Annotated in this window: 34 protein-coding genes (2 of these 34 only partly in view); 9 read left to right on the forward strand and 25 right to left on the reverse strand. The window is 65.9% G+C overall.

Annotation, left to right across the window (positions count from 1 at the left end):
- The 7 genes from ACQPYR_RS12705 to ACQPYR_RS12735 form a co-directional block, all read right to left on the reverse strand.
- Positions 1–23,065 carry the start of an MFS transporter gene (locus ACQPYR_RS12705; RefSeq protein ID WP_433631484.1) on the reverse strand. It extends 33,134 nt beyond the left edge of the window, so only the first 23,065 of its 56,199 coding nucleotides appear in the window; the start codon lies at positions 23,063–23,065; its stop codon lies off the left edge, out of view.
- Complete coding sequence (locus ACQPYR_RS12710; RefSeq protein ID WP_433631487.1) at positions 23,062–24,729, reverse strand: hypothetical protein; 1,668 nt, start codon at positions 24,727–24,729, stop codon at positions 23,062–23,064. The genes ACQPYR_RS12705 and ACQPYR_RS12710 overlap by 4 nt, the downstream gene beginning before the upstream one ends.
- Before the next feature lie 61 nt (positions 24,730–24,790).
- Entirely contained in the window at positions 24,791–25,255 is a 465-nt protein-coding gene (locus tag ACQPYR_RS12715) for a YbaB/EbfC family nucleoid-associated protein (RefSeq protein WP_433631490.1), read from the reverse strand.
- Between the two features lie 16 nt (positions 25,256–25,271).
- Entirely contained in the window at positions 25,272–26,657 is a 1,386-nt protein-coding gene (locus ACQPYR_RS12720; protein ID WP_433631493.1) for a hypothetical protein, read from the reverse strand.
- Positions 26,658–26,733: 76 nt separating this feature from the next.
- A complete protein-coding gene (gndA, locus tag ACQPYR_RS12725) occupies positions 26,734–28,179 on the reverse strand; it encodes an NADP-dependent phosphogluconate dehydrogenase (protein ID WP_433631496.1) in 1,446 nt (481 codons plus the stop codon).
- A 569-nt stretch (positions 28,180–28,748) separates the two neighbouring features.
- Positions 28,749–29,597, reverse strand: a complete 849-nt coding sequence (locus ACQPYR_RS12730) for a tryptophan 2,3-dioxygenase (protein WP_433631498.1) — start codon at positions 29,595–29,597, stop codon at positions 28,749–28,751.
- A gap of 57 nt (positions 29,598–29,654) precedes the next feature.
- Positions 29,655–30,503 (reverse strand): helix-turn-helix transcriptional regulator, encoded by an 849-nt coding sequence (locus ACQPYR_RS12735; protein ID WP_433631501.1) that lies wholly within the window; start codon positions 30,501–30,503, stop codon positions 29,655–29,657.
- 140 nt (positions 30,504–30,643) lie between these two features.
- Here ACQPYR_RS12735 and ACQPYR_RS12740 point away from each other — a divergent pair, with 140 nt between their 5' ends.
- Positions 30,644–31,420, forward strand: coding sequence for an NAD(P)H-dependent oxidoreductase (locus tag ACQPYR_RS12740; RefSeq protein WP_433631503.1), 777 nt, complete (start codon positions 30,644–30,646; stop codon positions 31,418–31,420).
- Positions 31,421–31,536: 116 nt separating this feature from the next.
- Here ACQPYR_RS12740 and ACQPYR_RS12745 read toward each other — a convergent pair whose 3' ends face one another.
- The 10 genes from ACQPYR_RS12745 to iolC form a co-directional block, all read right to left on the reverse strand.
- The gene (locus tag ACQPYR_RS12745) at positions 31,537–32,424 is read right to left on the reverse strand and encodes an alpha/beta hydrolase family esterase (RefSeq protein WP_433631506.1); all 888 of its coding nucleotides are present in this window, start codon (positions 32,422–32,424) and stop codon (positions 31,537–31,539) included.
- Between the two features lie 98 nt (positions 32,425–32,522).
- Positions 32,523–33,710, reverse strand: a complete 1,188-nt coding sequence (locus ACQPYR_RS12750; RefSeq protein ID WP_433631509.1) for an MFS transporter — start codon at positions 33,708–33,710, stop codon at positions 32,523–32,525.
- The gene (locus ACQPYR_RS12755) at positions 33,707–34,285 is read right to left on the reverse strand and encodes a histidine phosphatase family protein (RefSeq protein ID WP_433631512.1); all 579 of its coding nucleotides are present in this window, start codon (positions 34,283–34,285) and stop codon (positions 33,707–33,709) included. Before ACQPYR_RS12755 ends, ACQPYR_RS12750 begins: the two co-directional genes overlap by 4 nt.
- Complete coding sequence (locus tag ACQPYR_RS12760; protein ID WP_433631515.1) at positions 34,272–35,060, reverse strand: SDR family oxidoreductase; 789 nt, start codon at positions 35,058–35,060, stop codon at positions 34,272–34,274. Before ACQPYR_RS12760 ends, ACQPYR_RS12755 begins: the two co-directional genes overlap by 14 nt.
- A gap of 6 nt (positions 35,061–35,066) precedes the next feature.
- Entirely contained in the window at positions 35,067–36,332 is a 1,266-nt protein-coding gene (locus tag ACQPYR_RS12765; protein ID WP_433631518.1) for an ATP-grasp domain-containing protein, read from the reverse strand.
- The gene (locus ACQPYR_RS12770) at positions 36,320–37,573 is read right to left on the reverse strand and encodes an ATP-grasp domain-containing protein (RefSeq protein ID WP_433631520.1); all 1,254 of its coding nucleotides are present in this window, start codon (positions 37,571–37,573) and stop codon (positions 36,320–36,322) included. Before ACQPYR_RS12770 ends, ACQPYR_RS12765 begins: the two co-directional genes overlap by 13 nt.
- Positions 37,563–38,663: a radical SAM protein gene (locus ACQPYR_RS12775; RefSeq protein ID WP_433631523.1), complete on the reverse strand. Its 1,101-nt coding sequence runs from the start codon at positions 38,661–38,663 to the stop codon at positions 37,563–37,565. The genes ACQPYR_RS12770 and ACQPYR_RS12775 overlap by 11 nt, the downstream gene beginning before the upstream one ends.
- Before the next feature lie 214 nt (positions 38,664–38,877).
- On the reverse strand, positions 38,878–39,759 hold the full coding sequence (iolB, locus tag ACQPYR_RS12780) for a 5-deoxy-glucuronate isomerase (protein ID WP_433631526.1): 882 nt from the start codon (positions 39,757–39,759) through the stop codon (positions 38,878–38,880).
- 5 nt (positions 39,760–39,764) lie between these two features.
- Positions 39,765–40,688: a Cgl0159 family (beta/alpha)8-fold protein gene (locus tag ACQPYR_RS12785; protein ID WP_433631529.1), complete on the reverse strand. Its 924-nt coding sequence runs from the start codon at positions 40,686–40,688 to the stop codon at positions 39,765–39,767.
- Positions 40,685–41,650: a 5-dehydro-2-deoxygluconokinase gene (gene iolC, locus ACQPYR_RS12790; RefSeq protein ID WP_433631532.1), complete on the reverse strand. Its 966-nt coding sequence runs from the start codon at positions 41,648–41,650 to the stop codon at positions 40,685–40,687. Before iolC ends, ACQPYR_RS12785 begins: the two co-directional genes overlap by 4 nt.
- Before the next feature lie 195 nt (positions 41,651–41,845).
- Here iolC and ACQPYR_RS12795 point away from each other — a divergent pair, with 195 nt between their 5' ends.
- Positions 41,846–42,583 (forward strand): GntR family transcriptional regulator, encoded by a 738-nt coding sequence (locus tag ACQPYR_RS12795; protein ID WP_433631535.1) that lies wholly within the window; start codon positions 41,846–41,848, stop codon positions 42,581–42,583.
- A 6-nt stretch (positions 42,584–42,589) separates the two neighbouring features.
- Here the strand turns inward: ACQPYR_RS12795 and ACQPYR_RS12800 are convergent, their stop codons facing one another.
- From ACQPYR_RS12800 to ACQPYR_RS12815, 4 genes are all read right to left on the reverse strand, one after another.
- Positions 42,590–42,739, reverse strand: a complete 150-nt coding sequence (locus ACQPYR_RS12800) for a hypothetical protein (RefSeq protein WP_433631538.1) — start codon at positions 42,737–42,739, stop codon at positions 42,590–42,592.
- A gap of 75 nt (positions 42,740–42,814) precedes the next feature.
- Positions 42,815–43,393 (reverse strand): DUF2165 domain-containing protein, encoded by a 579-nt coding sequence (locus ACQPYR_RS12805; protein ID WP_433631541.1) that lies wholly within the window; start codon positions 43,391–43,393, stop codon positions 42,815–42,817.
- Between the two features lie 353 nt (positions 43,394–43,746).
- Positions 43,747–44,034 (reverse strand): hypothetical protein, encoded by a 288-nt coding sequence (locus ACQPYR_RS12810; RefSeq protein WP_327100760.1) that lies wholly within the window; start codon positions 44,032–44,034, stop codon positions 43,747–43,749.
- A gap of 190 nt (positions 44,035–44,224) precedes the next feature.
- On the reverse strand, positions 44,225–44,881 hold the full coding sequence (locus ACQPYR_RS12815; RefSeq protein WP_433631544.1) for a hypothetical protein: 657 nt from the start codon (positions 44,879–44,881) through the stop codon (positions 44,225–44,227).
- 173 nt (positions 44,882–45,054) lie between these two features.
- On the opposite strand from ACQPYR_RS12815, the gene ACQPYR_RS12820 reads away from it, so the two are divergent.
- From ACQPYR_RS12820 to ACQPYR_RS12840, 5 genes are all read left to right on the forward strand, one after another.
- On the forward strand, positions 45,055–45,795 hold the full coding sequence (locus tag ACQPYR_RS12820) for a response regulator transcription factor (protein WP_433631547.1): 741 nt from the start codon (positions 45,055–45,057) through the stop codon (positions 45,793–45,795).
- Complete coding sequence (locus tag ACQPYR_RS12825; RefSeq protein ID WP_433631550.1) at positions 45,773–47,317, forward strand: sensor histidine kinase; 1,545 nt, start codon at positions 45,773–45,775, stop codon at positions 47,315–47,317. The genes ACQPYR_RS12820 and ACQPYR_RS12825 overlap by 23 nt, the downstream gene beginning before the upstream one ends.
- A gap of 71 nt (positions 47,318–47,388) precedes the next feature.
- Positions 47,389–49,317, forward strand: a complete 1,929-nt coding sequence (locus tag ACQPYR_RS12830; protein WP_433631552.1) for an ArnT family glycosyltransferase — start codon at positions 47,389–47,391, stop codon at positions 49,315–49,317.
- A gap of 29 nt (positions 49,318–49,346) precedes the next feature.
- Entirely contained in the window at positions 49,347–51,422 is a 2,076-nt protein-coding gene (locus tag ACQPYR_RS12835; protein ID WP_433631555.1) for an ArnT family glycosyltransferase, read from the forward strand.
- A gap of 161 nt (positions 51,423–51,583) precedes the next feature.
- Entirely contained in the window at positions 51,584–52,042 is a 459-nt protein-coding gene (locus ACQPYR_RS12840; RefSeq protein ID WP_433631558.1) for a MarR family winged helix-turn-helix transcriptional regulator, read from the forward strand.
- On the opposite strand, the gene ACQPYR_RS12845 is transcribed toward ACQPYR_RS12840, so the two are convergent.
- Positions 52,043–53,575 (reverse strand): AMP-binding protein, encoded by a 1,533-nt coding sequence (locus ACQPYR_RS12845; protein ID WP_433631561.1) that lies wholly within the window; start codon positions 53,573–53,575, stop codon positions 52,043–52,045.
- A gap of 147 nt (positions 53,576–53,722) precedes the next feature.
- On the opposite strand from ACQPYR_RS12845, the gene ACQPYR_RS12850 reads away from it, so the two are divergent.
- The gene (locus ACQPYR_RS12850) at positions 53,723–54,439 is read left to right on the forward strand and encodes an enoyl-CoA hydratase/isomerase family protein (protein WP_433635113.1); all 717 of its coding nucleotides are present in this window, start codon (positions 53,723–53,725) and stop codon (positions 54,437–54,439) included.
- Positions 54,440–54,452: 13 nt separating this feature from the next.
- Here the strand turns inward: ACQPYR_RS12850 and ACQPYR_RS12855 are convergent, their stop codons facing one another.
- Complete coding sequence (locus ACQPYR_RS12855) at positions 54,453–55,367, reverse strand: LLM class F420-dependent oxidoreductase (RefSeq protein WP_433631563.1); 915 nt, start codon at positions 55,365–55,367, stop codon at positions 54,453–54,455.
- Positions 55,368–55,443: 76 nt separating this feature from the next.
- On the opposite strand from ACQPYR_RS12855, the gene ACQPYR_RS12860 reads away from it, so the two are divergent.
- Complete coding sequence (locus ACQPYR_RS12860) at positions 55,444–57,387, forward strand: nitrate- and nitrite sensing domain-containing protein (RefSeq protein ID WP_433631566.1); 1,944 nt, start codon at positions 55,444–55,446, stop codon at positions 57,385–57,387.
- Positions 57,388–57,394: 7 nt separating this feature from the next.
- On the opposite strand, the gene ACQPYR_RS12865 is transcribed toward ACQPYR_RS12860, so the two are convergent.
- Positions 57,395–57,604 carry a hypothetical protein gene (locus ACQPYR_RS12865; protein WP_433631569.1) on the reverse strand — a complete coding sequence of 70 codons (210 nt, stop codon included), beginning with the start codon at positions 57,602–57,604 and terminating at the stop codon, positions 57,395–57,397.
- A 10-nt stretch (positions 57,605–57,614) separates the two neighbouring features.
- Positions 57,615–57,671: the end of an NAD(P)-dependent oxidoreductase gene (locus ACQPYR_RS12870; protein WP_433631572.1), read on the reverse strand. It continues 834 nt past the right edge of the window; only the last 57 of its 891 coding nucleotides appear in the window; its start codon lies beyond the right edge, outside the window; its stop codon occupies positions 57,615–57,617.

Consider the following 57,671-nt stretch of genomic DNA (forward strand, 5'->3'; position numbering starts at 1 on the left):
GCTGCCTCGGGATCGGCGCGCCGGCAACGTCCCGCGCGCGCTGTGCGGGCAGATCGAGTGCCTCCGCCACATCGGGCGGCTGGCTTATCCGGGTGGGATCGGGGTGTGCCGTGGTTTCGCGGCGATCCGACGCGGCATCGCTGCGTGCCGAATTCGGTTCGTCCGCATCGGTTGTCGCGGAGATCGTGTCGGTTGCAGTACCGGGCTGGGGTGCCGGCTGCGAATCGGAATTCCGTGTTACCGACGGAGCGGAGAACGCGACGCCCGATGCGGCCAGCCACGGAGCGATGAGATGGGTGTGCAGGGTATCGAAGGCGGCCGCGAGTGCTGTCGCGTCTGGTCCGTGTGTCAGATCAGAATCCGAAACCTGGGCGGTGGTTTCGGTGACGTCCAGCGTGAACGTTCCGCTTCCACCGTCCAAGAGGTTGATTGTCAATGGGATCGATAGCTGGGCCGAAGTCGACTGCACGGTGCCGACGGTCACCCAGAATCCATTGCCGCTACTGCCGAACACAGTCGCGGCATGTAACCCGTCTCGGTCGAGCAATTCACGGACAGACGGCACGGGCCCGACACCCAAGGGGCGCCACAGCTCGCCTTCCAGGGTGCCGCCCTCGATCTTGATCGACGACGGATCGATCTGGTGCGTAGTCAGCCATTTCCGATATTGCGTAGAGAATTTGAGCTGAACGCCTTCATCCTGCTCGCCTCTCAGGAACGTTCCGCTGAAAGCTGGACTCGACTCCGTCAGCACGCCGTTAGTGATCCGCCAGTAGCCGAAGACGATCGGCCCATCAGCAGGATTCGAATACGTGCTGTACAGCACCGCGTGCGCTGCGAACAGCTGCGACATGATGTCGCGGATCTCGGCGTAGTTGACCGTACGGATATCCTCCGGGTCGGCGCCGATCAGGAAGTATTCCATTCCGTTGGTGGTGTACTTCTTGCCGTCCTGGCCGTAGAACAGCCCACCCCTGACGGTCGGCCGTCGTATCTTGCGCCTCGCCTCGCCCGCGATCGCCTCCGGCTGGTAGAACGATGGGTTATTCGGTGGCCGAACTTCGTATTCGACATGGGGAGGTGGCGTCCAATCCGGCATATCCGTGCTCGCCGGGGGCGGGGTGAGGCCACGCCGTTCGGCCTCGGCGGTGGCGAGTGCGGTGAGATGGTCGTGTACTACCAGCTCACCCTCGGTCGGCGTCAGGGTGGCGACCTCGGCGGCCACCATCGACTCCGCCTCGGCCTCCGCCGAATCGAGAGCCCCGTCCGCTCGGCGGATGCCGTACGAGCTGAATTGCCGCGCCATCCATGCCCTGAGCCTGCCGATGTCCTTCGAGCCGTAGGTCGTTTCGAAGTAGCGCTGCACCACGGAGTACGTATCCGACCCGTTGCTCGACACCAGCCTGCGCAGCCGATGCGTCAATTCGTGGATGGCAAGGCACAAGTACGCGCGATCGGGGTCATAGCGCAGCCGTCCGGCAGCCGCTTGCCTTATTGCGTCGGCGCGCATTCGCGTCGGCGCGGTAAGCCACAATTCGTTGAATTCGATACCGTCGAGGGACTCGAAGGCGTATGAGTCGATATTCCCGGGAGCGCTCTTGAACTCCCACAATTCGGTGAGCACCAGGAACTCGGTGCGCATGTGGTGTACGGCTTCGGCGATTTGACCGACGGTATCCAAGGTGATGCCCGGATTGTCGAAATCGATCATGCGGAAACCATGGTCGGCACGCATTTCCGTGATCTTGGCCAGTTTGGCCCGCTGCTCCGCCGGTGTCACCGGACGGTATTCCGCGGCCAGTTCCCGCTGTCGGCGGTAGTGCGCGGCTTTCTTCATGGCGCTGCTGGTCAACAGGTCGTGCAGGATCTGTTCTCCGGTCGAGGCGCTGGTTGGGTCGTGCTCCACAGCCGCGAACGCTCCGCCCAATGCCGGAGCCGGGGCGAATCGCCCATCGCGATCCTTTCCATAGGTGCGGAACTCGCCTTTCCGCCAGGCGTACATCGCATCCGGAGACCAGCGCGTCGGCCCCTCGTGACTGCGCTCATGATGCTCAGCGAGCTTCGTCGCGGCGTAATAGGCCGCATTCCCCCCACCTGTGTTATTCAGTGAGTAACCGAACACACCCAGGACCAAGCCATAGATCGCCTGATCGAGAGGACCCACGGCTCGCCCGGCCTGCACCATCCCGGTCCATGTCGGAGCCCAGAACTCCGGGTCGGTGGCGAAGGCATCGGCCAATGTAATCGACCGCGTGAACGGGTACCTGGTATCGGACCCTTCGACCTGGTCGGCCGCGATGAACGGTCGGTCACCCGAGACAGGTCCGATCCCTATCTGGTGTAGTTGGACGTACGGATACTTCGTCAACAGCACGTGAATCGCCCTGGCGAACTCACGAACGACTTCCACCGATACGCCGGGCAAGTCGAACCCGAACATGCGGACCGCATGTCTGCGCCACATCTCCGCGGCGACCTCCGCGCCAGTCGCACAGGACGCGAACGGATCCGGTACGGAACGATCGATGGCACTTGCCGACACCACGAAATCGCGGACCGCGCGCGCGAGATTGCGATGCTGTTCGCGCAGCACCTCGGAGTAGCCGGGATCGTCATACGGCAACCGCTGCTCCGGAGTGGCGGTACGCCAATGTCGTTGCAGCCGCCCGTTGTGGATCCTGCTGCTGAGGTGCTCGACGAATTCGTCACTCGAGATATCGCTGCCCGAACTCAACGCGTCGAGGACGACCGGCAGTGCGAGCTCGGCCAAGCGTAGGTACTCCGACATTACGTCTTCCGGCAGCGCGTGGAAGTCCTTGGTGCTCAAGGGGACTCGATCGCCAGTGGCATGGGCGGCCTGCGATGCCCGATCGGGGGTGGTATCGAGGACGGTGTCGTATCCAGCGGTTTCACTCGGCTGCTCGGCAGCTCGAGCGCTGTACAGCTGAGCCGCCAGCCCGACGACGAGCGAACGTGGGGAATGCGCGGACACGTCGGTCTCCGCCTCGGCGGGATCGATCGCACGCGCATCGGACTCGCTTGCCGTCGAACCGCCGGCCGATACATCACGGTGCGAACTTGCCGCTACATCGGAGTAGGTGACGGCGGGGCGGCTGTCGGGGGAAGTGGTCGGTGCCGGCACCGTGGTGTTCTCATGGACCGCCCGCATCAACCGTGCGTATGCCATTTTCTGGGCGTCGGTTGCCAACTTCCCGCGCAACGTGACCGCCGAGTATATCTCGGCATAGAGTTCGCGCAGTGCTTCCTTCTTGTCCTCGCCGATAAGATTGCCGGGTTTCTGGTCTTCGCCGAAGCTGTTGCGGCTGAGCTCTCGCTCGAGCCAATTCGGGAATTCGTCCAGAGTGGTCGACCGACTCATCTGCACGAACAGTTTTACCAGCTCGGCCATGAGTTTCCGGAATTCGGTATCCACATCCAGGCCACTGCGGAAATGCTGCCCGTGACCACCCTCATGGGTTATTACGGTGCGAATCGGATGATCGAGGTCACCGGCGAGATCTCCACTTTCTATGTCGGCCGCCACCGATTTGCGCAGCAGCGGTAGGTTGATGGCGAACCGCTCGGAGAGAAATAGCCCAGTCGCACGCAGTGCGCCGTCGAACGGTTCGCTGGAACTAAAGGCCATACTGGATTCGGCTGTGCGCGCCATAATACCGATTCTGGGGCGATCCCGACCGAATGGTGTGACAAGGAGTCCGGGGTTTTCGGTGAGCAGACTTCGAAATATCTCGAACAACTCGGCGTAAGTTGCATCCTCGACATCCAGCATGTCGACTCCGACGAATTCTACACCGAAGTCGTTCTCCAGGTCGGCCGCGAGCTTCTGTCTGGCCTTGAATGACGATGACTCGGTATCGACCTCTTTCAGCCCATAGCCGTGCAACTTTCGGGCGAAGCCGACAAGGAGTTCGTGCAGAATGCGCATGCCCTCGGTGAGGTCCGGCTGGCTGTTCTCGAAGTCGAGGAACGATCGCCGCAATGCCGCACGAATATTCAGACCTATCTTTGTCTCGTTATCGTCCGTGTAGTAGCAAGCATGCGGAAATTGCTGGTTCAGCCAATCTGTGAATTCTTCGTCGCTCACGTCTCCCAGATGCTCCGACAACGCCCGCATAGCGTACGCCTCCGCGCGCCACCTACCGGCATAGAGCACCGCGTGGGCAAATACCTGTACCAGGGTGTCCCGCACCTCTTCGGTTGTCGCATTCAGGACGTAATCGAAATCCAATGCGATCGACTGCGTGACCAGACGCCCCTGTTCGAGAACCGGAGTGGCGCGTGCGACCGCGCCCTGACCGAGTCGGTCGACGGATAGTCTGCCAAGCGCTACCCCGGAATGCATGCTCAGTAGGTAGTCGAGGTCTTCGGTAATCGCCTCCATTTTTTCGAGGCCGATTGCCTGCGGCAGATCCACATTTACGCCATGTCGACGCCGAAGTTCTCCGAAGAGCTCAGCCGGGAACGGATTTTGGGCGGGCGCGGGCTCTTCTTTCACGGTGTCGCGCCAGCCGATGCCTTGCGCGATCTGCCTCAGCTCTTCGGCGGACAAGTCCGCTGGGAATAATTCCAGCAGCAAGTCCGCGCGGTCCGTCGACCGCTCTTCGAGGGGCTCGGTGGACTGGGGTGGCGGACCGAGCCGGGTGTACTCGAGCAGAAACAGGGTGTTGGCATCGGCAATCGCGAGTACTTGACCGATATCCATTGTGGTACCGGTTTCGCCAGCGATGAGCAGCGTTTGCTCGGTGATGTCATGAGCCAGTTGCTGCTGCTGATCCGGATCGAGCTCGACATCGCCGCGGCCGACTGCTTGCGCTACCGCAGCCGATGCGTGCTCGAATATCTGGTCCGCGAACTGATCACGCAGCGGATCTGACTGAAGCTGCGTTTCGTTCGAATCCTCGCCCGTTTGGTCTTCGATGCCTGCGGTATCCGGCGCTGTGAAAGCGTCTGGAGTGGTGGCCTCGGGTGCGGGCGTGGCATTGGACGCGGTGTCTCGAGGTGTGGTCGGATGCGGTTCGGAGTTTCCGGTGGCCGAATCGGTGGCTGCACGTGGCTCCGAATCCGGTTGGTTCGCAGGGGTTCTCGGTTCGGCATCGGCGGTGTTCGCGATTGCCTGGTCGCTCGGCGCGTTATCGGATGTCGACTGTGCGGACTCATGGGGATCGGCTGGGTCCTGCGGAGCGTCGGGGCGACCCTGGAGCTTGGGTGGATGTTTGATGTGCAGGGGTTCGGGCAACTGTCGGCGGGCGGGTGCGGTGGTGCCCGCACGGTGGGTGAAGGCGGCATAGAAGCTGTTTTCGAAGGTGCTGTACGAGGGTTGCCATTTGTTGTCGCCCTTGACGTTGCGTACGTGGAGGGTGTCGTTGTCGGGGTCGTCGATGAGGGTGTCGAAAACGAGGATTTCGCCCTCGACGTCGACGACGTAGTGGACATGTTCGTCGACGGTGACGGCGACCCTGTCGATGTCGTTGCTCTTGTCGCGGATCATTTCGACGGCCTTGGCAACGGGGTCGGCGCCTTTGGTTTTCATCGGGCGAAGTTGGGCGCCGAGGGTTTTTTCGATCATCCGCCAGTTGTCTTCGGCGTCCCATCGGGGATCTTTGTCGTTGGGGTCCGGTCCGGCGTCGTCGCCGAGTGCTCGGTGTACGCGGCTGATTTGGATGGCACAGTTCCGGATGACGGTGGGGTCTGGGGTGTTTGGTGTCGCTTGCTCGGTCGGGCCAGTGCCAGCTGGTTTCTGGGTATGCGCTTGGGCCGGTGTGGCTGGGGGCAGGGGCTTGTGCGACAGCCCTCCGAACAAGCCACGGCCTCGTGTGACAATTCGGACGAAGACGCGGCCCTTCCGGACAAGAAGAAGAGCGGTGTAACCGGCGGCGGTGATTGCGGTGATGGTCGCTGCCAGCGCGGCGAGAGCATCGCCACTGTGTGTGGTCGCCGCGGCGCCGCCCACAAGCGCGCTGCTCACCCACAGGCCGACCGAGGGGCCCGAACCCAGGAACGTGCCTTTTACACCCCCCACTCGGCCTCGGATTTCCGAGGGGATGGCCACTGTCTCGTACGCGCCGACCCGGCTGTTCATGGCCGTCATCACCATCGTGTCCAGCAATGATGCGGTCGCTATCACAGCGGGGTTGGTGGTCGCTGCCTGGAGCGCGAAGAACCCGGCCATATTGGCGAGTGCGACTGGGTAAAAGGTACTGGCCTCGACCTTGCGGGTCATCTTCCGCAGAATGCCGCCCATCATCCCACCAACCGCGGGTGCGGCGATCACCGCGCCGACGGCCCAGCCCGGCAGGTCGGAGGCTTCCAGCACTGTGGTGGTGCGGAATCCCATCATTGCCCAAGCGGCGTTGTTGATCGTGGCGATCCCGGTGAATTCACGGAGAAATTTGTCCCGCCACAGTACCCGTGCGGCTTCACCAAGATCACGGAGGAAGTTGCGCGGTTTGTTGAAGGTCTGGGTGGGAAAGGGCAATTTCCAGAGGTTTGGCAGATTCGTCAAGTAGGAGAGGGTATTGAGGCCGAATGGCGCTGCGGGCGCGATGCCGAACAAGCCGGGACCTAGTGCTTGACCTGTGATATCTGCTACGGACCCGGCGGTACCTTTGAAGTCGTTTCCTAATGGCGCCTGGCCCTTGGTGAGCATGTCTCCGACAACTGCTAGATATGTGCGGAAGTAGTAGGTCGCCGCAGTACCTTCGAGCACACTTGCCGCAGTCAATCCCAGTCCGAGATGGGGCGCGTCGAAGAGGATCAAGCCGGTGGCTGTCGCTGCGGCTGCGGCACCGATCGATTGCGCGTAGACCATCACTTTTTTCCGGTCGTGGCGATCGGTGACGAGGCCTGCGTGCAGGTCGAGAAGCCTCGTGCCCCATGCCAGGGCACCCGCTGTGGCGGCTAACTTCGGCGATTGTCCTGCATGCATCAGCGCGTATGGCAGGGCACTCGTTGCGGCGATGCTGCCGATCCTGTTACCGACCTGTCCGCCTGGAAGATAAATGCTGCCCAGTATCAAATGCGCGAATGGCTTGTTGACGACGAGCAGTTCTCGTGTAGACGCCGGCTCGTCGGAGGCCGGATCGGTAGGTTGTTGTGTGGCGGGCTGGTTCTCGGCGGCGGCAGGGGCGGAACCGCCCGTGGTCTTGGGGCGGTTCTTGCCGCGGATCCATTGCAGGAAGCTGGAATTCGACGAAGCGGCAGTCCCGCCGGGGGTGCGGTTGCCTTCCGCTGGTTCGTCCGGTCCTTCGGCGTTGTTGCCGGGTCGGCCATGAATTAGATGCTGTTGTTGTTCCTCGGTGGGGCCGTTGATATGTAGTGGGGTGATGGGGTGGAGAAGGCCGGCGGCGTCTTCTGCGAGGTTGAGGACGAACGCGTCTTTGATATCGGTGAAGTGCGGCTTCCACTGGTCGCGAGTGCGCACGCGGGGGATCTGTAGGACGCGGTGTTCTTCGTCGGAGGTGGTGTCGAGGCGAGTGGTGGTGGACGGTTGGGGGACGTCGGTGTCGAAGATGAGGGTTTCGCCATTGCCTACGCAGACAGCGAATAGGACGTGGGCCGCACTGCCGTCGTCGACGACGAGGACCATGGCTTTGATTTTGTTCTTCGGATTTTCCAGGGCGTCGAAAAGGTAAGTGAGGGGATAGGTGTTGGAGGTGGTTTTGGGTGGTAATAAAACCGTGGTGAAGCCGCCGGGCAGACTGGCTCGCAGTTCTGGCCAGGTTTCCGCGTCTGCGTCAGGGAGATTCGCGCCGTCGTAGCCGACGGCCCAAGCGGCGTGCGCGGCTTGGGGGAGGCATTTGAGGACGTAATCGGATACCTCATTGTTGGCGGAGCCGGTTGCGGTTGACTCTGGCAGCTCGATGGTGTCGGTACCTGCCTGCTGGCTCGGCGCACCTGCGGCGGTGTCGTCGGGCTGTCCCGAATCCGGTTCGTCCGCAGCGGTTCTCGGTTCGCTGTCGGTGGTTTCGGCCTGCTTTCCCGGCAGCCTGTCCTGGACTTCTTCGGTCGCGCGGTCCGAACCAAGGGCCCCGGCAACCGTGTCCACCACGATCGGTCCAGCCGTGCCCGTTCCGGTCCCGCTCGAGCCGGACCCACTCCCATTGCCCCCGCCTCCACCGGCGGCTCCACCCGCCGCCAACGGCACTGCGGGCCAAGTGACAGTCCGCGGATTCGACTGGGCACCTCGAGGATTCGCTTGTATGCCAGGGTCGACACCGGGGGCATTTGCGAAGCCGAGCCAGGGTGCTGGGGGGACCGTGGTCGGACGGTCGTCAGAGGCGGATGTGGGATCGACACTTGTGGCGTCGGGATTCCCCAGACCTTCGGTCTCGGATGGATCGTTCGAAACCTCGCTGCGCCGGTCCGGAACCGAGTCCTCCTGTCGGGCAGTCGGTTCCATGCCACCGGTATCGGTGGTCGCGGGTGATGTGGGCGCACCGCTGTCGCGCGGCCCGGTGTGGTTGGGCTTGGAAAACGTCACAACGACGATGTGGTGTTCCCCGACGGGGCCGATCAAGTGATTGACGGTCACCTCGGTGAACCCCATGTCACCTGCCATCTTGCCGGTGAACGTCCGGCGTGCGGCATCCTCGGGGGAAAGCCCCAGATCCTGTCTGTAGGCGTTGAAGGTGTCGATATTGTCGGAGAAACTGTCGCCCACCGACCATGGAGCACGGATCGCGCGCACGTGGGATCCGATCTCGGCCATCAAGTCTCGGAACATCTGTTGGCCCGAGGGTGTGCCCTGCGCAGTGCTGATCTGGAAGAGGAGGACACCGTCCTCATCCACCCATCCATGAATACCGTCGTTCTCACCAGCGCGGTAAGTGTTCGAGTACATGGCGATTGCGTCATCGGCGTGGCGAGCCAGGTGTTCGGCGGGTGTTTCGGACGCGGGAACAGGTTCGCGGGCGAAGTATCGGTCGCTCCACACCTGACGTGCCTCGGCGCGGGCCGATTGCGGCGCTCCCCGCGCGCTCGACACCTCGGTGGGATACAGCTTCGCCAGGGTCGACCATTCGATTTTCTGCAACGGTCCATCGATGGTCCGGGGCGGTTCGAAGTCCAGTGCCGCCGCCGCGCGGGTGGGCCGGTCGGGCATGCCGTCGGTAAAGTGTTCGGGGAATCTGTCGGAGTCGTGTCGGCCGAGCAGTCTGCCCAAGGCCTCTTCCGCCTCGACCCGATCCGCCGCCTCCACCGGCGAATACACCAGCGCACGCGTCTGCTCCGAAGTGCTCGCCCCCGGTACGAATTCGTGAATCATGCCGTCGTCGGTATCCGGATCGCGCACCTCGACGACTCTGCGGCCGTCATAGACCAGTGTTCTGGCGCGGTCCACACCATCGATGCGCTCCAGCACCAGCGCGGTCTGTCCGGGGAGTCCATCCCGCATCAGCCGTTCGGCGATCTGGTCGACCGAACCGAGGTCGCGCAGCTCGGCGCCCGCTTTGCCGAGTGCCTCGTATGCTTCCTTGGACAGCGCGCTCAAATCCCGCGACGGTTCGGCTCGACCGTCGTCGTCGTCACCCGTGCCGCTCCCAGAACCATGCGCCCCGCCGCTGCCCCGCGCGTTGTCCGTATCGCCGACGGCGCCTTCGGTTTCGGACTTGCCCTCGCCATGCGCCGCGGTAGCTGTGTCGGCGTGTTCCCAGGGCGACGGATCGGGGGAATTGCTGTGATCCGGATCTTCCGTCGTCGCCACGGCACCGGTCGCGGATTCGTCGATCCCTTCGATTCGGTGGTCGTCGAGGACACGGCCGGATGCAGGATCGTTGTCGGTCTCGCCGCTGCTGGTGAGTTCGAGTTCGATGCCTTGGTTCCGCGCCGCAGCTATGAGGTCAGCGCGTCCGGCTACACCGAATTTGCCACGGATGCGGCGCATATGGGTGCGGACTGTCGGCTCCGCCATGTGCAGTTGCTGCGATGCTTGTCGATAGGTCAGACCAGCCGCGATCAGGCGTAGGACGTCGAGCTCGCGGTCGGATAGCGCAGTGTGACCTGGTCGGCGCGCAGCCGACGCGGGCGAACCGTCTCGAGCGGCTACAGAATCGGTCGGGAACCGCTCGTTCAACCAGTGCAGGACCGCCGCGAGCAGTCCCTGTGCCGCGACGTCCGTCACACCGGCCGCAGGCGCCTGCGCTGCCTGCGCACTCATGCGCTGCCCCCGCTGGAAGGCCTGTTCATACGGCGTTGCGTCGGGAACACCGAGCCGTGCCGCCAGTGGTTTCGCGAGCTTCGTTCGGGCCGCCACACCCACATTCCTGACGCTTTGTTCGGTATTGCCGGTCGCGGCGGCGGCTTCGGGCACGGTCGTCCCGGATTCGAACATCAACCGGGCGATCCGAAGTTCCTCATCATCGAGAATGCCCTCGCGATGGGCTCGCTCGATGGACCAGTGCAGTACTTCGGGTTCGTCGCGGCGGGAGGTTTCGATGAGCGTGTCCATTTGCTCGGCGGTGAGCGCCGGCTCGTCGGCCGTACCTGCAGGTTCGGTCACCGTTGTGACGGCGGTTGCGTGATATTCGCCGCGTCGAATGGCGATACGTTTCGCGATCCGGCGAACAGCACCCTGTGCCAATTGCGTGACGATGGACTCGTCGTCGTATCCCAACGCCGACGCCATGGCGGCAGGTGACGATCCGCGCTCGAATAGGCCCACGACGACCCGTTGCTGGAGCAGCGTGAGCCGGCCGAGCGCCTCCCGCAACTGTTCGAGGTTCGCTTCCGCCAAAGCCCTTTCCAACACCGCCTCCCGCTGTTCACGCGCGGTGGCGATGGTCGTGACCAGCCGGGTGGCAGCCTGAATTGCCGTGCTGCGGACCACCGAAGTGGTCGGCGTTCCTTGCCGCAGCAAGCGCAACGCCTTCCGCTGTGGGGAGCTGAGCGCAACGACCGCATCTTCGACCTGCTCCGGGGATGCCTCGGCGAGGATCTGTTCCGCATCCGGCTGTTGCGCGCTTGCCGTCAGCGCTGCGCGCAGCGCAGTTCGGAATCTGTCGAACCCTGCCGGATACTCGGGATCGGCATTGGTCACGGGTTCCGATACCGGGAGAAGTCCGGCCTCCAGGGCCACCGCCGCCATTACCTCGCGCCGGCCGGTGCCGAGCTTGCGGCTGATATTGGTCAGGTGCGCTTTCACTGTCGCAGGGGACCGTTCAAGGGCACGCGCGATTCCGTCGTTCGTTTCACCGTTCGCGACCAGCGTCAGGATCTCGAGCTGGCGAGGAGTCAGTGTTCGGGCGCGCGTGACCAGCTGGTTGAAGGTGTCCGCCGGATCTGACGCTGACTGTTGGTCGGCCGGCTCGGCTTCGGTAGCCGGAGGGGCCGATGAGTCCGCGGATCCGAGGCGCGGCACACCGCCCTGCGTGCTGAAGAGCGGGGGGCGTTCAGTGGATCCGCGAATAGTCGCGCGCGCACGCGCCGCGGTCGGCGAGTCCGTCGTCGGCCTCGCCTGCGCAACCAGCGGGGCCACGCCGAGAAAACGCGCGGCGGCATCGACGAGGTCGACTATCTCCTGCGGCGCGTCTGCGCGCATGGCGAGTCGGCGCAGTTCGTGTAGCGGGTCGTCGCTGGTCGCGTCGCGCCAGCCGGGGGCCAGTTGCTCCTGCCCGAGAAACCCGGGCAGGTCTGCTTCCAATTGGGTTGTGTCCGTGGCCAACCGGGCGAGTTCTTCAGCGGTGGCACCGTCGCTCATCGCACGTTGAGCGCGGTACTCACGGTCCAGCGCACGTCCCAGCCAGCCGGGAAGTCGCTCGGCCTGGATCCCAGGCCAGTCCTCGTCGTCCAGGAGACGCAACTCCATTTGCAGCTGGTCGATGACCTGCAGCAGCGTCCCTCGCAGTCCCAATACCTCCGGATCCACCCCGAGCGCTCTCGCGAGATCCACACGCGCACGGTCGGTTTCGCTCGGAGCTCGAGCACCTGTAGCCGACTCCGCGGAAGTGCCGGACTCCTGCCCGGTCTCGGGGTCCCGATGGAATCCCATGGCCCACAACGGCACATCGCCGGGCACATGGGATGCGGCATTGCCGCGTCGACGCTCAGGGGAAAGACCAAGTCCCGCAATGGGGTAGGAATCGTAGAAGGCCTGCACCGCGCCGTGCGGCGGCCCGCCGGTCGTGCGGCCTCCTCCGCCGCCGCCGATCGCGCCGAGCTCCACGATGGGTACGGTCCCCGTGCGCAGGGCCATCGCGACCAGTCCCGGTCGATGATGAGTGCCCATCTTCTTGTTGATCTCGAACACATACGTCTTCACGGTCTGCGCGGTCAGCTCGAGCGCCGCGGAGATCTCGTCGTTCGTCTTGCCCGCGACGATCAAGGTGAGCACTTCGTGTTCGCGTTCGGTCAGCTCGGGCACGCCGATGCCGGGAGTCGGGTCGGCTACCGGTTTGGTGTCGGGGAGCAGGCCCGTTTGTATACCCGTTGCCACCGCTCCCGCGCGGGTGGTCGCGCCGAGCTTGCGCCGGGCGCGAGAAGCATACGAGTCGACGGTCTTCTCGGTCAGCCCGGTATCGGTCGCTATCTGCGCGCTGGTCTTGCCGAGCGCGATGTGGGTGAGTACCTCGACTTCGCGTGCGTTCAGCTTCGGGAGCACGTCCGGTTCGCCGCTGGTCTCGCGGCCAAGGAGACCGGACCAGAATCCCGCTGCCACCATCCCGGCGCGGGTGTCCGCCCCGAGCTTGTCGCCGATGTGGTCGACATATGAATTGATGGTGTCTACCGCTAGGCCGCCGAGTGCTGCCGCTATTTCACCGCTCGTCAGCCCGTCCGCGAGCAGAGCGAGTACCTCGCGTTCCCGGCTGGTCAGCTCCGGGAGGTCGGGGGCGGAATCACGTTTCGTTGCGATGCCGGGGTCGGTGCGCGGCAGGATGCCGCGGATGATGGCGACCGCCACCGCCGCCGAACGGTCTTGGACGCCAAGCGCTTTCTGGATGCGAACCAAGTGTGCCCGCACCGTTGTTTCCTTCGAGCCGAGCGCTGCGCCGATCTCCCTGAGCGACATATCCGCCGCGACGAGTTCGAGTTCCACGTATTCGAGATCGGTCAGGGTCCGGGTGTTGTCGAAGGGGACTGTCCGCAGCGAACGGGCCAGCCTCTTGATGGCACCGTTTTGTAGGGTTGTGATCTCTTGGTTATTGCGTGCCCGCTCCGTCGCTTCGACGAGGAGTCCGCGCTCGACGGAATTCAGCCGCTTGATGGCCTCCCCGAAATCCTGCCGGGTCATCTGCGCCAGTCTTCGGCTCACTGGATGCAGTTCCGAGACTTTCTCGGATTTCATGTATGCGGCGGTTATTCCCTGCCTAATGCGCAGGAAGACGGGATCGGCCTCGGCGGGGCGGCGGTCGCTTCCATTGTTGTCCGCGCTCGGCCCCACGATATGCGTAGTTTTACGCGGATCGGCAGTCGGTACCCCGCTGGGATGTGCTGTAGTGCCGTCGGACACGGGATTCCTTGCGCCCGATTGGCGCCCGCGGCGTCCATTGGGACCAGTTGCCCCATCCGCCGGACCATTGCGGTACCGAACGGAGTCGAATTCGGCAGGTCCGATCCCGATGGTGGATCGTTGACCTCGCGTGCCCGCGTGGCGGTGTCGAGCGCCTGGACCGGCGGGTGGGTGCGGGGGGCGCCCGCCGCCCCCTGACCGCTTCGGTGCCGGTGTCTCGTCGGAGGTGGTACCGCCCGGTTGGGGCTCGTCCTGGTCCGGCGAATCGAGGCCCTGTGGGCGTGCCTGTCCGGCGGCGCCGGTATCTGGCTGTGCCGCTGGTGTTTCCGGACCGGTGACGGGATGTTGGTTCGCGTCGGCGTGGTCGGCCCGCGGAGCGTGTGGGTCGGCGCCATGTTCCGCGGGGCGGGCGGGCGGCCGAATACCGATGGGAGGCGGGTGTTGTGGTTGCTGAGTGTTGTTGCTGGTGGCTGTGGTGGGTGGTCCGCGGGTGGTCGGGCTGCTGGTGTGGTCGGTGGCGAAGTAGGCGTTGTGGTGTTGGTGGGCGGCGAGTTGTTGGAGCGGTTCGGTGAGGCGGCGCACGAGGAGCTCGGCCTGGGTGAGTTCGGTGAGGGTTTCCTCGGATGGTTCGGTCTTATGGTTGGTTTCGGCGTTGGTGTAGCGGACGACGACAGCCTGAACCAGGGGATGGTCGGTCAGGGTGTAGAGCTTGTCCTCGGGGGAGGTGTAGAACTGGACGCTGCCGGGGTCGCCGTTACGGGCGGCGCGGTTCTCGGCTTGGATGTCGATATCGTGGGACAGTGCAGAGCGGCCGGTGACCATGATATGCAGACCACCGAGGCCGCGGACTGCGTCACTGATTGGGATATCGACACCGCGAGCGCCCTGCATATTGATGATCAGGACCTTGCCCTCTTCACCCGCCTCATCGAAAATTCTTTGCATTTCGGCTTCGGCGTTCACCCCCTGATCGAGGATCCATTTCGCATCGATCGCGACATGTTCCACGTCATGAGCCGTGACAAAGCGGGACAGTTTTCTGATGATGCGATCGTCGTGCGCCAATACCGCTATCGCCCGTCCGGTCTCGTGCACCTCGGCGACATCTTGGGCGACCATTCGTAGTTTCTCGGTTTCGTTGGCCGCGATCTTATCCTCGCCGCGCTCGAGTTCGGATTTCAGGCGACGGGGGATCGTGACAGTTGGCGCCAGCCCGTTACGCTGCTGCATCTGTTCGGACACGCCGTTGGCGGTCCCGGAAGCGCCAGTCAGGAGGTGATCGTAGTTTTCCTGGCTGAACAACTCGCCGGCAGTGATACTGGTCGTATTGGCCGGATCGTCACGGATGTCCAAACCGTGTTTGGCCTCCAGCGCTTGGGCCAGGCCGCCGTTCCACCTACTCTCGGTTGAGGTTTCGGCATCGAACATCACTTTGTGGGTGACCTGATCCACGATGCGCACCCCACCGCCGCGCACCACCCTGCTGCCGTCCTCGATCGTCACCGTGTGACCGTGCACTTTGTAATGTATGTTTCGCACGAATTCCCACCGGGCCGTGGCGGCCATCGCAAATCGTTCCATTTGCGGATCGGTCAATGGCACACCGAGCATTCTCTCGAGTTTCGCCCGGCCTTCCTCGGTCAGCACCGCAGGTCCGCCCACCTGCTTGCGTTTACGACCGAAATCTTCGACGGTCAACGTGCCGTTGCGCAGGCTCGAGGCGAGCAAGTCGTGAGCCGCGATGACCTCTTCACGGATGTGCTGTTCGGCAGGCTGCGCAGTGCCCTCGGACAGAATGTAACTCGTCTTCGCCCAGACCAGGAGTTCGTCGATTTCGTCCAGTCCGGCAGCGCGACCCGGTACCCGATGTTTGCGCAACCAGCTGAAAGCCACATCTTCGTGAGTAGCGACATAGATCGTCGGCCGTCCCGCCACCGGGTCCGGCAGTGACAGATCCGGATTCACCCGGACTACATCGATTCCGAATCTCGATAGCACCTGCACGTACTGAGCCCACTCACGATGTGCGAGATTGTCGCGTGTGGTGACGATTTGTACAGCACCCTTTTTGACGGCTTCGATTGCGGCGAGAGCCAGGAACACCAGTGATTTGCCTTCTCCGGCATCCATATTGACCGGGCCTTCGCGCATGGCCTTCAGCGCGGCGATTTGGTTCCAATACAGGGTTTTGCCGGTGCCGCGTCGGATTATTTCGATCACTGCGGCAAGGTTTTCGGCGGGGTCGTCGCTGCCCAGCATGGCGGCGAGTGCGGCGTCCGGAATATTGGTCAGCCGTTCGGCTTCGGGGATATCGGGGCCGGATCGGGCGTCGTAGTCGGCGAGGTCCGCCTCCGCATCGCGTCGCAGTGCGTCCGGGTCGGTGGTCCGCAGATCGTCCGGGGGGTCGGTCGCGGGTTGATCCTCGGGGATTGCCGGACCGGCATCGGCCTTATCCGGGTTCTGTCCGACTGCACTCGCTTGCGCTGGATCGCCCGGTGCGGATCGGGCAGCCGGTGGTGTAGCGGAAATATTCCCGTGGGCTGCATTGTCCCGGGTCACGGTGCCGGTAACACCTAACGGGTCGGGACCCTCTTGCATGGCCTTGATCCAGTCGGCTTGCGGCTGGGGCTCGGTGTCGTTTGGATCGGGTACAGGTTCCGGGGCCACCGGCGATGATGTGGTGTCGGCTTCCGTCTGGGCCGCATTGTCCTTTTTCAGGTGCTCGGAGGCTGGTGCGTCCCCTTGGGTGCTGCCCGTTTCGGGCTCGTCGCTGTCGACGGCCGGTGGCTCGAATACCGGTTCGAGCGCGCTGATGACCTGACCGATCATGTCGCGTGCGGTGGCGTCGTCGATGTTCAACTCTTCGGCGGCGGCGGCCAGCGATGCGTCTTGGAGTAGGACGAGTTCGACCAGACGTTCGGCCGTCTCGGAGTTCGGCAGGTCCGCTAGAGCCTCGCGGATCTTGTTCGCGAATGTTTGGTCGATGGTCGCCAGGGTGACCTCGGCGGCTTTCAGGTTGGGGTGCCAGAAGCCGGTGTGGTTTGGGGGTGGTGTTGGTGTTGTGTCGTTGTCGGTGGTGGGTTGTTGGTTGTCGGTGGTGGGTTGTTCGGTGAGGTTGGGGTGCCAGAAGCCGGTGTGGTTCGGGGGTGGTGTTGTGTTGTCGTCGGTGGTTTGCCGGTCGTCGGTGGGTTGTTGGTTGTCGGTGGTGGGTTGTTCGGCCAGGTTGGGGTGCCAGAAGCCGGTGTGGTTCGGGGGTGGTGTTGTGTTGTCGTCGGTGGTTTGCCGGTCGTCGGTGGGTTGTTGGTTGTCGGTGGTGGGTTGTTCGGTGAGGTTGGGGTGGCTGAAGCCGATGGGGTTCGGGGGTGGGGTTGTGTCGTTGTCGGTGGTGGTTTGTTGGTTGTCGGTGGGTTGTTGGTTGTCGGTGGTGGGTTGTTCGGTGAGGTTGGGGTGGCTGAAGCCGATGGGGTTGGGGGTGGTTGAGGTTGAGTCGTTGGTGGTTTGTTCTTCGACGAGATCGGGGTGCCAGAAGCCGACGCGGGGGCGGTCTTGCGGCTGCAGGGCGGCGCGGAATCGGGCGCGGTGGAAGGCGAGCACGGCCTCCACATAGCGTCGTATCAGCTCCTGGTCGGGAGGCTGCTGATCGTCCGCGGGGGTGTTTGTGGTGTTTTGTTCGTGCGTGTTTGTGGTGTTGGTGTCGTCAGGGGTCTGTTCGGCTGCTGGGGTTTGTGCTGGTTCGCTCGGCGTAGCGGAATCAATCCTGCCGACATCGGTTGGCGTCGGAACGGACGGCGGAATGGCCGGTGGGGCACCGGGGTGGTCCGGAGCAGCAGGCGGATTGCCTTGGCCCGATGCACCACCGTGTGGCTGATGCAGTTCGAACCAGGTCGATTTGCCGGTGTCGTTGTCCTGCACCGCAGTTCCGTGGTCGTCCGACAGCGCGTCTACGAGTGGGCCGCCGCGGCCGCGTTCGGCGTCCCAGTCGGGCATGTCGGTCTGTTCCGGGACGACCGCGCTCTTGTCGGTGACCGTGAACCGAATTTTGCGGACGTCGTCGGTGTCGGTCACGGTGAAGGTGACCGAGACCTCGTCCGTGGTCCACCGCAGTGAATTCGCCACTGTCTCCGAGACCAGCAGTTCCGACGTGTCGACCAGATCCGCGGTGAGCCAGGGGAACTTCTGCGGCAGTGTGTGCACCCACGTACGGGCTGGACCAGGCTGGACGCGCGCGCCTTCCGCACCTATCGGGCCGGCATCTTCGCCGTCACGGCGGACGATGAAGTGTTCGCGGATCGGTGGTGTGGATGGTTGGGTGCGCTTTCGGGGTTTGGGCGCGGCGGCGGGTGTCGGGGGTGTAGGTGTGGGTACCGCCGGCGGTTCGTCCGTGGGTTGTGGTGGCGGGGGCGGGGGTGGCGGTTGTTCCTCAGGACGTCGCTTGCGTTTCTTGGGCTTCTCGTCGGGGTCCGTGCCCATCGTCGCGTGGAGCAGGCTTCTGCGTTTCACCTGCTTCTTGGGCTGTGCGGCGGGTTGCAGGTGTGGCACACCGCCGATGTTGGGCACTCCGCTGTCTTGCGGATTGTGGTCGAGGCTGTGCGGGTTCAGTTGCGGGGGCGTGGGTTTGTGGGGTGCGCCAGCGGTTTCCGGGTTCGGGTCGAGGGCGTACTTGCTCGGCAGGATCGGTGTATCGGATTTTTCGGGGACCGCATCCTGATGAGTTGTGGGATGCGTGGCCGAATCACGTGGCAGAGGAGTGACCTCAGGGGGGCGTGTCCGGGTGGGCTCGGCTGTGTTCGCTGTGTCGTCGGGGTTTTCCGGAGTGGGGCTGAAGCGGGCGGAATCGGCGGGCAGTTTGATCGGTGCGAGGGCGGGTGGGCGCGGGATCACGGGTGTGGCGTTGTCGGGTACCTCGTTGTCCAAGGGGTAGGAGACACCGGGGATGATGATGTAGTCCCCTGCCGGGGGCTTCTGGATGTTGTGGTCCCGGGGGTCTTGCCACACACTGTGTTCGCGGGGGTCTTTCTGGACGTTGTGCTCGCGTGGGTCGGGCACACTGGTGCCCGGTGGCGTCGGGAATTCCTCTGGGTCGCTGGGGAATTCGTCGTTGTCGGTGGGCTGCCCGCCGGACATCGCGGGTACCGGTGTCGAGAGTCCGGCGGCTGTATTCGATGGTCCGTGTCCTCCCGGTATGGAGAGTGCTCCCGGCGGGAGCGCCTGCGCGCCAGGGTTGTTCGTTGCCGCGCCGGGGGAGGGTTGGGGTGAGTTGGCGGCCGGTGTGGGCGTTGCCGGTCCGGAGGGGGGACCGGGCGGTGTGCCCCCAGGTGCGGCTGGGTTCTTCGCTTCCGTCGCGGTACCCGGTGTGGCGTGGTCCTCGACAGGCGTCTCGTTGTCGAAGTAGTGGAGATCGAGAAGGCCGGGCTCGTGACCGGGGGAGGCCGAACGTGGTCGGTGTCCGCTCGAAGGCGGCGAATCTCTGTGCGAGACAGGCGGTTCTGCCGTGTCTTCGGTCCAGTTACCGATGCCGCCGAAGTTCTCGGCGGCGCCGAACTGGGTGTTCCCGGTCTCGGGGTCGGCACTGATCGGCAGCGGCGATCCCGGTGTGGCGCTGGGCCGGCCGTCGGTGGCGATGGTTCCGGCGAGGTTTGTCCGGGTGCCGGGTCGGCTGCTGTGGAATTGGGCGGTGCCGGGGGCGCCGGTTGCGGGCGTGGTGCCCGCTTCGGCCATCGGGTCCAGCGGTGCGGCTGCGACGGCGCCTTCGGTGAGGTGTTGCAGGGCCGTATCCCAGGCGCTCCAGCCGTGTGTGGGTGCGGGCGAGACCGGTGGTTGGGTGGTGCCCGAGGGCGGTGGGGTAACGCCGTCGTCGTCCGCGAGGCCTAGTTCGTGGAAGAGGGCACGGCTGATCTCGTCGATCTCGTCGATGGTCTGCTTGTGTGGCCGAGGTCTGTGTCCGTCGTCGACGGCGCGTCGTTCGGCCGATTCGGGTTCCGGTGGGAGTAGGAGTCCGTTGCTCCAGCTGTCGTCGAGTGATCGCTCGAGCTCTGTGATGGTCGCCTCGAGGGGGCGGACCAGTGTTCCTGCGGCTGGGGTAGGGCGGATCGCCGTGGCGAGGCCGCCACCCATCACTTGCTCGGCGAGGTTGCGGCCGCGCGGCTCGGAGTGGGCGAGCGCGGGCACGGTCATTGCACCGGCGGGGTCGGCGAGGGTGATGGCCAGGTCGCGCCCAGTTGTGCGTGTCGACTGTTTGATCGCGTTCGTGCGGACCGGTGATGTGGTCGGCTGGGTGTGTTTGCGGCGCTCGGGTATCGGTATCGGTGCAGGTGCAGGTGGAGTCGGCTTGGGTGGTTCCGGGGGCGCTGCCTTCGCTTTGCGCTTCTTGGGCTTGTCGACCGAGGCTTGGGCCATCATCGGGACCGGGCGCGCAGGGACGACTGATGGTGGCAATGGCCCGGCGGGCGTGGTCGGGGGGACGCCGCCGCGGGTGGGTTCGGTGGTGAGGGGTGGGATGTAGTTGGTGCCGTGCCGGTCGAGTTGTGGCGTACCGGTGGGATCGGTTGGGGCGCCAGGCGTTTCAGCGTTGGGTGTGGTGGCGTAGTGGCTGGGTGGGTTGAGTTCGGTGGGGCGGTCGGCTGGCTGGGCGGGCAGATGTGGTGCGGGGTTGTTGGAGTGGCGAGGCAGAGGTGGTTCGGAGTCGTGGACGAGCGGCCGCTGCCCGTCCCGATTTTCTTCGGCGGGCGCGCCGGGGACAGCCGTGTCCGGGATCGGGACCTGTGGTCGGTCGGTGAGCGGTATGGCAGATCCGGTATCGGGAATCGCCGGTGTGGTCGGGTGCGGGATGATCGGAATCGCGTTGGGGGGTGGACCGTCTGGTGCGTCCGGTTGGCCGGGGATGGTGTAGGTGGTGCCCGGTGGTTTGGTGTATTCGTCGGGCGCTTTGTTCGGGTATTCCTCCACCTGCGGTTGTGCGGGGACGTAGCTGGGCATCGGAGGTTTGACAACGGTGCCGATCTCGTCCTGGTCGGGGAATTCCTTGGGATCGCTGGAAGCCTGGTCGTTGCCGGCGGGCTGCCCGCCCGATATCGCGGGCAGGGATGCCGAGTTTTCTGCGGTGGAATCCGGATTCGACGGCCCGTGCCCGGCCAGTGCCGCCGCGCCGGCCAGGGCTGTCGGTGGGATCGCCTGGGCTGCAAGGTTGTCTGCGGGTGCGCCGGGTGTTGGTGTGGCGGCGTGCGGCGGCTGTGGCGAGTTGGCTTGTGCACCTTGCGGGTTGGCTTGGTGCGGTGCGTTGCCCTGTGCGGCTTGCGGTGTGGCCTCGGGCTGGGGTGCGTTGCCTTGTGTGGCTTGCGGTGTCGGTGGGGGCTGGGGTGCGTTGCCTTGTGCGGCGTTTGGCGTGGTCTGGGGCTGGGCTGGGTTGCCTTGTGTGGCTTGCGGTATCGGTTGGGGCTGGGGTGCGTTGCTATGTGCGGCTTGCGGCGTGGGTTGGGGCTGAGGTGCGTTGGGTTGCCCGGCCGGTTGGTTGGTGGCGGGCCTGTTGGCCTCAGGTGTGGCAGCCGGTGCGCCGCCGAGACCAGGTGTCGCGCCCGCATGCGCGGTGGGGTTCTTTGCCTCCGTCGGGATGGCCGACGGCGTCGAGCCGGACCCACTGCCCGGCCCTGATTCGACCGTTGTGGCGCCCGCAGTGTGCGGCGTCGGCGCGGGGGAGTCGCCGCCCGGTGTGACCGGCTCGTTGGGAACCGGTTCGTAATCGAAGAAGTCGAGGTCGAGGAGGACGGCCTCGTCAGGGTCGGGCGGCAGTTCGCCCGGCCCGCGCCCGGACTTGGCCGAACCTGAGCCCGGTCCACCTCCGGTCGGCGAATCCCCGTGTGCGACAGGTGATCCCGCGGTAACGCCTGGCCCGTTGCCGCCTCCGGTACCGCCGAGATCCTTGGCGGTACCGACGTGAGTGTTGCTCTCCGCATGGGGGTTGGCGCTCATCGTCAGCACCGATCCCGGTGTGGCGCTGGGCTGGCCCTCCGCGGCGACGACAGTTCCGGCCAGGCTCATCTGCGGACTGTCGGGCCGGTTGCTGTGGAATTGGGCGGTGCCGGGGAGGTTGGTCGACGACGAGCCTCCCGGCGCGGCCATGGGATCGGCCGGCGCTGCTCCGAAGCTGCCCTCGGTGAGTCCGCGCAGGGCTTCGTCCCAGGAACTCCAGCCGTGGCTGGGTTCGGGTGTGCCGCCCGGGGAGGTCGGCGACGCGGGTGGGGCCTGCGGCGTGCCCGACGGCGGTTGGTTGGGATCCGAAGGCGGTGGGGTATTGCCGTCATCGAGTAGCCGGAAGGCCTCGTCGTACGACTTGCCGAGCTCGTTGATCTCGGCGACGGTCTCCTGATGTGGCCGCGGGGCGTGACCGTCGCCGGTGGTGTCCCGGGATCCGGGGATGGCCTCCTCGCGTATCCGAGGTGTGTGACCGTCGCCGGCTCCGTTGGGAGCCAGTCGTTCCGGGAGGCCGTCGCGGGGCCCGCCGATCTCGGGAATGGATTCCCCGGGTGACCGGGGTGTGTCGACGCTGCCGTGCGAGCCGGCCTTATCGGGCGCTGATCGGACCGGCAGGCCGTCGCGCCAGCTGTCATCGCGACTGCCTCTGGACCCGACGTTCTCGGGGGCGGTCCCCTCAGGGAGCCGGGCGGCGCTCGAGGCTCGGGTCACGCGCACCGCTGTGCCGAGGCCCGCGATGGCGCCACTGCTGGCGCCCATCAGGACCATCTGGACAACCTGCCGGCCGGTGAGTTCGGTGTCGGTGAGCTTGGATACAAGCACCGCGGCACTGGCCCCACCTGCGGCTCCGCCGCCGGCGCTAGCGAGCACGACGGCCACCACGCGTCCGGTCGTTCGTCCCGCCGGTGTCGCGGCATTGGCCGCGAGGCGAGTGAGCCCGGGCAGCATCGCGCGGGTAACCAGGGAGCCGACCAGGCCACCGGCACCACCTGCGGTCGCCGCCACCCCCACCTGGCCCCAATCCATGCTGGTGCGGCGTCCGGGTTTGCCGTGGCCCTGCAGGATTTGGACGTATTGCGCACCGGCGACGACGCCGCCCATGGAGGCCGTGCCCATGATGGTCGCGCGCACGGCGAGCCCCATGCCGGGGAATCGCTGCATGAAGGCGGCGATGCGTTGGAACATGAAGGCGAGGGTGTCGCGGCGGGCGGCGGTGGCGGCGACGTCGGCGGCGATGCGGTCGCTGGCGGCTTTCATCGGTACGGCGGTATCGATGAGGAGGTTGGCCAGTAGCACCGCTGCGATGCCGATGACGATGTACTGCTCGAGTTCGATCGCGTTGGCCGAGTCGTAGAGCAGGGTGGCCATGCCGTCGGCGAATTCGATTTGATTGCGTGTGTTGGCGATCTCGGTTTTCAGCTGTTTCTGGATCGCCTCGCCGGCCTCGCCCTGGATCGCCGCTGGCACGTCGCGTGCGAGTCGTTCGAGGTGCGCCAGTGTGACTTTGAGACGTTCGGCCGAGCGTGCCCAGGCGTCGGCTGCGGCGCGGATGTCCTTGGGTTTACCGACCGGGAAGTGGCCGATCACCCAGCGCGTCAGCCAATCCGGCCAGTCGGGTGGGATCGTGACACTCACCGGGGTGTCGACCGCCCTCTCGCGCCCTCCACCAGCAATCGATACAGCACCCGTGCCGGACCGCACGCGTCGTCGCCACGCAACTCCACCTCGGCGAATGCCGCAACCAACGCCGCGTGCGGCTGGAACCGGCCGTCAACGACGCTGTTGCCGCCCAACTGGTCTCGCCACCGCCGGTAGCCGCCGACGATGCGGGCCAGGGAGTCGCCGCCGTCCCATGGGCCGTTGATCCGCTGATATTCGGTGATCAGGGACCGCTGCGCCAGCCGCCGGATGGGCTGCCCCGCCCGCTCCGCCATGATCCGGCCGAGGTCGCCGACGATCGTCGAGTACATCGGTCGCTCCTCGGAGCCGGCTACAGAGTTCCCGGATTGTATTGCGGCGTAGACTTTTTCGCTGAACCTGGCCGGATTTGCAACGAGTGTGCGGTCGAGCTGGATCCACGACCCGGTGCTCGCCGATTCCGGCCCGTCATCGCTTCGATCCCGGGTTACCCGGGATATCCGGTCGCCGAGTTCGGTGATCTCGATCCCGCCGAGTTCGACGAACGGGAATTTGCCGAGAATGTCATCGATGGCCGCCGCCAGTTGGGCGACCATCTCCGCTCCGATACCCGAGGTCTCGAAGCCGACCATCCGCAGTTCGTGCCGATCGGCGAGTTCCTGGGCCGCCGCCAGTGCCGCCGCATCGCTCGGTACTCGGATGTGCTCCGCCGCGGTCGATTCGCGCTTCTCCTTGCGGGACTTGCCGTCTCGCTTCGGGTCGGTGGGCTGCGCCGGGCCCACGCCGGTCGGCGGCGGCGCGAAGACCTGTCCCGGTGGGCGAGCACCGGTACGAGCACCCGACCAGGGGGTGCCCGACTGTATCGAAGGAAAAGCCGTCCCCGGTGTTCGCGACCACGGTGTGCCCGCGGGCTTTCCGGTGACCGCGGGATCACCGGTCCGCGGTGGCGCCGCCGTGGCGGGCGAGGCCGCGCCTGGTGTGGCTGGGATCGAATCATCCGCGACCGGCGGTGACGCGGTGTCTTCGTTGGCCGCGGCCGAGCTTTCGGTGGCAGGCCGCGGCGCGGTGTCCGATCCGATCGGCGGCGTGTCCGAATCCGGGTATACGGGTTGCGGACCGGCGGATATGGGTGTGCTGCTCGGGTTGTAGCCGGTGGGCTCCGATTGCGGGTAGGCGCTCGGGGTAGCGTTCGGCTGGGCGGATGCGGTGGGAGTCGTACCGCTCGACTGTGTCGGCGTCGCGTTCCCGTTGGCCGAGTTCGATCCGGAATCGGTTGTGGGCGAACTGGTTCTGGGTGTATTGGTACCGGGCCACGGCGAATCCGGCGCAACGGACACCGGCTGTTCCGAGCCGGTGCTGCGGATCTGTTGGCCGCTGTTCTGGTCCTGGTCGTGGAGTGCCTCGCTGACCTCGCTGACGCCCTTGCTCAATCCGCGCAGATTCTCGACCAGGTTCTGATACCCCTCGAGACCCTTCTTCGCCTGCGGCTCGTAGGTATCGCCGACCATCCGCCCCGGCTCGTCGTCACCCCATGGCTTGCCCTCATGGGCCAGGGCATTCTTCAGGTCGGCCAGATCTTGATGTGCGGATTCGGCGACTGCGGCGAGTTCGGTGACGAGGGCATGCAGACGATCCGGATCGATATGCAACGACTGGCCCATGCCCGGTCACCCTTCAACCCTCACCAGCGAAACCGAGGAGGCGATTGCCTGGCAAAGAATCTTACTGTGAACGAGGCTCGTCTTCCCAATTCTGGGAATAGTCCGGCTGTTCGTTGCGATTCTCGACTTCGCTCGGCGCGCGCAGGCTCGGTGCGCCGAACACCAGATCAGGCAGGTCGGGCATAGCGTGGACGGCCGCGGCGACCGGGGCCAGCATTTGTATGGTCTGCTCCCGCACGCGACGGGCCGCCTCGCGCCCGGCCTCGGTGACCGAGCGGCCCAGTTGTTCGGCGGTACTATGCGCGGCGTCCGCGGTGAACCGCACATCGATGAGGACGCCGGATCTGTCGACTGTCACTTCCACCAGACCATCTGCCGAGGTCGCACAACTCCGTGCGGTGTCCAACTTTCGCTGGGCCTCGGCCTGGTCGGCGCGTTGCTCGGCGAGTGCGTCGAGAATGTTCTCGACCTGATTGCGTATCCCGAAGTTGGCCGAGCGCAGCCCTTCTCGTTCCCACCGGTCCATGACTTCCCTCCGGGTCTCAGCCGTGGCGTTCGGCGTATCGGCGTTCGAAGTCGGCGATATAGACCGGCGGATCAATGGACGACGACGACTGCTCCAGCACACCGTCGTCGCCGACATAGAAGATCGCCCGATCGGTCGCGACCATCCCGGCGGGCACCGGCACATGCACCATCCAGCCGACGCCGAATCGTTCGGCGGCCAATTGCTCGAGCGGATATCCCGTGGTGTCCAGTACGCGCCCGGTGATGTAATCGCGCACCCGGGAGATCGCCTCCGCGGCGTGCATCGGCTCGGGCGTCGGCGGCGCCAATCCGGCCAGCGAGTAATGATAGAGCGCACCGTCGATATCGAACCGGCCGTCCTCACCGAACACCGCGACTAGTTCCCGGCGCGTGACCTTGCCGCCCTCGGCCGCGGCGAGCAGCGCGGGAATCGCTTCGCGTGCACCAGGATTCGGCTCCGCGCCGAGCAGTTCAGCGACGATCCCCAGCACCGTTTCCCTGGTCCACACCCCCGGGACCGCAACGGCGCACTCCTCCGCGGACGGCGACGCCCCGCGATACCAGCGCCCGGACTCCCACCAGTAGCAGAACGACAGCAGACCCGATGCGGCGCGCGGGTCGAGTACCGGATCGGCTACCCAATCCGGTGCGCCTGCATAGAGATTCGGCATCGGCTCGCCGCCGTTGTAGACCGCGTCCAGGGTCGGGGCATTCCACACCCCGCCGGAGAGCACGGCCCGCCCGGCTGGGAGCGCGTGCAGCGTCGACCCGTGCAATGCCGCGCCCTCGAACACTCCCGTCCACGGCTCCATCCGCGGACCGTGCTCCGACCGGGCGGCGACGAATGCCGCGGCGATCGTCGCCCAGCGCGCCCACATCTGCGGAAATGGGGGAAATTCGTATTCCGCCAGTGTCGCCCACACCTGTCCGGATCGATCTGCGCGCGCCTGGGCAGCGGCCTGCTGCGGTGTGCGACGTTGGCGGTCGCCGTGGCCGATGTAGGCGCCCATCCACACCGGTACTTCGGCGCGCGGATACGCCTCGAGGTCGGCGCGGTATGCCTCTGGCGGGAACAGCTGTCCAGGAGGAAACGGCTGCTCGCCGTAGTCGTAATCGATGTCGATCGCGCCGGAGTCGGCCAGTACGACCAGCATGCGCCACCACGGCCCGCCATTGGAGCGGGCCGCGAGCGTACGCATTTCTCGGACGAGAGCGAGGATCGACTCCGGAGGCGATAGCGGAACCACCTGATCGCCCACGGAGTACGCGAGTTGCCCGACTTCCCCCGCCACCGTGACCGCGAAGACCGCGTCCGCTTGCTGCCAACCCGTTGGCCCGAGCGCTTTCAGCGCATCGGCGAGCCGCTGCTCGGCGGCTGGTTCGTGTGGTTCGTCCGCCAAACAGTCCTCCTCATGCGAGCGCGGTACACCCAGCCCCTAATTTTGGGGTCTTCCCAGAGCTGGGACGGCACTCGAATCAGTCGGCCGAAACCTCGCTGCGGTCGCCGCTCCACAGCGTGTGGTACTTGCCCGGCGCATCGATGCGCTCGTAGGTGTGCGCGCCGAAGAAGTCGCGTTGACCCTGAGTGAGGGCGGCGGGCAGCCGTTCGGCGCGCAGGGCGTCGTAGTAGGAGAGCGAGGATGCGAACGCGGGCACCGGGATGCCGAGCAGGGTGGCGGTTGCGACCACGCGGCGCCAGCTGTCGATAGCCGTTTCGATCGCCTCGCGGAAGTACGGGGCCAGGATCAGGCTCGGCAGTTCCGGGTTCTGGTCGTATGCCTCTTTGATCCGGTTCAGGAAGCGGGCTCGGATGATGCAGCCGCCGCGCCAGATGGTGGCCATGTCGCCGGGGCGCAGGTCCCAGTTGTATTCGGTACTGCCCGCGGCGATCTGATCGAAGCCCTGGGCGTACGCGACGATCTTCGACGCGTAGAGCGCCTGGCGGATGTCCTCGGTGAATTGCGCGACGTCGGTGGGCTTTTCGCCGAGCTTGCCCGCGGCGAGACCGACCGCGGCCTTGCGTTGCGCGCGCGAGCCCGACAGCGCCCGCGCGAAGACCGCCTCGGCGATGCCGGTGACCGGGATACCCAGATCGAGTGCGGACTTCACGGTCCAGCGACCGGTGCCCTTCTGCTCGGCCGCGTCGACGATGACATCCACCAGCGGCTGACCGGTCTTCGCATCGACCTGGTTGAGTACCTCGGCGGTGATCTCGACGAGGTAGCTCTCGAGTTCGCCGGAGTTCCACTGCGTGAACACATCGGCGATCTGCTTGGCGTCGAAGCCGAGCGCGTCGCGGAACAGGTGGTAGGCCTCGCCGATCAGCTGCATATCGGCGTATTCGATGCCGTTGTGCACCATCTTGACGAAGTGTCCGGAGCCGTCGGGTCCGATATGCGTGCAGCAAGGCGTGCCGTCCACCTGCGCCGCAATCGATTCCAGCAGCGGACCAAGGGATTCGTAGGACTCCTTGGGGCCACCCGGCATGATCGCCGGACCGTTGAGCGCGCCCTCCTCACCACCGGAGATGCCCGCGCCGACGAAGTTCAACCCGCGCGCCTTCATGGCGGCCTCGCGGCGAATGGTGTCGGTGTAGAGCGCGTTGCCGCCGTCGATGATGATGTCGCCGGGCTCCATGGCAGCGGCGAGTTCCTCGATGACGGCGTCGGTCGGATCGCCTGCTTTGACCATGATCAGCACCCGGCGCGGCTTCTCCAGCGCCGCGACGAACTCCTCGATCGTTTCGGTGCGCACGAAGTCGCCGTCGCCGCCGTGCTCGGCAAGCAGCGCGTCGGTCTTGGCGATGCTGCGGTTGTGCAGTGCCACCGTGTAGCCGTGCTTGGCGAAGTTCCGGGCGATATTGCTACCCATGACCGCCAGGCCGGTAACCCCGATCTGTGCGGATGCTGTTGCGGACGCCATATATCAGCCCTCTCGGTTCGGCGTTGTCACCTTCGGTGGAAGCCTAGTCCTAGTCCCGTTTCGCCCTTCGCTGGTGTTCGTGTCAGCTCCGGACCAGAGTGGTCAGCAGAACCGGATACCGGGCGGGGCACTCGCGGATGATCGAGCCTCAACCGGCGGGGTCGTGGATTACGTTGTCCCAGCCGGTGTCCTCACGCGGGGGTCTGATCGGTGCCGGTTCGTGCGGTGGCGTCTCGATGAATCTCCTGGGCCATACGGTCGGTAGCTTGCCCCAAACGTCGATCGATACGACGTGCGGCGGCGGACATGATCTCCGCGACCTTGGAACTCCACATCTGGATACTTGCCTATCTCGACCTGGCCGGATGCCTGCAGTGGATCGAACTCGATGGTTTCGGTGGCGGTGAAAGTGCCCGGCCAGTCGGCCGGTCGGCCCGCAGAGACTGTGCCGCAGCCGATCGCGGACACTTGTCGCCGACTGGTGTCGCGCGGCGCGTTCGGACTCGGCGCGTGCTCGGTGCTGGAACGCCGAGCAGTGGCGATTCGACCAGGACAACCGCCGACTTCGGTCAATGTCCGGTCCAGGTGCGGACGGCGAACAGTTCTGGAAAATAGGTGTGCTCGAGCGCGCGTTGCAGGAATCCGGCCCCGCTGGATCCGCCTGTCCCGCTCCGTCTTCCGATGACGCGCAGCACCGTGCGAAGGTGCCGGAACCGCCACAACTGGAAGTTCTCCTCCAGGTCGACCAGTTCCTCGAATGTCTCGTACACGGACCAATGTTCCTCCGGCGCTTCGTAAATCGACTGCACCAGGGTGAGCAATTCGGAGTCGAGCGTGTGAGCTCGGGTGACATCCCGTTCCAGCATCGAGCGCGGCACAGCGAGCCCGGTGCGGGCGAGGTGCTGCCAGAATGCGTCGTAGAGGGTCGGTTCCCGCATGAGCGTATCCAGCACTTCATGCGCCGAGGCGTCGGATTCGAACACCCGAAGTACGGCCGCGTTCTTATTACCGAGAATGAACTCGATGGCACGGTACTGGTAAGACTGGAACCCGGAAGAGCTCCCCAGAAAATCACGGAACTGCGCGTATTCGGTGGGTGTCAGCGTCGCGAGCACGGACCACTGTTCGGTCAGCGTCTTCTGGATATGTTTCACCCGCGCAATGCATTTGAGGGCGACACCCAGGTCGTCGGCATCGAAAGCCGCACGCGCGGCTCGCAGTTCGTGCAGTACCAGCTTCAGCCACAGTTCGGTGGTCTGGTGCTGAATGATGAACAGCAGCTCATCGTGCTGCTCCGGTCGGCTGACCGGATGCTGTGCGCTCAGCAGGGTGTCGAGGTCGAGGTACGCGCCGTAGCTCATGCGAGAGCTGAAATCGGTGACGATATCGCCGTCGAGGGCGTCGCGTTGGCTGGTCATCAGCGGCCCCGTTCTCCAGTGACCCCAATTCACGGTATTGCATGAATGTGGCGCTCGCTAGGGTCGTGTCATATGCCGGTCGGGCGCGTCGGTGTCCGTGGCACCGAGGCTTGCGAGTAGGCGCAGGTTGTCGTGGGATTCGCTGCCGGGTGCGGCGGAGAGGATGACAAGTTCGGTGCCGGTTTCCTCCGGCAGCGCGAAGTTTTCCTGATGTAGGTCCAGGATGCCGACCAGGGGATGGCTGAAGGCCTTGCGGCCGTGGGTTCGGGACCGGACGTCGGCGCGCGCCCATAGCTTGCGGAAGCGATCGCTGTTCACGGCGAGCTCGCCGATCAGTGCCGACAGTTTCGGATCGTCGGGATATTTGCCCGCCGCGAGGCGCAGATGGCCGACGACGTCGCGGGTACAGACTTCCCAATCGGCGTAGAGCGCGTGCGAGCCGCCGTCCAAGAAGATGTGGCGGGCGATATTCAGGCCCTTCATCGGGCTGTGCCCGTACAGCAGTTCCGCGAGCCGGTTGCCCGCCATCACGTCGAGGCGGTGGTCGACGATGAATGCGGGCGCATCCGGGATGAGATCCAGTACTCGCCGGAGCTCGGGGCGGATGCGTACATTCGGAGCCGACTTAGCCGGGCGCCGCGGGCGGCGGGCCAGCCGGTGCAGATGCTCGCGTTCCACTTCGGCGAGGCCGAGCACCCTGGCCAGCGCATCGAGAACCTGCGCGGATGGCTGCCGAGCTCGCCCCTGTTCCAGACGCACGTAGTAGTCGACGCTCACCCCGGACAGATGCGCGACCTCCTCGCGGCGCAATCCGGCCACTCGACGGCGCGAATCGGTCGCAATGCCGACGGATCCGGGATCCACCCGGGACCGCCGCGTGCGCAGGAAGTCGCTGAGCTCGTCCATCCCTCCAGTATTGCCACGGCTGCGCGGGGCGAGGGTGGTCCTGTCGATACCAGGAAGTCCCGTCCGATGGAAGAAGCGTCCCTGAACAGCGGCCGCGGCGACGCCGAATATCGAACACATCCGATCCGAAGGAGCAGCAAATGCGGACACTCATCGTGCACGCCCACCCCGAACCGCGGTCACTCAACGGCGCGCTCAAGGACATCGCGGTGACCACCCTGCGCGAGGCCGGGCATGAGGTGCAGGTCAGCGACCTGTACGCGATGCGATGGAAGCCGACGGTCGACGCCGACGATTTCGGCGGAGTGCGTGGTCCACTGCGGGTCCCCGCGGACTCCGGCCGCGCGTACGACACCGGCACACTCACCGCCGATATTGCGGCCGAGCAGGAAAAACTGCGCTGGGCCGATATCGTGATCTTTCAATTCCCGCTGTGGTGGTACTCGATGCCCGCAATCCTCAAGGGCTGGGTCGACCGAGTCTTCACTTACCACTTCGCCTATGGCGTAGGCGAACACAGCGATACCCGCTACGGCGACCGTTACGGGGAGGGCACCCTCGCGGGCAAGCGGGCCATGCTGTCGGTGACGGTCGGCGGTCGCGAATCGCATTACACCGACCGCGGCATCAACGGCCCCATCGACGATCTCCTCTTCCCGATCCAGCACGGCATCTTCTACTACCCCGGCATGGACGTGCTGCCACCGTTCGTGACCTACGGCACGGATCGCCTTTCGCCCGATGACTTCACCGACACCGCCAAGGCGTGGGAGCAGCGTCTACTGTCGATCGAACAGACCGACCCGATCGCCTTCCGCACCCAGAACGGCGGCGACTACGAAATGCCCGCCCTGCGCCTGCGCGAAGGTCTGGAAGCCAAGGGCCGCACGGGATTCGGACTACACGTTCGTGCCTGATCCGACGGACTCGGTACCGATCCTGACCATTTCCCATGGCTGGACAACCGATCACCATGTATCGGTGGCGGCAAATGTCGAGAATGCCCCGCCACCAGCGCATTCTCGTCGGGTGGTCACGTTGTTGGGAGCTTGCGGGTTGCTGCCGGGGTCAGGAGGGGGTGGGCGAAGTGGTAGATCTGTTCTGCGGCGTCGAATTCGGTGGTTACGGCGGCGGCGGGGGAGTCGGCCCATTCGGCGGGGACGGGCGTGCCCGGCCAGGTGTGGCCGCCGCCGAATACCGTCCACGCCGTGACCTGCGTCCCGCCGACGCCGCCGGTCATGGTGTGTCGGCCCGAGTGCTCGGTCGTGATCGTGCCACCGTCGTGCCAGCAGCGATCGAGTGCCTGCCAGTGACGAGCGGTTTCGAGCAATCCCAGTGTGCGGCCGCGCGGTTCGCCGTGCGGGCCGGGGTGGCGGGAGTGGCCGCCGGTGATCGGTTGGATCGGGTCGGCATCGCCGTTGACGAGCATTGCCGAGACCGCGTGGGTGGGGCGGATATCGAGCAATGCCGCGGGGAACCCGCCTGCGACCGCGGCGAATACCGGTACTCGGTCGGCGGCTGTCAGTGCGAAGCGGTGAGACATGAACGCGCCGTTGGACATTCCGACGACGAGTGTCCGATCCGGTGCGGTGCCGAACCGATCAGCGCACCAATCGATCACCGCGTGCAGAAATGACACATCGTCGACGCCTGCCTCGTCGGCGATTGTGACACCGCGCCCATCGGCCCAGCACCCACCGTGACCGTAGGGATAGGCGACGGCAATGCCCCATTCGTCGGCATGGGCGGCGAAACTGGTCCAGTCGTACATGATCGGCCGGGTGTACGTTCTCGTGCTGCCCGAGTGATTCCCGTGCAGCACCAGCACCAGCGGCGCGTTCCGCGCGCGCGGCGGGCGCACGGCAAAACTGCGCGCGAGCCCGTCGACGGCCAACTCGCCGGTCACCAATTCATCGCTCACCAGCACCGGTATACCGCTCAGCACGTAACTCGGCCAGGGACCGAGCCTGGAGTTGTGCCGAACCGGTAGCGAGATCGATGGGGGAGGTTGCACTCGTTTCACACATCGATCAGGTGTGTGGCGCGGCGCTGCGCCCAGCGTGCGATCGGTCCGGTGCAGACGCCGGCGGAGAGAAATATGCCGCCGAGCAGAATCCATCCGGGCGGACCCCAATCGATGCAGATCACGCTGAGCAAGGCTGGGGCGCCGGCGATGAAGGCTCCGGTGCCCATGGCGAAGATTCCTTGATAGCGGCCTTGTGCGTGATCCGGTGCCAGCGCGAAACTCAGTTCGAATTCGCCTGCGGCGTGGCCGATCTCGCCCAATGTGTGCACTATTACCGCGAGAGTCGACACGAGCATGGCGAATACCGGTGAGCCTGTTCCGCTTACGCAGAACAGCAGGCAGCCCAGCGTCAGCAGGACGGCAGCCTGGCGGGTGATCGTGATTCCGTCGGCGATGGAATCGACGCGACGGCCCGCCCGCACCTGCAGACCGACGACGAGCAGGGTGTTCGTCAGCAGCAGCGGCGAAATCAGCCAGGCCGGAGCGGCGGTGTGGGTGACGATCCACAGCGGCAGCGCGACGGTGAGCACCCCATACTGCAGCGACAGCACGCCGTATACGCCGGTGACGGCCAGGAATGGCAGGTTCAAGCGCCCGGCGCGCACGGTACGGCCGGGCCCGGGCAGCGGGGGCTGTCGTGGAATACGAGCTGCCACGAGCGCGGTGAGCAGGAAACTGGCGGCATCGACGAGGATCAGCACCGAATAGGCTGTGCGCGTATCGAATCGGATGGCCAAACCCGCACCGGCGGCACCCGAAGCCACGCCGATATTGGTGACGGATCGCAGATAGCCGCGCAGACGCGCTCGCTCATTCCCGCCAATCCGTGCGATCAGCGCGCCACGCACCGCTCTACTGCTCTGCTCGGCGATGCCGACCGCGGCCGCGACGACCACGAACATCGCGAAACTGTGGACCAAGACGAGACTGCCGGTGGCCAGCGCCTCGGCGGTCAGCGTGATCAGGTAGATCTCGCGCGCACCGAAGCGATCGGCGAGGTGCCCCACCACTGGCCCCGCACCGAGTCCGGTCACACCGGCGATGGTCAGCCCGATTCCCACCTCGGTGCCGCTCAACCCCACCGAGCGGGTCAGAAAGAGAACCGCGCCTGCGAGATACAGGCCGTTGCCGACGGCGGTGATCAGCACAGCGCAGGCCAGTGCCCGGACGGGCCCGCTCACCACAGGACCATGGCGTCCGCAGGTCCGGGACACGGAATATCCGCCCATTCATCGGACGGGATATCGGCAAGCGTGCCGACCAGCGCCAATGCTGTATTCGCGTGGGTGACCACGACAAGCCGACCGGTGCTCCGGGGTCGCTCGGCGCAATGATCGAGCAGTACGGGAACGGCCCGCCGCGCCACCGCCGCCAGTCCTTCCCGGCCGTCGAATGCGTCGATATCGCCTGCCAGCCAGCGCGCGAACCCATCCTGGTTGGTACTCGCGATTTGGGCCCGGGTGCGGCCTTCCCATGATCCGAGCGATTCTTCGCGCAGCCCGCTGCTGATCGAGATCTGGTGCGGGTCGAATTCGGCGGCCAGGGCGATCGCCACGGCAGTTTGTCGTGCCCGGATCAGATCGCTGCTGAGGATGCGTTCCGGGAGCGGTCGCCGCAGCGCCCTGCCGAGTTCGGCCGCGCGCGTCCGCCCCTCCGCCGACAAGGGGACATCGGTTTGACCACTGAATCGCCCCGCTCGTGACCATGCGGTCGGGCCGTGCCTGGCTATGACGATCTCCCAGTCAGGTACGGCCACCGGAGCCGCCCGAGACATCGATGGAACTGCCGGTCACATAGGAGCAGATCGGCGAAAGTAGTAGTGCCGCAACGGGAGCCACCTCCTGCGGTGTTCCGAAGCGCCCCAGCAGTATGCCTCGGCGGCCGGCCTCGGCCGCACCCCAATCCTCGAACGGCTCGGCCGTCCCGGCCGCGAGGTATCGGGCGTGCTGGCGGTCGGTCGCGATCGCACCGAGGCTGATCGCATTGACGAGAACCCCGGACGGCGCAAGTTCGACGGCGAGTGAGCGGGTCAGATTGGCCACGGCGGCGCGCGTCGCGCTGACGGCGGCCATGCCCGGATCGGGCGCGTGCGCGGTGACACCATTGACGACCACCACCCGTCCGGCGTCCGACGCGGACAGCGCGGGCAGCGCCGGGGTGACCAGGTTCAGCACCGATCCCACTTTCACCTGGAATTGGTTGTGCCACTCCGGCTCCGGTGTTGTCAGTACACCGCCGCAGACCCCGGCTCCCGCATTGGCAAGCACACCGTCGAGCCGTCCGAATCGTTCGAAAGCCCGTCCGACAGCGTGTTCGAGAGCCGCCGCATCCCGAACGTCGGCGGTGTGCGTCAGCAGCCGGTCGGCATGCTCAGGAGGTAGTGCGGCACGCATCTGCTCCAGCGCCGCGGCGTCTCTGGCGCAGGTCGCGACCGCGGCGTCCTCGGCGAGCAGCAGCGCCACCACCGCTCGTCCGATACCACGGCTGCCACCCGTGACGTAATAGGCGCGTCCGGCCAGTCCGAGATCCATCGCGGCTCAGCACCGTCCCTTCGCGGACTCGGCAGGCAGGTGCTCGTCCAGCCACGCGATGACAGAGTCGTACACCCGTCGCACACCGATATGGTCGTCACCCGTCAGCAACGCATCGACCACATAATCCGACACCTTCGCGGCCCGACCGGGGCGATCATCCCGGTGGGACCGCAAGTGCAGGACGCCGGGCAGATCGCAGCGCAGGCCGGCGGGGATCGATCGCGGAGATCGCGGCACCACGATATCCCCAAAGCAGCGGCCGGATTCGGGCATCGTGCGCTCGACGGGCACGTCGATGCCTGCCTGCCCGAGACAGGAAGCCTGTTCCAGATCGATACCGAGGGCTTCGCGGGCGATCTGGTTCAGATTGCCGCCACCGGTGCGGCAGGCGATCTCGCAGAGCATCGGGCCGTGGCGGGGGTGATCGAAAAGCTCGCAATGAAAACTCATGGTCTCCTCCGGGGCGGGCAGTGCGCGCAGCAGCCGGGTGAGGTAATCGCGGGCCGCCGCGACGCGCGGATCGTCGGCGTCGAGCAGCAGAATGCCATGCGGCGCCAGCTCGACCAGCGAGTGCAGGCAGGTTCGGGTGTAGGTCCCGACCATGACGGCCTGGACTTGTCCGGCTCGCATCAATCCGTCCACCGAAAGCATCGGCGCCGCAACCCGTTCCTCGACGAGGTAGTCGGCGGGGTCGTCACACGACAGCGCGCGGGCATGTACCCAGGACTCGATCTCGGCTCGGTCGTGCAGCTCGATGACGCCGACCGAGCCCGACCCGTCGACCGGTTTGACCACCACACCGTCGGGGTGGCTGTCCGCGAAGTCCATCAGAGTGGAAACCGAGTCGACGAACTCATGGTCCGGAACGCGCAGTTCGGCCCGGCCTGCCAGTGATTTCATGACGGACTTGTTCCGAAACGCGGTGGCCGATGCCAGGCTCTGGCCCGAAATATCGAGGTAGGCGCGCAGTTCGGCGGCGCGGACGAGATCACATTCGCTCAGTGCGACGATCCGGTCGAAGGGCTGTTCGGCATGCGCGACGATCACCGCTTGATCGATGGCTCGGTTGCGCTTCCAATCCGGAAACAGGTGTGCGGTCGAGTATTGATGTGTCCCAGCGAGAAAGGTGCGACTCGAAGGCGTATCTTCCGCGAAAAGGGTTGTCCGGATGCCGAATTCCGAAAGCCAGCGATCGTAGCGATGCGTGGTCAGCGGCTTCTTCGACAACACCGCCACCCGGCGCGGAGGCTCGCGGATCAATTCAGCCACCGAGTCTCCTCAGCCCACCAGCGTGTCGTCTCCCGGATTCGGTCCCGCACCTGTTCGGCGGTGTCGGCACGCACCGCGACCGCCGCCGCCGAATGTGCGGCGTACTCGGGTCCGTGCGCGAAAGTGCCTGCGGACATATGCAACTCGAGCTCCGTCCCGGCAACTGGGCAGGCACCAGGGGCCGGCTCGAATCGGCCGCGTCCGGGTGGGAAGAGGACCCAGCCAACGGCGCGGCGTGGCGTTGCGGGTTGGTGCGTCAGTTCGAGGCCGAGTCCGCACTGCCCGCGCAGATTCTCGCGGGACAGATGCACGCCGAACGCTTCACGGTAGGTGCGGGCGATGAAAGCGCCGCCGGTTCGTGAAGCGACCTCACAGAGCACCGGCCTGCCGTGCGCCGGTATCCACGCCTCCAGGTGGAAACTCGTCGGGAACGACGGGGTCGGCAGTGCGCGGTGGACATCAGCGGCAAAGCGCTGCAGCAGAACAGTTCTCGGGTCGTCCGGGGCGAGCAGCACGCTGGACAACTCGGACGCCGTTTGTGCCGCTTCGGCATTGCCGCTGTTGTACTGGCTCGGCCAGCAGTGCGCCACCGCCGCGTCGGCTATGACGCCGTCCACATGGAAGAAGTCGCCGTCGATGTATTCCTCGGCAATCCACCGGCCCGAACACTGTGGCGCCGCGGGTAGTTCACCCGATTTCAGGAATGCGGTGACATCCGGCCCGTCGCGCAGGATGCGCACGCCGATGGACGCGGAGCCGCGACGCGGCTTCACGACGACGGGAAGTCCTACCTCCTCGGTGAATTCGATCAGGTCGGTGGGCCGGTCGATCGCCCGCAGCCGAGGGACCTCCACCCCGGCCCGTGCCGCCGTATCCTTCATGATCAGCTTGTCACGGTAGGCGCGCGCGGATTCCAGCGTCTGCCCTGGCAATCCGAGCCGATCGCGCAGCCGTGCGCTGCGCAGCACATCGTCCTCACTCGAACTGGCGACGAGACCGATTCGGTGTTCGCGCGCCGCGCATTCGGCCGTCCACTCCGTGGACCACGATTGGTAGTCCGATACGGTCCGGCAGTCGCGAAACCGGCCGCGCACCTGCGCGCCGATATCCGCCAACGCCCCGGGCACGGTGACGAGAACGGTGTCGGTCACCACCTCCGCGAGCCACTCGTGCAGCGGGCGCTCGATGAGCGGTTTGCGCGAGAGAAGCAAGATCCGCTGCGGCGCAGACTTATTCGGCATGTACGACAGCCAATGGCAACAGTGCTGCCGGTTTCCACTCGGGCGCGGGATTCACCACCCCGGTCGGGGAGGACCAGTTCAGCCGTGCCGGGCACGATGCGACGCCGTTGGCGTCCATGATCTTCGGATACAACTCACGGCGACGTTGGACGCACGCGAGCAGGCCACCGTCCTCGGGAAACCAGCTGCCCAGGTACTCATCGGAGAAATTGCACACCAGCGCATGGCCGCAGGGCTCGCAGTAGATCTTGGCCACATTGGCGCAATCCTTGACCGTGAATCCCAGATTTCGTGCGGGTGGGTAGCAGGAGACGGTCACCTCGGGGCCCCCGGGCTGCTGCACCTCCTCGTACAACTCTTCCATGATTCCGGTGAACCGATCGAACAGCACCGTGGGACTCAGGCTCAGCTCGGTCTGATTGGCGGCCGCGAGTCCGGATGGAATCCACGGCTTGATCTGCACGACGTCGACGCCGATCTCGCGCATGATGCGATAGATCTTCGGTGCCTCGTCGAAGTTGTGCTTGCCGAGCCCGATTCGGATGAACACCCACAGTCCGGCCGCCTTGGCCAGTCGGATGTTGCGCAGGATCAGTTCGGCGTCATCGGATTTCGAGCCCTTCATCAGGGCCGCAAGCCGCGTGGCATCGGCGGTGTTGTAGGTGACCTTCACTCCGGACAACTTCATATCGACCAGTCGGGCGATCCGCTTCTCGTTCAGCAACGTGCCGTTGGTCACCAGGCGCGTGGTGATGCCGCGTTCGCCCAGTGGGCGGAAGACCTCCTCGACCAGATCCAGTGCCATCAGGGGCTCACCGCCGGTTCCATAGACCGCCTCGGGTCGTTCCGGCTCGGTGGGCGAGTCGATCCAGTCGAACAGCGACTGCGCGAAGCGCCCGGTGTCCAACGGATTCAACCGTTTGCCGATGTAGTCCTCGTTCACACAGAAGATGCACGACCGATTGCATCCGTCGAGAAATTTGACTTCGACGCCGTCGACGGGCAGATAACCGGCCAAGTCGGTTTGCGGGAAGTTCTCGGACCGGAACTTGCGGTATCTATCCGGGAGCGTGTCCCGCTCGCTGGCCATCACGACATCTCCTCTGCTGGAGTCGATTTCGCAGTCGCTGCGCCCCGCAGACGGCCGCCGGCTCGATGCTGTGACTCGCAAAAGCATTGGGGTGCAAGGAAAGCAGGCCCACTTCGAGCCAGGAGAAATTGTCCGTCATCGGCCCGATGACGGCTCTTCCCCGCATTGAGAAATCAGGTCCAGCGGGTGCCGCGATTCAGTGTGGTCGATCGACTCACCGCGGAGTCCGCTCGGCGTTCATCGGAAGTCGCGGATCGATCGCCATATCGGTCCAGGTGCCGCGCAGCCACGTCTGCGCCGGGTCGTCGCTGATCCGCCAGGCCCGTTCCGGTCCGGGACCGGCCATGATGTTCAGGTAGTACATGTGATAGCCGGGCGCGGCGATGGACGGGCCGTGGTAGCCGTGCGGCACCAGCACCACATCGCCGTCGCGGACCTCTTCCAGCACATCGATCGGACGCTCAGGGGTCCCGTACACGCGGTGATAGCCGAAGCCCGGCGAATCGTCTGCGCCACGGGCGAATTCGAAATAGTAGATCTCCTCGAGCGGCGTCTCGGTATCGGAGAGCTCGTCGTGTTTGTGCGCCGGATACGACGACCAGTTCCCGCCCGGGGTGATCACCTCGCAGGCGATGATCGAATCGGCCTCGAAGGTGTCCGCGGTCGCGAAATTGTGCACCTGGCGACTGCAATTGCCCGCACCGCGCAACTCCACGGCCACCTCGGCGGCGGGCACGTAGCGGGAGGGCAGCTGCTGCTGGGCACGTGCGCCACCGAGCGCGAATCGCCCACCGTCGGTACTGGTCACGGTGTAGGCACAATCCCGTCCGATGTAGGCGAAATCGGTGGTGCCGTCGAAAACACTTTCGCGCCCGGCCAATTCGAACGATTCACCAGCACTGGCCACGGTGCACGAACCGGACAGCGGAACCACCACGATCTCATCGGCACGGCTGTGCGTGCGATGCGATTGCCCCGGCGCGAGCTCGATGACGTGCAGGCTTGCGTGATCCCACTCGGCCGCCTCCTGGGTGAGCGCCACCGTGTACGGCGCTCGATAGGTGCGGGCGGCGGGCACGTAATGTTTGCTGTGCATCGCGATCACCGCACCAGCGATACGGCCGTATCGACCGCGACCGCGACATCGTCATCCGGCGGATAGAGCAGCGCACGGCCCACGATGAGGCCCCGAACACCCGGCAGCGCAAGGGCTTTCGACCAGCGTGCGTAGGTTTCGTCCGGGCCGGTCTGCGGATCGCCGCCGAGCAGCAGGGTGGGCAGGGTGGTGGCATCCACGACTCGCTCCATCTCCGCGACGACGGGCAGCTTCAGCCAGGTATAGGCCGAAGTGGAGCCCAATCCCTGCGCCAGGTGCACGCTCTTGATGACCGCATCCGGTGACAGATCGTTGACCACCTTGGTCCCCGGCCCGCCGGGCCGATGCGATATGAACGGCTCGAGCATCGCGGCCAAGCCGAGCGCGGCGAGCTCATCGATGGCGGCGGCGCTCGCGGTCATCATCGATAGCGTGCCCGGATCGCTGAGATCGAACCGGTTGAGCATCTTCGCGCCGTTGAGTCCGGCCGCGGCGGTCGCCCGCGCGGTGTATCCGGTCATCCGGTCGTCGAGTTCGAAATCCGCGCCCGCGATGCCACCGCGGTTCATGGAGCTGAAGACGACCTTGTCCTCGAGCGCGCCGAGCAGCAGCAGATCCTCGATGATGTCCGCGGTGCCGAGCACACCGTCCACGCCCGGCCGGGCCAATGCCGTGACCAGCCGGTCCAGCAGTTCCCTTCGGCTGTTCATGGCGAGGGGATTGCCGGACGCCGCCAGCGCGCCGCGGGCCGGGTGGTCGGCGGCGATGATCATCAACCGGCCGTCGCCGCGCACCAGACCGCGACGGGTCCGCGTGGCGAAGGCTCTGGCGATGGCGCCGGGATCGGCCGCACGCAACTCGGTCAGCTCGGCGTAGGACAGCACTGCTTCGCCACTCCTCGTCGAATCGCTGCGCGACGCCACTTTCATTTCCGGGCCTTTCCAATCAATGACAGCGCGACGAGATCGTCGATTTCGGCGCTGGTCGGCATGGCGGTGGAGCATTCGAGCCGGGCGGCCACAATGGCTCCGGCGGCGTTCGCGCGGCGCAGAATGGTCTCCAGCTCCCATCCGGCCAGCAGGCCGTGACACAGGCTGCCGCCGAAGGCGTCGCCCGCGCCGAGGCCGTTGAGCACCTCGACGGTCGCCGGGGGCACCGCGACGGATTCGTGGCGGGTCTTGCCGAGCACCCCGTCCGGCCCCTGTTTGACGATGGCGAGTTCGACACCCAGATCCAACAGCGCGTCGGCGGCGCGATGCGGGTCGGTCTCGTCGACGGCGATGCGGCACTCCTCGCGGTTACCGACCGCCACCGTGACCTGGGTCAGCGCCTGACGTACCTGTGCGCGGGCCTGTTCCTCGTCGGCCCAGAACATCGGCCGGTAGTCCAGATCGAGCACGGTGAGCGGCCGCCGTTCCCGGATCGACCAAGCATCGAAATGCGCTGCACGAGAAGGCTCTTGGGACAGACCGGTGACAGTCGACCAGTACACGCCCGCGCCGCGGATGATGTCGGGATCGACTTGGCCGCAGGTGATCTGCAGGTCCGGCGCGCTGGGTTCGCGGTAGAAGTACAGCGGGAAATCGTCCGGCGGGAAGATCTCGCAGAAGGTCACCGGGGTCGGCAGGCGATCGGTGGTCTGCACGAGGGCAGCCGATACGCCGAGCCGGACCAGCTCGCGCCGCACGTACCGACCGAAGGGATCGGCGCCGACGCCGGACCACAGCGCGGTGCGCCGGCCGAGCCGCGCCGCCGCGACGGCGACATTGGCGGCACTGCCACCGAGGAACTTGCCGAAGGTGTCGACATCTTCCAGCCCGACTCCGGTTTGGAGTGGATAGATGTCGACGCCGACCCGGCCGGTCGATACGACCTCGAATTGAGCGTTCACAGGCTGACTCCAGGGTTCGGGCCTCGGGGGACGGGCATAGCCGCGTATCCAGACTTTGCGCCCGTCATACCCGCTTGTCAAGACTTTGTCAGGACATACTGACTTACGGACATGTGCAACAAGAACTGCTCATTGTGATTTACAGTGGAAGAAACCGGCGCTCACCTGCGCCCGCTCGCCCCCGAGGAGCCGACGATGCCCGCGCCACTGGATGTCGCGATCGACCGCTCGAGCCCGGTCCCGCTGTATTTCCAACTGGCACAAGGCATCGAGAACGCGATCCTGAAAGGTCGGCTCGCCCCGGGGGATCGCCTCGAGAATGAGCTCGATCTGGCCAAACGACTCAATCTGTCGCGGCCGACCACACGGCAGGCAATCCAGGCGTTGGTCGACAAAGGACTGCTGATGCGCAGGCGCGGGGTGGGCACGCAGGTGGTACAGAACCAGGTGCGTCGGCCGGTCGAATTGACCAGTCTGTACGACGATCTGCTCACGGCAGGTCAGGAACCGACCACCGAATTGCTCGACTATCAGCTCGGCGCTCCGGATCCGGATATCGCCGGCGAACTCGGCGTGCCCGAGGACGCTCGCTTCGTGACCTTCCGCAGGCTGCGCCGTGCCGGGAGTGAGCCGCTGGCGGTCATGACCAATTACGTGCCCGCCGAATTCGCACCCGCGCCCGACCAGCTCGAACTGCACGGATTCTATGAATGCCTGCGCGCCAAGGGAATTCACATCGCGCTCGCGCGCCAGCGGATCGGTGCGCGCGGTGCCACCAGGGCCGAGGCGCAGCTGCTCGACGAGCGCACGAACGCACCGCTGCTGACCATGCAGCGGGTCGCCTTCGATGATTCCGGCCGTCCCATCGAAATGGGCAGGCATGTGTACCGGGCCTCGCGGCATTTCTTCGATACCACGGTGCTGAGCCGCTGACAGGTATCACCGACTTCCTGGCCTGCGCCTGCCGCGGATCCGGGCGAGCACCGTGCGCAGCGGTGTCACGTGGATGCCGTGCTCGCCCAGATGCCTGCGGGTCTTCAACCGGGTGATCAGCACACCGGTGCCGGCGATCAGCCAGATCGTGTGCACCCTGGCAGCGTAGTTCCCGCTATCCGCCGTCCAGATGTTCGCAGGGCGTGGACCGGCAAGCTCAGCGGTGAGCTGCTACTGCTGCGGGACAGTATCGCTTTCCACGCTGGGTGTGCTGACCCGGGTTTCGGAGCGGGTCGATATGTGCACGAGGATGAGTCCCACGGCCGCGAGGAGGAAGTTCTGCAGTGCCGCCGACGTGGCGTTCACTTGCTTGTTCGCCCACATCCGGAACCACTCGCCGCCGATGGTGAGGAAGCCGCCCGCGAACAGCAGTACCGCCATGGTCCAGCCGAGGCTCGACAACTTCGCTGCCAGTGCGGTTCTGGCGGAATTCCGGCCGAACAGTGCCCACCAGCCGGTCACTGCCCCCGCGAGCAGCACGAAGCCGGTCAGATACTCCCAGGTCACGATAAGGATGTAGGCGATAAGGACGACCGTGCTGTTAGTGATGGCATGCCAGTCGACATTGGGGTGGTGGATCGTGGCTTGCATCGACAGCACGGCCTGCACACCGCGCCGGTTGGTATCGGTGTCGATGCAGTTGGTGACCGCGACGATCAGGTAGTACAACGCGGTGATCGATGCCAGCACCGTCACAGCAGTATCCCTGCTCCCAGCCACATCCAGGAACCGCTTACCACTCAGACCCATATCCGCCACCTCGGTCGATCTGGCACAAGATTCAAGACCGCCGCATGCTACGCCGAACCGACAGCCCGCGCCATCATACTTCAACTCGCATGATTCGAAATGCCTTGTTTCACAACCCCTTCAACCGTTGACCAAGATCAGGTGGAATCTCTGGCGGCATCCGTCCCGAGAAGCCACCGCCGTCAGTTCCACCTGATCTTGATCCGGTGCCGGTGCTACGGATCCAGTGGCTGCGGATCTCGTTATGGGGTCGGGTTGTTCCGACGGCTTGGCGGTGGCGACGAAGTACGGCGGTGGACCGGCCAGTCCACCGCCGCGCGGTCGATTATCGGGATGTGTTGGACTGCAGCGGGTTACTGGCCGGGCTGGCACTGCGGGGGCGGGCCCTGCGGATGATCGCCGGGCGGCGGGCCGTCCGGGTGGTCGCCCGGAGGCGGGCCCTGGTGGTCGCCGGGGGGCGGCCCATCCGGGTGGTCACCGGGCGGCGGGCCCTGCGGGTGGTCGCCAGGAGGCTGGCACTGCTGTCCGGGCACCGGTCCCTGGGGTCCGTCGGCGCTCGCCGCACCGGCTCCGATGCCGAGCATGCCGAGCGCGACGGCACCGGCCGCCGCGGTCACTGCCAGCTTCGATGTGAAACTCATCTGCGTTCCTCCTGTTGTCGGATCAGATCCGAAACCGTCGGCCCGTTTCTCCGGACCGACTCCGAGAATCGTTGAGCCCCAACATTTGTCCCTCGTTGGTTGAAGTTAAGTGCCAGCTTTGAATCCTCCCCCGCCTTATGCGGGGGTATCCAATCCGATCGAGCGAACTGGAGGCCCGGCCGAGTAGGTCTTAGCTTCCGGTTCGGCTCTGCGGTCCGCCCATCGGCCCGCCCGCTCCGGCTGTGCCGCGGCCAGGCTGTCCTGGGCCACCGTCCGCTTGGCCGGGTCCGCCGTTCATCCCGCCCGGCGCGATCGCATTGCCTGCGGCGATCGAGGTCACGGTGGCCGCGCCATCGGTCTTGGTGGCGCGAATGCTCACCGTATCCCCGGCTTTCACCGTCGACGCGCTGGTCGTGCCGGAGATGGTGTAGGTCTGGGTGTAGTTGTCGCTGCTGGTGGCGGTGATGGAGGTCGCGCTCACAGCGGTAACGGTGCCAGTCTGGGTGAGCTCGGTGGTGTAACCGCCGTTGCCGTCGGCGACGACGAACTCCCCGTGTAGCGCTGCGGGAATCATGGTGCCGGAACCGGGCCCGCCCGCTTGACCGGACCGACCCGACGCGCCGTTCATCGACATCCCGATGCCACCGGGACCGCCCGGACCGTGGCCGCTATTCGAATTGGACGACGATGCCGCATAGATGGCACCGCCGCCCGCCGCGGCGATCGCTCCGGCGATACCGAGCGCGGCCAGGGTCTTCTTGGTGGACCAGGTGCCCGTCTGCGTGGGCTGTGGTGCGCCCCAGACCGCGTCGGGTTCCGATGGCGGCTGCTGAGTAGGTTGGCTCATGGTGCTCCTTGCAGGTGCGGACCGGATAAGTGCTCGGATCCGACCTTGGTCCGCCTACCTTGGCGTCGGCTGTGTGCTGGTTCTGGATCGGCTGGGTGCGTGCTCACAGCTGACACATAGTTTCGGCACAGCTACCTCCCAGCGTTCGCGGTCATGGTAGGACGATGTCCGCGATGAGCGCCGGGAACGGGCCGGCCGAACGAGTTGTCATGCGCCGCGCCGACGGCAGCGCCATCACCGTGCTTGTCGTCGACGACGAGCCCGTGCTGGCCGACATGATGTCGATGGCCTTGCGGTACGAGGGGTGGGAGGTCAGCACCGCGGGCGATGGTCGAACGGCCGTCGCGAATGCGCGCGAGGTCCGCCCGGATGTGGTGGTGCTCGATGTGATGCTGCCGGATATGACCGGGCTCGAGGTGTTGCGCAAGCTGCGCGCACAGCTGCCGTACCTGCCGGTGCTCCTTCTTACCGCAAAGGATTCGGTCGAGGACCGCATCGCCGGGCTCACTGCGGGCGGCGACGACTACGTCACCAAACCCTTCAGCATCGAAGAGGTGGTGCTGCGGCTGCGTTCGCTGCTGCGCCGCACCGGCGTTGCCACCGAGGACAGCGGCGCACAGCTGGTGGTCGGCGATCTGGTACTCGACGAGGACAGTCACGAGGTCACCCGGGCCGGTGAGCTGATCGTGCTGACCTCCACCGAATTCGAATTGCTGCGTTTCTTCATGCGCAATCCCAAGCGGGTGCTGAGCAAGGCGCAGATCCTGGACCGGGTGTGGAGTTACGACTTCGGCGGCCGGTCCAACATCGTCGAGCTTTATGTCTCGTATCTGCGCAAGAAGATCGACAGTGGGCGGGCACCGATGATCCACACCCTGCGCGGCGCCGGATATGTCCTCAAGCCCGCGAACTGAAGTGGCGCGCCGGGTGCTGAAGCCGCGGCGCTGGTCGCTGCGGGCCCGGCTGTTGGTCGGACAGGTGCTGTTGCTGGTGATCGTGGTCGTCGGTATCGGTGCCGCGACCGAATTCGCATTGCAGCAGTTCCTGGTGCATCAGCTGGACACCGAACTGGTCGATGTGCAGAAGCGTTCACTCGGTGATGTCGGCGGCGGTCCGAGTCTCGGGCCACGACCCAGCGGCCAGCCGTCGATGCCGCCGCCGCCACCGCCGCCACCGAGCGGCGGTCCGGGACCGGACTTCTTGGACCGGCGCGGCATCCAGGCCGACACGATCGGCGCCATCGTCCACGAGGAGAGCGTCACCAAGGCGGGCCGGATCAGTGCGGATGGGACCCAGCGCGGGCTCTCGCATGGCGCACAACAGCAGCTCGTCGCGATACCGGCCACCGGGAAGCCGGTCACCGTCGATCTCGACGGTCAGGGCCGCTATCGGGTGGTCGCGGATAAGACGTGGTCGGGCGATACCGTTGTCACCGGTATGCCGTTGACCGCCGTCGATGCCACGCTGCTGCGCGTCCTACTGATCTTGGGAATCGTCACCGCGATCGTGTCGATCATCGCGATCACGGTCGGTATCTGGCTGATCCGGCACGCACTGGCACCATTGGATCGAGTCGCGGCGACGGCCGCGCGGGTGGCCGATCTGGAACTGGATCGTGGCGAAGTCGTACTGCCCGTGCGGGTTCCGGCCGCGGACGCCGATCCGCGCACAGAGGTCGGGCAGCTCGGTTCGGCGGTGAACCGCATGCTCGATCACATCACCAGCGCGTTGTCGGCGCGCCACGACAGCGAGACCCGGGTCCGGCAATTCCTCGCCGATGCCAGCCACGAACTGCGCACCCCGCTGGCCGCCATTCGCGGCTATGCCGAACTGGCGCAACGCAAACGGGCCGAGGTCCCCGGCGAGGTCGCCTATGCGATGGGACGGGTGGACTCCGAATCCCGGCGCATGACGGGTCTGGTCGAGGACATGCTGTTGCTCGCACGGTTGGATTCCGGACGGGGGTTGGAGCACGAGCCGGTGGATCTGACCCAGCTGACGGTGGACGCGGTGAGCGACGCGCATATCGCCGGTCCCGAGCACCGCTGGGATCTGGAACTGCCCGACGAGCCGGTGGTGGCCACCGGTGACGCCGCCAGGTTGCATCAGGTGCTCACCAATCTGCTCACCAACGCGCGGGTCCACACCAGTCCCGGCACCACGGTGGTCACTTCGCTGGAATTCAACGGCGACGGGGGAGCGGTGTGGCGGGTGACCGACGACGGTCCGGGCATTCCGGAAGCCTTGCAGCCGATGGTCTTTCAGCGTTTCGCGCGCGGTGACTCGTCGCGCTCGCGGCGGGCGGGCAGTACCGGTCTCGGGCTGGCGATCGTCGCGGCCGTCGTCAAGGCGCACGGTGGCGATATCTCCGTGGACAGTGCGCCCGGCCGAACCGAATTCATCGTGCGCCTGCCCGGTGCCACCGCCGCGAACTGAGCGCTGCGCCACACAGCGAACTCACAGTTACAGCAGAGCTGGCAACTACGTCGGGCCGCGACGATCGAAGCATGACGACAACATTGCTGGGAGCTCCCGCCGCCGCGGCGGTCGAGCCATCGGATGCGCGGGCATCCGGGCGCGGAGCACTGTGGCGGCGGGTATCGCTCGCGGTGCTGCTCATCGCGACCGCACTGCTGTATCTGTGGAATCTCGGTGCCAGCGGCTGGGCCAACGACTTCTACGCCGCCGCGGTGCAGGCCGGTTCGCAGAGCTGGAAGGCGATGCTGTTCGGTTCCAGCGATGCGGCCAATGCGATCACCGTCGACAAGACCCCCGCAGCGCTTTGGGTGATGGATGTTTCGGCACGGCTGTTCGGCTTCAACTCCTGGAGTCTGCTGGTGCCGCAGGCGCTCGAGGGCGTTGCGGCGGTCGCGGTGCTGTACGCGGCGGTGCGCCGCGTCAGCGGTCACTGGGCCGGGATGCTGGCCGGCGCGGTGCTGGCGCTGACACCCGCGGCGACGCTGATGTTCCGGTTCGACAATCCGGACGCACTGCTGGTGCTGCTGCTGACCGTCGCGGCCTACTGCGTGCTGCGGGCCATCGAAAAGGACAGCGGCGCTTGGTGGTTGCCGCTGGCCGGTGTCGCGGTCGGCTTCGGCTTCCTGGCGAAGATGATGCAGGCGTTCCTGGTGCTGCCCGCCTTCGCGCTGGTGTATCTGCTCGCCGCGCCTGCGCCGCTGCGCACCCGGATCGTTCGATCGGTCGCGGCGGTACTCGCGATGGTGGTGTCCGCAGGCTGGTATCTGGCGCTTGTCACGCTGTGGCCCGCGTCGTCGCGGCCCTATATCGGTGGCTCCCAGCACAACAGCGTGCTCGAACTCGCATTGGGCTACAACGGTTTCGGCCGGTTGACCGGGAACGAGACCGGCGGCCTCGGGAACCTGAACTTCGATGTCGGCTGGGCCCGTTTGTTCGGCTCGGAAATGGGCGGCCAGATCGCCTGGCTGCTGCCCGCCGCATTGATCCTCGGCGTTGCCGGACTGTTGATCACGCGTCGGGCCCCGCGCACCGATCGGACCAGGGCGGCGCTATTGCTGTGGCTGGGCTGGCTGATCGTCACCGGCGTGGTGTTCAGCTACGCCAATGGCATCCTGCACCCGTACTACACGGTGGCGCTGGCACCAGCGATCGCGGGCGCGATCGGGGTCGGTGCCGACCTATTGTGGCAGCGCCGCAACGATATTCGGGCGACGGCAGTGCTGTCCGGTGCGCTGGTGGTGACTGTCGTGCTGGCCTGTGTCCTGCTCGCACGGACCCGCGACTGGCTGCCGTGGCTGGGACCGGTGGTCGCGATCGCCGGTGTCGGAGCGGCGGCATTGCTGCTGGTAGTCGGTCGGTTGCCGAAGGCCGTCGCGACTGGTGTCCTGGCGGTCGCCGTGGCCGTCGGCTCGGCCGCACCCGGTGCTTATGCATTGGCCACCGCGGCGACAACACACAGCGGTGCGATTCCGTCCGCAGGACCGGCCGGTGCGGGTCGGTCCTTCCCCGGCGGCGGGCGACTGAGCGGCACCGATGGCGGCGCGGGCGCGCTGGGCGGTGGCGGTGGTGGCGCACCGATGGGCGGAATGTTCGGCGGCATAACGCCCGGCGCCAACCTGACCGCGGCGCTGAGCGCCGACGCCGACAACTACACCTGGGTCGCTGCCGTCGTCGGCTCCAGCAATGCCGCCGGATACCAACTGGCCACCGGTGATCCGATCATGGCCCTCGGCGGCTTCAACGGCACCGACCCGGCGCCCACGCTGTCGCAGTTCGAAGACTATGTGGCCCAACACAAGATCCACTACTTCATCAGCGCCCAGATCATGGGCGGGATGCGCGGATCCGGGAGCGGCGGCAGTCAGGCCGCCAGCGAAATCGCGGCCTGGGTCCAGGCCAACTTCACCGCCCAGACGATCGACGGCGTCACGGTCTACGACCTCACCGTCAACCACTGACCACTTTGAGTAAACGAGAGGGACTCGAGATGACCATGACCGAAGCGGCGCCCGTGCGGCACGCCGAACCAGCGGGTCCGCGGCACGCGGGCGCACACCGGAAACGATCGACTCGGTGGCTGTTCGGTCCGCCCGATCAGCCCCGGTGGGCGCGCCCCGGATTGTGGACCCTGCTGGCGGCGACCGCCGTCCTCTACCTGTGGGGACTCAGTAAATCCGGTTGGGCCAACGACTTCTACGCGGCCGCGGTCCAGGCGGGCACGCAGAGCTGGAAGGCGCTGCTGTTCGGTTCGCTGGATTCGGGTAACGCCATCACCGTGGACAAGCCGCCCGCATCGCTGTGGGTGATGGGCTTGTCCGGCAGGCTGCTCGGTTTCAGTTCGTTCTCCATGTTGCTGCCGCAGGCACTGATGGGGGTGGCGTCGGTCGGTCTGGTGTACGCCGCGGTGCGCCGGTGCAGCGGCCCGGCGGCCGGATTGCTCGCGGGTGTGGCGCTGGCCGTGACTCCTGTTGCGGCGCTGATGTTCCGGTTCAACAACCCGGACGCACTGCTGGTGCTGCTGCTCGTGGTCGCCGCTTATTGCACGGTTCGCGCCACCGAGCGCGGCAGCGGCCGCTGGCTCGCATTGGCCGGTGTGGCAGTGGGATTCGGCTTCCTCACCAAGATGATGCAGGCCTTCCTGGTACTGCCCGCGCTCGGACTGGTGTTCCTGGTCGCCGCACCGATCGGTTTCTGGCGTCGTATCGCCAAGCTGCTCGGCGCCTTTGTCGCAATGGTGATTTCGGGTGGTTGGTTGGTCGCCCTGGTCAGCCTGTGGCCGGCTGATTCGCGGCCGTACATCGGCGGCTCGACCGACAACAGCCTGCTCGACCTCGCGCTCGGCTACAACGGTATCGGCCGTGTCCTCGGCGGCGAAGGCAACGGCGGTGGTGGTGGCGGTGGCGGCGGCAACACCGGCTTCGGCGGCAGCACCGGGATCACCCGATTGTTCGGCGATTCGATGGGCACCGAAATCTCCTGGCTGCTGCCCGCGGCATTGATCGGTCTGGTGGCCGGTCTGTGGTTCACCCGGCGCACACCGCGGACCGGACGCACGCGCGCGGGCCTGATGCTGTGGGGCGGTTGGTTGCTCGTCACCGGTGTCGTATTCAGCTACATGCAGGGCACCATGCACCCGTACTACACCGTCGCCCTCGCCCCGGCGATCGCGGCGCTGATCGGTAGCGCGGTGGTCGAATTGTGGCGCGGCCGCCAATTCGTCACGGCGCGTGTCGCACTCGCGGCCATGTCCGCCTCGACCGGTATCTGGAACTTCATCCTGCTCGATCGCACACCCGACTGGTACCCGGCGCTGCGCTGGATCGTGCTGATCGGTTCGATCGTGGTCGCGGCCATCGTGGTGGTCGGCGCACACCAGCTCGGCAGATTCACCGCCGTTGTCGCCATCGCCGGACTGCTGTTCGGCCTCGCGGGAACGACCGCGTACGCGATCGAGACCGCGGCGACCGCGCATTCCGGTTCCATTCCGACCTCCGGCCCGGCCGTCGCGGGTAAGGGGATGGGTATGGGCGGACCGGGTGGCGGCGGAGCATCTCCCGGCAATTTCGGCGAATCAGGAAGCGGCGCACCGTCATTCGATGGCACGGCGCCCGGACGAGCGGGGACCGAACAGAGCGGTACCGAACAGGCGGGGTCCGAGCAGACGGGTACCGACGCGCCCGCCAACAGTGACGGCGGCGGACCGGGCGGCTCGAATTCGTCCAACACCGAACTGCAGCAGTTGGTGCGCAATACCGGCACCCGTTGGGCCGCAGCGGCGGTCGGCTCGCAGTCGGCGAGCGGCCTCGAATTGTCCACCGGCGCTTCGATCATGGCGATCGGCGGTTTCACCGGCGGCGACAATTCGCCGACACTGGCGCAATTCCAGCAGTACGTCGCCAACGGCGATATCGCCTATTTCATCGCGGGCGGCGGTATGGGCGGTGGCCCCGGCGGCGGATCCAACAGCAGCGCAAGCGAAATCACCGCATGGGTCAAGGCGCACTACACCGCCATCACGGTCGGCGGCACGACGGTCTACGACCTGAGTCAGCCCATGTCCTGACCCCGGCCGAGGCGCGCCTGACCAGAGCGGGCGCGCCGTTTCGGTCAAATGCGACGTGTATGATACACGCTACGTGTAAGACGCACATTCGAGGTGGTCGCGCACTTCCTGTGTGATACACATGCGTCATTGGTGACGCGCGCATCGGCAGAAGGGTCGGGATGGACAAGCCCACGCATTTGATCGAATTCGAGACCATGCTGCTGGGGCGGTACAGCCTCGCGTCTCGGCGTGGCGCCAGTCGCATGGACCGCAGCGCGTACACCTTGCTCAACCGACTGCACGGGGAAGGGCCGATGTCGATCGGTCAGCTCAGCGACGCACTGGGGTTGGAGGCGTCCACGCTGCGTCGGCAAACCGCCGCGATGATGCGCGCGGGGCTGATCGAGCGGATTCCGGACCCCGAGGGCGGCATGGCTCGACTGTTCCGCATCACCCCCGAGGGAAGTAGCCGACTCGAATCCGACCGCACGCAGAGCGTTCGCGATCTGGACACCATCATGGCCGACTGGACGCCCGACGACGTCGCCGCCTTCGCCGCCTATCTCGAACGCTTCAACACCGATATCGAGCGCTACCACGGCCGTCCGTGGCCGCGGCATTCCACCATCAGCCACTGATCACCCCTCGCGCAGGCTCTGCCGGATCCGGTACTTCTGCACCTTGCCGCTCGGGGTGCGCGGAAAGTCCTCGACCACCACGAGCTGTTCCGGCCATTTCTGCTTGGTCAGGCCCGCCTCCGCGAAATGCGCCTGCAGATCCGCGAGCGTCGGGGCGTCCGAACCCGGATGCAGTCGCACCACCGCGGCCACATGCTCGCCGAGTCGAGCATCGGGTGCGGCGACGGCGACGGCCTCGGCGACCGCCGACATGGTCAGCAGGACCTCCTCGACCTCGAGCGCGCTGATGTTCTCGCCGCCGCGGATGATCAGGTCGGAGGTGCGGTCGGTAATGGTGAGGAACCCGTCCTCGTCGAGTACGCCGATATCGCCGGTGTGATACCAGCCCTCGTCGTCGAAAACCTTTGCGGTGAGCGCCTCGTCGGTGTAGCCGAGACACAGATCCGGTCCGCGGCTGAGGATTTCGCCGTCCTCGGTGAGCCGGATCTCGATGCCGGGCTGCGGATCGCCGTCGGTATAGAGCCGTTTGCCCTCCGGGGCGGTGCAGTCGGAGGCGGTGATCGAGGGGTGTTCGGTGCTGCCGTAGGAGCGGTAGACGATGAGGCCGAGTTCGTTCAGCCGCTCGGTGACCGAACTCGGCACCGAGGCGCCGCCCATACCCGCGTACTTCATGTGCAGCAGATGCTCGGCGGTGAAGTCGGGATGGTCGACCAGGCTGGTCAGGTAGTAGGGCACGCCGCCCGCGACGGTGATGCCGTAGCCGGTCATCAGGGTCAGGATCTGGGCCGGATTCCAGGTGTCGACGAGGTTGACCGCGATGCCGTCGCGGATCGGGATGAGGAAGGCGTTGAGCATGCCGATGAAATGGCCGACCGGCGCGGCGGTGATCTGCGGGCCGAGGTCGGCGGGGTAGTGCTCGGCCAGCTGGCGGGTCTCGCAGCCGAGGGTTTGATGGCTGTGAATCACGCCCTTGGGCGCGCGGGTGGTGCCCGAGGTGAAGGCGATCAGCGCCGGACCGGCCGGGTCGACCTCGACGACCCCGGTGAACGGCTCGTCATCGAGCAGATCGTCGAAGGTGCGTCCGACTACGCCGACGATCGGCACATCCGCGTAGACGGCCGGGTCGTAGTCGATCGAACCGAATCGGTCGGTGGTGACGAAGACGCGTGGACGCACCGCGCCCAGGATGTAGCCGACCTCCCGCGGGCCGTAGATGTGCACGATCGGAACCACGGTCGCACCGAGAAAGGTTGCGGCCCAGAAGGTCGCGGCGGCCTCCATCCAGTTGGGCAGTTGGAAGGCCACCACATCACCGGGACCGACACCCCGCTTGTGCAAGCCTTTGGCCAGTCGGCGGGCGACAAGTTCGACGTCACGGAAGGTTCCGGTATAGGGCCGGACCGCCGAGTGTACGCGGAACCGGGCATCGGGTGCGGCGGCCAGACCGCGGGCCAGCAGATCGCCGAGCGCATCGCGGGTCCACCATCCTTCGTCTTCGTACCGTTTGACCAGATCGGCGGGGATTGTGCGCATATGGACTCCAAGTACCGGCGCGCGGGCACGAGTCGGCCACACCCGCGGCGCGGTCGGGTGGTTGCGGGATGAGTGTCGGGGGCTGCCGCTCTGAATATACTATTCTCCGAAAAGTAGAATGCAAATATCTTGATCGGAGAACTGACAATGGTGGAACTCGAGCTGAGCGACGGGCTTGCGGTCGTCACCATCGATCGCCCGCAGGCGCGCAACGCCATCGCGCCGGAGACGATGGACCAGCTCGAGAAGGCCCTCGATGCGGCCGAGGGTGCTCGGGCGCTGGTTATCCGCGGAGCTGGGGACAAGGCATTCGTATCGGGCGGAGATCTCAAGCAGCTCAGCGCGATTCGCACCCTCGCGGCCGCCGAGGAGATGGCCTGGCGGATGCGGGGCATCTGCGATCGCCTCGCGGACTTTCCCGTGCCGGTGATCGCCGCAATGAACGGCCACGCCTTCGGTGGCGGCGCCGAAGTCGCGGTCGCCGCGGACATCCGGGTCGCCGCCGACGACATCAAGATCGCGTTCAATCAGGTCGCGCTGGCGATCATGCCGGCCTGGGGTGGCGCCGAGCGGCTCCGCGCGCTGGTCGGTCGGAGCCGAGCACTGCTGCTCGCGGGTTCGGGCACCGTGCTCGACGCCGCCGAGGCCGAACGCATCGGCCTGGTGGACCGGGTGCTGCCCCGTGTGTCGTTCGAGGAAGGTTGGCTGGCGCTGGCTCGCTCACTGGCCAACGCGCCCGCGGGTGAGATCAAGCGAGTGCTGTCCGGGGTTTCCCCGGCGGAAGCGGTGAATGCCTTTGCGCGGCTTTGGGTTTCGGATGAGCACTGGGCGGCGGCGGATAAGGTGCTGAGCCGGCCGCGGTGATGGGCGGCGAAGCCTAGGATTCGGGCGCGATCAGGTAGGTCGCGCCGAATTCCGAGATGAAGTCGAATATCGCGCCGGGCTCGCGGGTACGACAGGAGACGACGATCCAGTCGACGCCGGCCTTGGCCAACGCCATGAAGGCTTCGCGGTGCCGGTCGGCATCCGTCGCCGGGGTGGCGATGCTCGCGTCCGGGTAGGAGTACACCAGATCGATATGCTCGGAGCGGTCCGCGGCCTGGGCCGCCGATCGTACCTCGGCCATCTTCGCGGCGAGCTGGTCGAGCGTGCCGAGTTCCGGTGTGCGGGCGGAGGTGCTCAGCTCGGTGCCACCGGTCATCGGGATCCAGCCCTGTGCGCGCGCGGCGACCCGGCGGCGGCTGAGTTTCGAATTGCCGCCGATCCAGATCGGGATCGGATTCTGCACCGGCCGCGGCCGGGCGATCACATCGCGGGCGCTGAAATGGCGGCCCTGATAGCTGAACGGCTCGCCGCTCCAATGTAGCGGCAGCACGTCCAGCGCCTCGTCGAACAGTGCGTTGCGCTCGTCGAAATCTACGCCGAGAGCATGGAATTCGCTTTTCTGATAACCGGTGCCCAGGCCGATGATCGCGCGCCCGCCCGACAGTTTGTCCAGCGTTGCCGCCGCCTTCGCCAGCAGGAACGGATTGCGATAGGGCAGCACCGCGAGATAGGTGATCAGCCGCAGACGTTCGGTCACACCTGCGACATAGCCGAGTGCAACGAACGGATCGAGCGTCTGATGTCCGCCGGAAGCCAGCCATCGGGCGCCGGGAACGGGGTGCTCGCTCAGTGACAGTCCGTCGAATCCGGATCGTTCGGCCGCGATCGCCACATCGTGCAGGGCGCCGACATCGAGCATGTCACCGTCGTAGCCGGTGGTCTCGGGGTAATGCAGGATAAATCGCATCGGTTCCTCCGTCTGCCTTGGGGCGGCGTACGCATTCAAGAATGTCATTCTCGAATGTGTAAGTTATATTATCGCGATGTTGAAGGCTCGGTTCCGTGGGATCCGGACGCGGATTCTTGTCATTGCGCTGGTACCCAGCCTGCTGTTGATCTGCGTCGGGGTGGGTACGTCGATCTACCTGTTCAACGACGGGCGCCATGCTGAGGACTTCGCGCGCACGCTGGACAGTCACCTCACCCCCACGCGCGAATTGGTGCTTGCCGTGGAGCAGGAGCGACTGCTGTCGGTGTCCCAGCTGGCAGGCGAGGTCATCGATTCCGGTGCGCTGGTCGCCGCGCGTGCGCGGTTCGACGCCACGCTGAAGTCGCTGGAAGCCACCGAAGCCGCGCTGCAACGCGTGGGCGGGAGCGCGATGGGAAACGTCGTGACGGCCTTCGACCAGTTGAAGGCCCGGTTACCGGAGCTGCGCAGTGGGATCGATAGCGGTCGGCTACCGATCGCCGACGCCTACGCCTTCTACAACCGACTATTGGACGGTATGGACCAGGGTTCGGCATCGATCGGGCAAACCGCTCCGAACACGGCCTCCGGCTCCGAACTCAGCCGCAATATGGGCCTGTTGCACGTGGTCGAATCCATGTCGCGCGCCAGCGCGCTGACCATGGCACTCGTCCGCCCGCAGGGCCTGTCGCCGACCCTGTCCGCCGAATACCGCGACCTGGTCAGCTACTACCACGTCGAGATCGCGCGATTGGCAACCGAACTCGATGTCGCCAATGCGCAGCGCATCAAGGATCTGACCGCCTCCCCGGCCTGGCAGCAGGTGAGTGCCATGGAGGCCGCCATCATCGGCGCGCGGCCCGCGAGTACGCCGCAGTTGCCGATGAGCGTCGCGGAGTGGCGCGTGGTCGCGGACGAGGTCAGCCAGCAACTGGTGACATTGTGGGTCGGGCACGCCAAGCAGGCCCAACAGCACGCCGCCGATGCGGGTGCCCGGCACGCGCGAAACTCGCTGCTGGCCGCGGGCGTTTTGAGTGCGGTCGCCGTGCTGGCGTTCCTGGTGTCGCTGTGGCTGGCCAACCAATTGATCGGACGCCTGAAACGGTTGCGCTCGGAAACGCTTGCGGTGGCGGAGGTTCGGTTGCCGGAGACAATGCGCCGCCTGAACGAGGGGGTGCGGATCGACCCGGAAACCGAAGCCGCACAACTGGATTTCGGCACCGACGAGATAGGTCAGGTCGCCCAGGCTTTCAATCGGGCGCACGGCGCCGCGGTCGCGGCGGCGGTCACCGAGGCGAACACCCGCGAGGGTGTGCGCGCGGTATTCAGCAATATCGCCCACCGCAGCCAGATCGTCGTGCACCGGCAGTTGGAGATTCTCGACGCGGCCGAACGGCGACAGGAGGATCCGGCGCTGCTGGAAACGCTATTCCAGCTCGACCATCTCGCCACCCGAGGGCGCCGTAACGCCGAGAATCTGATCATCCTCGGCGGCGGCCGCCCGGGTCGACAGTGGCGACGTCCGGTTCCGCTCGGGGAAGTCGTCCGGGGTGCGATCGCGGAAACCGTTCAATACGCGCGGGTGTTCACCGGCGCCGGACTGCCGTCGGTATTCGTCAACGGTGCGGTGGTGGCCGATCTCATCCATCTACTTGCCGAACTGGTCGACAATGCGACCGCGTTCTCGCCACCACAGTCGCGCGTGGATGTCACCGGCAATCTGATCGGCACGGGAGTTGTCGTGGTGGTCAGCGATCAGGGCATGGGCATGTCGGATTCGGAACTGGAGCGGGCCAACGAAATCCTCGCCGACCCACCGGATTTCAGCGTCGCGACACTATCGTCGGATTCGCGGCTCGGGCTGTTCGTGGTGGCCCGGTTGGGGATTCGGCACGGCATCTCGGTGCGCCTGACCGAATCCGACTACGGCGGAGTTCGCGCCATCGTCGTGATCCCGACGGCGGTGCTGGCCGCGGAGAACGCGGACATCGCCGCGCCGAGTGCCGTGCAGCGGTGGTGAGTCCGAGTCAATCGGACCTGGCGTCGGTCATCGTGGTCAGCGCCACCGGGCCGCTCCACCCGCACGGCTGTGCGCAGGTGGCGACGAGTTGCGATTCGGTGGCGCCGTCGGCGAAGGTCTGGATCATCGCCGCCGCGGTGGCGGAATAACCGCAGCGCGGGCATTTGCCGAAGTAGTGGAGCACATCGACGACTGAGAATCGGATGGGCGTACTCATGGTGTTGGCCTCAATGTCGCGCGGACTGTGCGTCCGCCCAGCGCGCGATATCGGTTTGGTCGGCGCC

Origin of the sequence: Nocardia sp. CA-120079 (genome assembly GCF_050955745.1) — a bacterium.
Classification (GTDB): domain Bacteria; phylum Actinomycetota; class Actinomycetes; order Mycobacteriales; family Mycobacteriaceae; genus Nocardia.

Coding starts and splice junctions, on each gene's coding strand:
- ACQPYR_RS12820 (WP_433631547.1), top strand. CDS start 45,055: ATGAGCGCCGGGAACGGGCCGGCCGAACGAGTTGTCATGCGCCGCGCC.
- ACQPYR_RS12805 (WP_433631541.1), bottom strand. CDS start 43,393: ATGGGTCTGAGTGGTAAGCGGTTCCTGGATGTGGCTGGGAGCAGGGAT.
- ACQPYR_RS12825 (WP_433631550.1), top strand. CDS start 45,773: ATGTCCTCAAGCCCGCGAACTGAAGTGGCGCGCCGGGTGCTGAAGCCG.
- ACQPYR_RS12730 (WP_433631498.1), bottom strand. CDS start 29,597: ATGACCAGCCAACGCGACGCCCTCGACGGCGATATCGTCACCGATTTC.
- ACQPYR_RS12840 (WP_433631558.1), top strand. CDS start 51,584: ATGGACAAGCCCACGCATTTGATCGAATTCGAGACCATGCTGCTGGGG.
- ACQPYR_RS12760 (WP_433631515.1), bottom strand. CDS start 35,060: ATGGATCTCGGACTGGCCGGACGCGCCTATTACGTCACGGGTGGCAGC.
- ACQPYR_RS12855 (WP_433631563.1), bottom strand. CDS start 55,367: ATGCGATTTATCCTGCATTACCCCGAGACCACCGGCTACGACGGTGAC.
- ACQPYR_RS12775 (WP_433631523.1), bottom strand. CDS start 38,663: ATGGCCAGCGAGCGGGACACGCTCCCGGATAGATACCGCAAGTTCCGG.
- ACQPYR_RS12740 (WP_433631503.1), top strand. CDS start 30,644: ATGCGGACACTCATCGTGCACGCCCACCCCGAACCGCGGTCACTCAAC.
- ACQPYR_RS12785 (WP_433631529.1), bottom strand. CDS start 40,688: ATGAAAGTGGCGTCGCGCAGCGATTCGACGAGGAGTGGCGAAGCAGTG.
- ACQPYR_RS12770 (WP_433631520.1), bottom strand. CDS start 37,573: ATGCCGAATAAGTCTGCGCCGCAGCGGATCTTGCTTCTCTCGCGCAAA.
- gndA (WP_433631496.1), bottom strand. CDS start 28,179: ATGGCGTCCGCAACAGCATCCGCACAGATCGGGGTTACCGGCCTGGCG.
- ACQPYR_RS12865 (WP_433631569.1), bottom strand. CDS start 57,604: ATGAGTACGCCCATCCGATTCTCAGTCGTCGATGTGCTCCACTACTTC.
- ACQPYR_RS12715 (WP_433631490.1), bottom strand. CDS start 25,255: ATGGACCGGTGGGAACGAGAAGGGCTGCGCTCGGCCAACTTCGGGATA.
- ACQPYR_RS12795 (WP_433631535.1), top strand. CDS start 41,846: ATGCCCGCGCCACTGGATGTCGCGATCGACCGCTCGAGCCCGGTCCCG.
- ACQPYR_RS12830 (WP_433631552.1), top strand. CDS start 47,389: ATGACGACAACATTGCTGGGAGCTCCCGCCGCCGCGGCGGTCGAGCCA.
- ACQPYR_RS12850 (WP_433635113.1), top strand. CDS start 53,723: ATGGTGGAACTCGAGCTGAGCGACGGGCTTGCGGTCGTCACCATCGAT.
- iolB (WP_433631526.1), bottom strand. CDS start 39,759: ATGCACAGCAAACATTACGTGCCCGCCGCCCGCACCTATCGAGCGCCG.
- ACQPYR_RS12860 (WP_433631566.1), top strand. CDS start 55,444: ATGTTGAAGGCTCGGTTCCGTGGGATCCGGACGCGGATTCTTGTCATT.
- ACQPYR_RS12710 (WP_433631487.1), bottom strand. CDS start 24,729: ATGGGCCAGTCGTTGCATATCGATCCGGATCGTCTGCATGCCCTCGTC.
- ACQPYR_RS12815 (WP_433631544.1), bottom strand. CDS start 44,881: ATGAGCCAACCTACTCAGCAGCCGCCATCGGAACCCGACGCGGTCTGG.
- ACQPYR_RS12735 (WP_433631501.1), bottom strand. CDS start 30,503: ATGGACGAGCTCAGCGACTTCCTGCGCACGCGGCGGTCCCGGGTGGAT.
- ACQPYR_RS12845 (WP_433631561.1), bottom strand. CDS start 53,575: ATGCGCACAATCCCCGCCGATCTGGTCAAACGGTACGAAGACGAAGGA.
- ACQPYR_RS12835 (WP_433631555.1), top strand. CDS start 49,347: ATGACCATGACCGAAGCGGCGCCCGTGCGGCACGCCGAACCAGCGGGT.
- ACQPYR_RS12810 (WP_327100760.1), bottom strand. CDS start 44,034: ATGAGTTTCACATCGAAGCTGGCAGTGACCGCGGCGGCCGGTGCCGTC.